The following is a 57,671-nucleotide window of genomic DNA, read 5'->3' on the forward strand; positions in this document are numbered from 1 at the left end:
GATGTCCTTCTTGCCGTTGAAGCCCAGCTCCTTCTCGACCGCCAGCTCCACGGGGAGGCCGTGGCAGTCCCAGCCGGCCTTGCGGGCCACGTGGTAGCCGCGCATGGTGCGGAAGCGGGGGAAGACGTCCTTGAAGACGCGTGCCTCGATGTGGTGGGCGCCCGGCATGCCGTTCGCGGTGGGCGGGCCCTCGTAGAACACCCACTCGGGGCGGCCTTCGGACCGCTCCAGGCTCTTGGCGAAGATCTTCTGCTCGCGCCACAAGTCGAGCACGGCGTGCTCCAGCGCGGGCAGGTCGACCTGGGCGGGCACCTGGCGGTATGTCGGCTCTGTCATGAGCGGGCTTCCTCCAACGGACTTGCTGCCTTCCGTCGGAGGGACGAGAGCTTCGATCCTTCGTACGCCATGTGCGGCGCGCTCCCGCGGTACCACCCTCCTTGGCTCCCCTGTGCGCCGTACGCGCTGGTGAGCCCCCTCATTGAGGCCGCGATACCGGGTCTACTCGCCGTGCCCGGCGGGCTGCGGCTTTCTTCCGGCGGCTCCGGGGTGATCTTCACGCCGCGCTCGCCCCCGGGCTTCCACCGTCCCCGGGTCGCTCTGGGCTGCGTACGACGCTACTCGTCCCCATCCACGCTTTTCGCTCCGCCCAGTGTACGGCGCCGCACGGACAGCGGCCGACCGGTTTTCCGGCGGCCGGACGAGCGGCGCGGCGGGGTTTTCGGCGGACCCGCCGACCGGGGACGCGGTGACCTGCGCGCTGACCCGAATGGAGCGGGTCGGGCGTCCGGATCCTGGGACGTACGGATCGGCGGAATACCCGGCGGGGAGCTGGGCACAACGCTTGCAGGCTCGCCGCGCGACGGTCGCGGGGCGGGTGGAACAGGTGGTCTGCCCCGTTGCCGCGGAACTCGGGTCGATTTATCGTCCCAGCACGATTCGCGTGCAAGATCACAATATGTGAAGGGGCCGCGGCCATGGTGGCGAAGAAGACCGCCGTACAGCAGTCGGCATCAGGCAGATCCACGGTGGCCTCCGGTGGTGAGACGGGTGGGAAAGGCGCGGCGGTGAAGGCGGCAAGCAGGAAGTCGGTCGCCAGGACAATGGCGACCGAGAAGGCCGCGACCGAGAAGGCCGCGACCGAGAAGGCCGCGACCGAGAAGGCCGCGACCGAGAAGGCCGCCGTCAGGGAGGTGGCGGCCAAGAAGGGGGCGGCCACGAATCCGGTGGCCGGGAGGGCCGGAGTCAAGAAGACTGCGGTCAGGAAGGCCGTGGTCGGGAAGACGGCGGCCGAGAAGGCGGTGGCCAAGAAGGCGGCCAGGAAGAGTGCCTCCGCGAAGGGTGCTGCTGGGAAGGGCGCGGTCAAGAAGAACGCCACGAAGAGCACCTCCGCGAAGAAGAGCACGGTCAAGAAGGCGGGCGCGGCCGAGGCCGCCGAGACGACGGGAGCCACGACGGTGGTTGCGAAGAACACTCCTCCTGGTACGGCTACGGCAGCGAAGAAGCCCACCGCCGTCCCCAAGGCACGGCCCGCCGCGGTGGAGCCCGGCGAGCTCGCGGTACGTCCCGGTGAGGACCCCTGGAGTCCGGCCGAGGTCGACGCGGCCCGGACGGAGCTGGAGTCAGAGGCGATGCGGCTGCGCGCCGAACTGGAGGCCTCCGAGCGGTCGCTCACGGGCCTGATGCGGGACTCCGGTGACGGCGCGGGCGACGACCAGGCCGACACCGGGGCGAAGAACATCACCCGCGAGCACGAGATGGCGCTCGCCAACAACGCGCGCGAGATGCTCGACCAGACCGAGCGGGCCCTGGACCGGCTCGCCTCGGGCACGTACGGGCTCTGCGAGAACTGTGGCAATCCGATCGGAAAGGCACGGATGCAGGCGTTCCCCCGGGCCACCCTGTGCGTCGAGTGCAAGCAGAAGCAGGAACGCCGCTGACGATCGTCGCCTGAGCCCCTGGTCCGAGGAGGTCGTGTCGTACCTTTGTCCTCAGTCAGGAACCTAGGTTGAGGGACTCACGTGGCAGAGGCGGAGCGCATCATCGGTACGCCGGACATTCCAGACGCGGCGGGGGCCGACCCGGAGCAGCCCGGGGGTGAGAACGGCGCCACGGCGGAGCAGGCCGACACGGCCGCGCAGCCGCGCGGCAGGCGCCGGATCGCCGTGCTGTTCTGGGTCGCCGCGCTGGCGTACGCGCTCGACCTGGTCAGCAAGATGATCGTGGTGGCGAAGCTGGAGCATCAGGAGCCGATCGAGATCATCGGGGACTGGCTGAAGTTCGAGGCGATCCGCAACGCGGGCGCGGCCTTCGGCTTCGGCGAGGCATTCACGATCATCTTCACGGTGATCGCGACGATCGTGATCGTGGTGATCGCCCGGCTCGCCCGCAAGCTCTACAGCCGGCCCTGGGCGATCGCGCTCGGCCTGCTGCTCGGCGGTGCGCTGGGCAACCTCACCGACCGGATCTTCCGGTCGCCGGGTGTCTTCGAGGGCGCCGTCGTCGACTTCATCGCGCCCAAGGGCTTCGCGGTGTTCAACCTCGCCGATTCGGCCATCGTGTGCGGCGGCATCCTGATCGTGCTGCTGTCCTTCCGGGGGCTCGATCCGGACGGGACCGTCCACAAGGACTGAGGGCCACCGGTCACGTCGCGCGGGGGTTGTCCACAGGCCCGGTCGGGCGGGTCTCACCCGTCCGGCATACTCGACGGGTGAGCACGATTCCCGAGATCCGTATCCTGCCCGTGCCCGACGGCCTGGAGGGCGAGCGTGTCGACGCCGCCATCTCCCGCATGTTCGGCTTCTCCCGGACGAAGGCGGCCGAGCTCGCCGCCACGGGGAAGGTCACGGTCGACGGGTCGGTGGTCGGCAAGTCGGAGCGGGTGCACGGTGGGGCCCGGCTGGAGGTCGAGATGCCTCAGGCGCCCGCGCCGGTGCAGGTGGTCGCCGAGCCGGTCGAGGGCATGGAGATCGTGCACGACGACGATGACCTGGTACTGATCGTCAAGCCGGTCGGCGTGGCCGCGCACCCCAGCCCCGGCTGGTCCGGGCCGACCGTCATCGGCGGGCTCGCCGCCGCCGGGTACCGGATCTCGACGTCCGGCGCCGCCGAGCGCCAGGGCATCGTGCACCGGCTCGACGTGGGCACGTCGGGCCTGATGGTGGTCGCCAAGTCGGAGTACGCGTACACGTCCCTGAAGCGCCAGTTCAAGGAGCGGACCGTCGACAAGCGGTACCACGCGCTGGTCCAGGGCCACCCCGACCCCACGAGCGGCACCATCGACGCGCCCATCGGACGGCACCCGAACCACGACTACAAGTGGGCCGTCATCGCCGAGGGCAAGCCGTCCGTCACGCACTACGACCTCATCGAGGCCTTCCGCGCCGCCTCCCTGCTCGACATCAAGCTGGAGACCGGGCGCACCCACCAGATCCGCGTCCACATGTCAGCCCACCGGCACCCGTGCGTGGGCGACCTGACGTACGGCGCCGACCCGACGCTCGCCAAACGGCTCGGCATCACCCGCCAGTGGCTGCACGCGGTGCGGCTCGGCTTCGAGCACCCCGGTGACGGCAGCTGGGTCGAGTTCGGGAGCGACTACCCGGCGGACCTGCAGAAGGCCCTCGACAAGGTCCGGGAGGAGACGTACGCGTAAGCGTGGAGCCGGTCCCGTACACCGTGCGTGCCGCCGGTGCGGATCAGTCCGGATGTGGGGGAGGAGTCGCGACGGGAGAGGAATGAGCAGCGGTTGCGGAGGGTGCGGCGGATCCAGGGGGAGATGCTGAGCGCGGCTCGCCACGAGGTACTGGCGGCGCGGGGTGAGCCGAGGGCTGATCCGGAGGTGGTGGATCGGGTGTTGCGGCATCTGGACGTGCGCAGCCTTCGGTGACCGGCCGTGGGCTTGCCCACCCACGCACCGCCCGTTACTCCCTGGTGGAGAAGTGCGGGTCTCCCGTGAGGGCGTCCGCCGTTGGCGGGTGCGGGTGCGGGTGCGGGTGCGGGTGCGGGTGCGGGTGCGGGTGCGGGTGCCGGTGCCGGCCACGGCTCCCCCGAGGACTGTCGCAGTCCGTCAAGGGCGGGCTGCGGTGTGTCGGGGTTGATCGGGGGTGCCGTGGGGCGCTGCTGATGTCGGATCGTGTGCGGGCGCTGTCGGGTTACCCCTTGCCCGGAGGGCTCGGGGGTTGGTGGACGCGGTCCCGGGGCGTGCGGCGGGCCCGGCCGTCGGACTCGGGGGTGCGGCGGGCCAGGCCGTCGGATTCGGGCGTGCGGCGGGGCGGGGGGAGGGCCGCGTTGGTGGTGTTGATGCGGGGGAGGGCGTAGGGGTGGGTCTCCGTGAGCCAGTGAAGGAGTTCTTCGCGGACGGTGACGCGGAGGGTCCACAGGTCGTCGGGGTCCTTGGCGGTGACGAGGGCGCGGACCTCCATGGTGGAGGGGGTCGAGTCGGTGACGGACAGGTTGTAGGCGCGGCCGTCCCAGGTGGGACAGTCGCGCAGGATGTCACGGAGCCGCTCGCGCATCTCGGGGAGCGGCGCGGAGTGGTCGACATGGAGGAAGACCGTGCCGGTCATCTGCGTGCCGCCGCGCGACCAGTTCTCGAAGGGTTTCGCGGTGAAGTACGAGACCGGCATCGTGATGCGGCGCTCGTCCCACGTACGGACCGTCAGGAAGGTGAGGGTGATCTCGTCCACCGTGCCCCACTCGCCCTCCACCACGACCACGTCACCGAGGCGGACCATGTCGCCGAATGCGATCTGCAGCCCGGCGAAGATGTTGCTCAGCGTGGACTGCGCGGCGATACCGGCGACGATGCCCAGGAGCCCGGCGGAGGCCAGCAGCGAGGTGCCGGCCGCGCGCATCGCGGGGAAGGTCAGCAGCATCGAGGCCACGGCCACCACACCGACGATCGCGGAGAGCACCCGCATGATCAACGTCACCTGGGTGCGCACCCGGCGTAGCCGGGCCGGATCGCGGTGGACGCGGGCGTACCGGCTGTACGTCGTCTCCACTATCGCCGCCGCGATACGGATCACCAGCCACGCCGTCGCCCCGATCATCACCAGGGTCAGGGTCTGGCCGACGGCGGCCCGGTACTGCTCCAGCAGCTGCGCCTCGTCGTACGACCCTCTGAGGAAGGCCGCGCACAGGACCAGCTGGTAGGGGATACGGCCGCGGCGCAGCAGACCCCACAGAGGTGTCTCGTGGTGCCGCAGGTCGGCCTTGCGCAGCAGCAGGTCGGTGGCCCAGCCGATGAGAAGCGTGAGGACGACCGAGCCACCGATGACGATCAATGGGCGGAGTAGGTTCTCCATGCCTTCGAACGTAACCGGCCGCACGGGGTGATGAACATGTGACTTCGGACGCCCTCGGGGTATGGGCGTCCCGGCCCGTTGTCATACCCGGCTGGCACCATGGCCTCATGAACATCATGCTGTTCCATTCGACCTACGGTCTGCGGCCCGCTGTGCGCCAGGCCGCGGACCGGCTGCGCGCCGCCGGACACGAGGTGTGGACCCCCGACCTCTTCGACGGACGGACGTTCGAGACGGTCGAGGAGGGCATGGCCTTCAACGAGGAGCTGGGCCGGGAGGAGTTGCTCAAGCGGGCCGTCATGGCCGCCGCGCCCTACTCGGAGCGAGGGCTCGTCTACGCCGGGTTCTCGCTGGGCGCCGCGACCGCGCAGACCCTGGCCCTGGGCGACAAGCAGGCCAGGGGGCTGCTGCTCCTGCACGGCACGTCGGACATCGCCGCCACCGCCTCCGTGGACGACCTGGCCGTGCAGTTGCATGTGGCGGAGCCCGACCCCTTCGAGCCGGACGACTGGCTGAGCGCCTGGTACCTCCAGATGCGCAAGGCCGGCGCCGATGTCGAGGTCTACAGATACGCCGGTGCCGGGCACCTCTACACCGACCCCGGCCTGCCCGACTACGACGAGGAGGCCGCCGAGGCCACCTGGCGGGTGGCGCTCGGCTTCCTCGAAACCCTGTGAGACCGACGGCCTACACGGGGTCGTAGGTGCGCTCCACCTTCTGCGTCCCGCTGCGCGTCCGGTACGAGCGCGCCCAGGACGACGTCGCGTCGGCCTTCGTCCGGTCGGAGAGGACGTAGAAGTCCATCTGCGCCCGCGCGGCGGTGATGTCCAGAACGCCGTAGCCGTGCCGGTCGGTGTCGACCCAGTGGACGTGCCGGTTGGCGGCGCGGATCAAGGGGGAGGCCAGCGCGGAGACGGTGCCTTCGGGGACCTTCACGATGTCGTCGAGGTTGTCGGAGGTGACCGACGTGACGACGAACTCGGTGGCGGCGGACGGCGACAGCGGATACGTACCGGCGTTGACCGGCACGTCGTTGGCCCACGCCATGTGGATGTCGCCGGTGAGGAAGACCGTGTTGCGGATGGCGTTGCCGCGCAGGTGGGCGAGGAGTTCGCGGCGGTCGTCGGTGTAGCCGTCCCACTGGTCGGGGTTGAGGGCGAGACCTTCCTTCGGCAGCCCGAGCAGCTCCGCGAGGGGTTCGAAGAGGTCGGCGGTGAGGTTGCCGAGGGCGAACGGGGCGACCATCACCGAGTTGCCGACCAGGCGCCAGATGGTGTCGGAGGACTTCAACCCGGCCTTCAACCAGTCGAGCTGGGCCCGGCCCGTCAGCGTACGGTCCGGGTTGTCGACCTGGCCGTCGCCGATGCCCGCCTGCTGGGAGCGGAAGGAGCGCAGGTCGAGCAGGGAGAGGTCGACGAGCTTGCCGAAGCGCAGCCGGCGGTAGGTGGTGCCCGCGACCGCCGGGCGTACCGGCATCCACTCGAAGTAGGCTCGCTTGGCCGCCGACTGGCGGGCCGCCCAGGTGCCCTCAGCGTCCTCGGTGTGGTTCTCGGCGCCGCCCGACCAGGCGTCGTTGGCGATCTCGTGGTCGTCCCAGATCGCGACGACCGGCGCGACCGCGTGCAGGGCCTGGAGGTCCGGATCGGTCTTGTAACGGGCGTGCCGGGCGCGGTAGTCGGCGAGGGTGACGATCTCGTGGCTGGGTGCGTGCGGTCGTACGACCTTGTCGCGGGCGCCGTACTCGCCGGTGCCGTACTCGTAGATGTAGTCCCCGAGATGCAGCCAGGCGTCCAGGTCGCCGCGCGCGGCCAGGTGGCGGTAGGCGGCGAAGTAGCCGCCCTCCCAGTTGGCGCAGGAGACCACGCCGAAGCGCAGGCCGGTCGTCGCCGCGTCGGCGGCCGGGGCGGTGCGGGTACGGGCGGCGGGCGATTCGGTGCCGCCGGCCGAGAAGCGGAACCAGTGGTCCGTGGCGGGCGCGAGGCCCCGTACGTCCGCCTTGACGGTGTGGTCGGAGGCGGCGGTCGCGGTGGTCGAGCCCTTGGCGACGATGTTCGTGAAGGCCTTGTCCAGGGCGACGGTCCAGCCGACCTCGACGTCGGGGCCGAGTCCGGAGCCGGGTATCGCGGCGGCGGTGGGCGTCACCCGGGTCCAGAGCAGTACGCCGTCGGGCAGTGGATCGCCGGAGGCCACGCCGTGCAGGAACGCCGGTGCCTCGGCGGCGCTCGCCGCGCCCGCCGCGGTCGGCGGTGCCGCGAGAACGGCCCCGGCCGCTGCGGCCTTGACGACCGAACGGCGGCTCAGGGCGGAAGAGTTGAGGTGGAAGTGAGATCTGCGACTGGTCACGCCGGATGAGATTACTGATCGGTAGGGATCTGGGTAAGACGGCTGACCTGAAATCCCTTCAGAGTTCAGACGGACGTGCCCTGTTCGACGGCCGGCGCGGCCGGACATGAAACGGCCCCGGCCCGCGCCGCTCGTGCGGCGGCGGCCGGGGCGCGCGCGGCTGAGGTGCTGTCAGTCGTCGGGGGAGAACTCCGGCCTCCGACGTCACTCGCGCAGACGTCTGTGCCGAGGTCGCCGTCGGAGTGGTCGTCACCCCCGAGGTCGTCGCGGGCGGTGATGCGGTCGCTGTCGGCGCCGCCCACCACGGGCCGTGGCCCGTGCGCCGATGATCTCCGTCGTCGCCGGATTCGCCGTACAGGCTGTCGTGCCCTCGGCCGTGCGGGCGGGGGCACCCCGGGTGACCCTCCGGGGTGCCAGCCCGCACGGCGTACGGCGCGGGCGCCGACGCGCTACTTGGTGACCCCGGCGTCCTGCAGTGCCTTCTCCCACTCCGCGACCGACCTCGGGTTGGTGATCGTCTTGTCGTTGATCTTGACGGTCGGGGTCGACTCGACGCCCTCGGCGTCCTCGAAGGACTTGCTCATCTTCATCGCCCAGGCGTCGTAGGTGCCCTTCTCCACGGCGTCCTGGAACTTCTTGTTGTTCTTCAGCACGTCGACCGTGTCGGCCACCTTGATCAGGTAGCTGTCCTTGGCGAACTCGTCGGTTGTCTCCGCCGGGTGGTACTTCGCCGAGTACAGCGCCGCCTTGTAGTCGAGGAACGCCTCGGGGCTGACGTTCAGCGCCGCGCCGAGCGCGCTCAGCGCGTTCTTGGAGCCCTCGCCGGCGAGCCGGTCGTCGAGGAAGGTGCCGACGGTGAAGGAGAGCTTGTAGTCGCCGTCCTCCATGCCCTTGTCGACGGTCTCGCCGACGGTCTGCTCGAACTGGGCGCAGGCCGGGCAACGCGGGTCCTCGTACAGGTGGACCACGTTGTCGGTCTTGGAGTCGCCGAGCAGCACGGTGGTGCCGTTCTTGCCTGACGTGTTGGCCGGGGCGACCACCGTGGCGTCGGCGGCCTCCTCCCACTTCGTGGGCTGGCTGTTCTGCACGACGGCGTAGCCGATGCCGCCGGCAATCGCGAGGACCGCGACGATCGAGGACGCCACGATCGCCTGCCGCCTGACCTTCGCGCGCCTGGCCTGCCGCTCGCGCTCCTGGCGCAGCCGCTCACGGGCCGCCGACTTCGCCGCACTGCTGTTCCGCTTGCTCATAAGGGTGAACTCCCTGGGGACGCGCACGTGTGCGCGGATGTGTGGTGGGGGGACCTGCTCGTGCTCAGGAGGTGGTCACGCGAAGGTGACCGAGCACGGCGGCCCACGCCGTCCCAGGGAGTGCGCGTGGAGGAGGGTGCGGACGGTGGCCGTACGGTGCGCGGTGCGTGTCGGCCGGTGCTCCGCCGGGGCGGGCACCACCGTGACCACGGCGACCGCGATCAGCAGCGGCCGGAAACCGGCGGCGACCGCGGCGCCCAGCAACTGGGCCAACGCCCGCTCGCCGCGCCGCAGCCATGCGGCGGCCAGCAGCCCCACCCCGATGTGCGCGGCGAGCAGCAGCCAGACTGCGGCCGGACCGGCGCCCGCCAGCAGGTTCGCCGCCCGCTCGGAGTCGCCGGTGACCCGCGCCAGCGGGGTGCCGACGCTGCCGCCGCCGCACAGCACGCCCAGCCCGACCTGGCGCAGCGGACCCGTGACCGGGCCGCCCGCCTCGCCGTAGCAGGCGTGCTGGCCGGTGGTGAAGACCGTGTCGGCGGCCAGCTCCAGCGGGATCAGCACGCCGGCGATCCGGCCGAAACCGCGCTCACGGCCGGCCAGCGCGTACGCGACGGCGTAGACGACGGCGGCGATCGCGGCGACGGTGGCCAGCGGCAGCGGGACCCCGGACAGCAGCACGTGCGACGCGGTGCCGAGCGTCACGACGAGTGCCGTGAACAGCGCCGCGCGTACGGCTCTGAAGTGGGTCCCGGATATGTCCATGGCGTTGGAGAGTGTCCCACGTACTCACGTAAGGGACCGTTAAAGGCCGCTGTGAGTGCGCGCCGCCTCGTTTCTGGCGGAGACCTGCGGACAACCCTTCGGCGGGTGCCTACAGGCCGGGGATCCGGCCGTTGCGGAAGAGGTCGACGAAGATCTGGTGGTCCGCACGGGCACGTGCCCCGTACGCGTGCGCGAAGTCCACCAGGAGGGGAGCGAAGCCGTCCTCGTCGGCCGCGATGGCCGCGTCGATGGCCCGCTCCGTGGAGAACGGCACCAGGGACTGCCCGGTCAGGTCGTCCGCCGCCGCGTGCATCGTGGCCGTGGCCCGGCCGAGGTCGGCGACGACCGCCGCGATCTCCTCGGGATCGTCGATGTCGCCCCAGTCCAGGTCCACCGCGTACGGAGACACCTCGGCGACCAGCTGGCCCGCGCCGTCCAGCTCGGTCCAGCCCAGCCACGGGTCGGCGTGCGCCTGCAGAGCACGCTGGGAGATCACCGTGCGGTGGCCCTCGTGCTCGAAGTAGTCACGGATCCGCTGGTCGGTGATGTGGCGGGAGACCGCCGGAGTCTGGGCCTGCTTGATGTAGATCACGACGTCGTTCTCCAGCGCGTCGCTCTGCCCCTCCAGCAGGATGTTGTACGACGGCAGCCCCGCCGAGCCGATGCCGATGCCCCGTCGGCCGACGACGTCCTTCACGCGGTAGGAGTCCGGGCGGGTCAGGGAGGACTCCGGGAGCGTCTCCAGATAGCCGTCGAAGGCGGCCAGCACCTTGTAGCGGGTCGCCGCGTCCAGCTCGACGGAACCGCCGCCCGGCGCGAAGCGGCGCTCGAACTCACGGATCTCCGTCATCGAGTCGAGCAGCCCGAAACGGGTCAGCGAGCGGGCGTCGCGCAGCGCGTCGAGCAGCGACCCCTCGGCGGTGTCCAGCGTGAACGGCGGCACCTCGTCCCGCTTGGCGCCCGCCGCGACGGCGTGGATCCGCTCGCGGTAGGCGACCGCGTAGATGTGCACCAGCTCCGTGATCTGCTCGTCGCTGAGCGCCTTCGCGTACCCGATGAGTGCGACGGAGGCGGCGAACCGCTTGAGGTCCCAGGTGAAGGGGGCGACATACGCCTCGTCGAAGTCGTTCACATTGAAGATCAGGCGGCCCGTGGAGTCCATGTACGTGCCGAAGTTCTCCGCGTGCAGGTCGCCGTGGATCCACACGCGTGAGGTGCGCTCGTCCAGGTAGGGGTCGTCGGCCTTCTCCGCGTCGAGGTCGCTGTAGAAGAGACCCGCCGTACCCCGGTAGAACGCGAAGGCCGAGGCCGCCATCTTCCGGAACTTCACGCGGAACGCGGCCGGGTCGGCGGCCAGGAGCCGGCCGAAGGCGGTGTCGAAGACGGCGAGGATCTCCTCGCCGCGTCGCTCGTCGTTGAGCTGCGGGACCGACATCGCTGGGTGCCTCCTGGTGGATCACGGGTGGGTCGGGTTGTCAACGTCCGAAGGGGCGCGCAAGTGCCCACGACCCCTCCACGAAAGGTACGGGGCAGGCCCACCCGTCACCCGGCCACCACCCCTCGTCGAGGTGCTTCACGCCGCGGTACCGATTCCGGTGTCAGTGCCGAGGCATAGACTTCGACGCTGTCCCCCAGACTGTCCGCAGCCCGTGGGGAACCTGTTCACGCCTGCCCACCCGTCACCCGACCACCGCCCCTCAACGAGGCGCCACGCGCCGCATCTGTTCCCTGGAGGCCGAAGCCGTGTCAAAGCCGCCGTTCACGCACCTGCACGTCCACACCCAGTACTCGCTGCTGGACGGTGCCGCGCGGCTGAAGGACATGTTCGACGCGTGCAACGAGATGGGCATGACCCATATCGCCATGTCCGACCACGGCAACCTCCACGGGGCGTACGACTTCTTCCACTCCGCGAAGAAGGCCGGCGTCACCCCGATCATCGGCATCGAGGCGTACGTCGCCCCCGAGTCCCGGCGAAACAAGCGCAAGATCCAGTGGGGCCAGCCGCACCAGAAGCGGGACGACGTGTCCGGTTCCGGCGGTTACACGCACAAGACCATCTGGGCTGCGAACAGGACGGGCCTGCACAACCTCTTCAAGCTCTCCTCGGACGCGTACGCCGAGGGCTGGCTGCAGAAGTGGCCCCGGATGGACAAGGAGACCATCTCCCAGTGGTCCGAGGGGCTCATCGCCTCCACCGGCTGCCCCTCCGGCGAGCTCCAGACCCGGCTGCGCCTCGGTCAGTTCGACGAGGCGCTGAAGGCGGCCTCCGAGTACCAGGACATCTTCGGCAAGGACCGCTACTTCCTGGAGTTGATGGACCACGGCATCGAGATCGAGCGCCGGGTCCGCGACGGCCTCCTGGAGATCGGCAAGAAGCTCGGCATCCCGCCCCTGGTGACGAACGACTCGCACTACACGTATCCGCACGAGTCAGCCGCGCACGACGCGCTGCTGTGTATCCAGACCGGCAAGAACGTCTCCGACCCGGACCGCTTCAAGTTCGACGGCACCGGCTACTACCTGAAGTCCACGGAAGAGATGTACGCCATCGACTCCTCGGACGCCTGGCAGGAAGGCTGCGCCAACACCCTCCTGGTCGCCGAACAGGTCGACACCACCGGCATGTTCGAGGCCAGGAACCTCATGCCGAAGTTCGACATCCCCGAGGGTTTCACCGAGGTCACCTGGTTCCAGGAGGAGGTCCGCCGCGGCATGGAGCGACGCTTCCCCGGCGGCGTCCCCGAGGACCGCCAGAAGCAGGCCGAGTACGAGATGGACGTCATCATCCAGATGGGGTTCCCGGGGTACTTCCTCGTCGTCGCCGACTTCATCATGTGGGCCAAGAGCCAGGGCATCGCGGTCGGCCCCGGCCGTGGCTCCGCCGCCGGTTCGATCGTCGCGTACGCCATGGGCATCACCGACCTCGACCCGATCCCGCACGGCCTGATCTTCGAGCGGTTCCTCAACCCCGAGCGCGTCTCCATGCCCGACGTCGACATCGACTTCGACGAGCGCCGGCGCGTCGAGGTGATCCGGTACGTGACGGAGAAGTACGGCGCCGACAAGGTCGCCATGATCGGCACGTACGGCAAGATCAAGGCGAAGAACGCCATCAAGGACTCCGCGCGCGTGCTGGGCTACCCGTACGCGATGGGCGACCGGCTCACCAAGGCCATGCCCGCCGACGTCCTCGGCAAGGGCATCGACCTCAACGGCATCACCGACCCCTCCCACCCGCGCTACAGCGAGGCCGGCGAGATCCGGGCGATGTACGAGAACGAACCGGACGTGAAGAAGGTCATCGACACCGCCAAGGGCGTCGAGGGCCTGGTCCGGCAGATGGGTGTGCACGCGGCCGGCGTGATCATGTCCAGCGAGCCCATCGTCGACCACGCCCCGATCTGGGTGCGGCACACCGACGGCGTGACCATCACCCAGTGGGACTACCCGCAGTGCGAGTCGCTCGGCCTGCTGAAGATGGACTTCCTGGGCCTGCGCAACCTCACGATCATGGACGACGCCATCAAGATGGTGAAGGCCAACAAGGGCATCGACCTGGAGATGCTCTCCCTCCCGCTGGACGACCCCAAGACCTTCGAACTGCTCTGCCGCGGTGACACCCTCGGCGTCTTCCAGTTCGACGGCGGCCCCATGCGCTCGCTGCTCCGCCAGATGCAGCCCGACAACTTCGAGGACATCTCCGCCGTCTCGGCCCTCTACCGCCCGGGCCCCATGGGCATGAACTCGCACATCAACTACGCCGAGCGCAAGAACGGCCGCCAGGAGATCACCCCGATCCACAAGGAGCTGGAGGAGCCGCTCGAAGAGGTCCTCGCGGTCACCTACGGCCTGATCGTCTACCAGGAGCAGGTGCAGAAGGCCGCCCAGATCATCGCCGGGTACTCGCTGGGCGAGGCCGACATCCTCCGCCGGGTGATGGGCAAGAAGAAGCCCGAGGAGCTGGCGAAGAACTTCACCATCTTCCAGGCCGGCGCCCGCAAGAACGGCTACAGCGACGAGGCCGTCCAGGCCCTGTGGGACGTGCTGGTCCCCTTCGCCGGCTACGCCTTCAACAAGGCGCACTCCGCCGCGTACGGCCTGGTCTCGTACTGGACGGCGTACCTCAAGGCCAACTACCCGGCCGAGTACATGGCCGCGCTGCTCACCTCGGTCAAGGACGACAAGGACAAGTCGGCCGTCTACCTCAACGAGTGCCGGCGCATGCGCATCAAGGTGCTCCCGCCGAACGTCAACGAGTCCGAGCAGAACTTCGCCGCCCAGGGCGACGACGTGATCCTCTTCGGCCTCTCCGCCGTCCGCAACGTCGGTACGAACGTCGTCGAGTCGATCATCCGCAGCCGCAAGGCCAAGGGCAAGTACGCCTCCTTCCCGGACTACCTCGACAAGGTCGAGGCGGTGGCCTGCAACAAGCGGACCACGGAATCGCTGATCAAGGCGGGCGCCTTCGACTCCATGGGGCACACCCGCAAGGGCCTCACCGCGCACTTCGACTCGATGATCGACAACGTGGTCGCGGTCAAGCGCAAGGAGGCCGAGGGCCAGTTCGACCTCTTCGGGGGCATGGGCGAGGAGGAGAGCGACGAGCCGGGCTTCGGGCTCGACGTGGAGTTCACCACCGAGGAGTGGGAGAAGACCTATCTGCTCGCCCAGGAGCGGGAGATGCTCGGTCTCTACGTCTCCGACCACCCCCTCTTCGGCCTCGAACACGTGCTGTCCGACAAGGCCGACGCGGGCATCTCCCAGCTCACCGGCGGTGAGCACGCGGACGGCGCGGTCGTCACCATCGGCGGCATCATCTCCGGCCTCCAGCGCAAGATGACCAAGCAGGGCAACGCCTGGGCCATCGCCACCGTGGAGGACCTCGCCGGCTCCATCGAGTGCATGTTCTTCCCTGCGACCTACCAACTCGTCTCGACCCAACTCGTCGAGGACGCCGTCGTGTTCGTCAAGGGCCGCCTCGACAAGCGCGAGGAGGTCCCGCGCCTGGTCGCGATGGAGATGCAGGTCCCCGACCTGTCGAACGCGGGCACCAACGCACCGGTGATCCTCACCATCCCGGCCACCCGGGTCACCCCGCCCATGGTCAGCCGGCTCGGAGAGATCCTCACCCACCACAAGGGCGACAGCGAGGTGCGGATCAGGCTGCAGGGCCCGACCAAGACGACCGTGCTGCGCCTCGACCGGCACCGGGTGAAGCCGGACCCGGCTCTGTTCGGCGACCTCAAGGTGCTGCTCGGCCCGTCCTGCCTGGCCGGCTGAGCGACCTCGACCGGCGGCGAGCGTGAACGCGCGAGGGGCGCGTCCGTGATCCGGACGCGCCCCTCGGTGCAACCGGGCTGCGACAGCCCCTGTGCGGACGTCAGTTGTGACCAAAACGCTTCTGCCGGCCCTTGCGGGCCATGTCGCCCGTGGTCATCGGGGTCGCGCGCTGCTCGGCCTGCGGCTCCAGCGAGGACTGCTGGACCTCCTGCTGACCACGCTCGGACTGCGGCTGCTTACGGTCCTGCTTCTTGTTCTTGGCCATGGTGATCTGCCTCCTGTCGGGGATCTGGGGGCCGGGGACGCGACCAGATTCACATGGCGCGACACGGTGCGCATTTCGGAAAATCACCGTCCGTGACGAGAGTTGTCGGGAAGTGTGCCGCGATGGCGAGGGCGGACGGCGCATGCGCCACGCCGAAGATCGAGTTCCGGCCGTTAACCTCCGCGTGGTCGGGCAGACTCGAAGGAAGCCCGAAGCAAACCTCCCGGAAAGAGGGTGGATCGCGTGGACCGCTGCATCGTCCTGGTGGACGCCGGGTATCTGCTCGGCGCGGCCGCCAGCCTCCTCGCCGGGGAACCCTCCCGCTCCCGCATCACCGTCGATCACGCCGCCCTCATCCAGGGGCTGCGCGAGCGTGCCGAGGCCGACACCGATCGCCCGCTGCTGCGCATCTACTGGTTCGACGGCGCCCCCGACCGCGTCCCGCAGCCCGAGCACCGCAGGCTGCGCGTCATGCCGCGGGTGACCGTCCGGCTCGGCGCGCTGACCCGCAGCGACGGGCGGTGGGCGCAGAAGGGCGTGGACGCCGCCATGCACGCCGAGCTGACCGAGCTGGCCCGCAACCGCGCCTGCTCCGACGTGGTCCTCGTGACCGGCGACGGAGATCTGCTGCCGGGCATGATGGCCGCCAAGGAGCACGGCGTCGCCGTACACCTGTGGGCGGTGCAGGCCGCCGACGGTGACTACAACCAGTCCGAGGACCTGGTCGCCGAGGCGGACGAGCGGCGGGTGCTCGACCGGATGTGGATCACCAAGGCCGTACGGGCCAAGGACCTTGGCGGGGTCTGCGCGCCGCCGCCGGTGCCGCGTCCGGAGATCGCCGCGATCCTGTCGGCGCCGCTGCCCGAGTCGGCCCTCGCGGCGGCCGAGCGGGCCTCCGGGGAGCCCGAGCCGGCCCCCGCGGGGCGCAACGGGACCGAGGAGCGGGCACAGGCCGCGGCCAAGGGCGTACCGACCCCGAAGGATCTCGCCGCCATGCGGGGGCCCGGGGCGCATGCCGCGCAGCATCCGGCGACCGCGACGCTGCGGTGGTCCTCCGACAAGGGATGGGTGGACCGGCCCGGGGGCGCGGCGGAACCGCCCGAGGCGGCGGCGATGCCGACGCTGGCGCAGCTCACCACAGCCGAGCAGCGGTGGGCCGACCGCGAGGAGGACATCACCACGGTGGGTGGTGACCCCTATGAGGTCGGGCAGGTGTTCGCGCGGCGGTGGATGGCGCGGCTGACCGACCAGTCCCATCTGCAGAAGCTGTCGGGGATGTATCCGCGGGTTCCGCATCGGGTGGACGGGGAGTTGCTGCGGTACGCCGCGCGGTTCGGGTTGCTCGCGCACAAGGACGATCAGATCGACGAGCATGACCGGTACGCGATCCGGGCCGGGTTCTGGCGGGAGATCGATGTGCGGACGGGGGCGGAGCATGCGCCGGCCGGGGAGCGGTAGGGGCGCCTGAGCTCGGGCCCACTCCTTGCGGGCGGCTGCGGGGTGATCGTGGCTGGTCGCGCCCACGCGGCGGCGCCGCGTGTGTGACAGCCTCCCGCGCTGGGGTGACCCGGAGGGAAATCGGTGCCCGGGACCCCGTAGGCTCGTTCCTCGTGAGTACGCGTACGGCACAGGCGATCCGGCACGGTGGGGATGTCGTGTGCTCTGTGCGGGGGCTCACCAAGACGTATCCGGCGTCGCGGGGGCGGCGGGGGACGCCGGGCACCCCCGAAGTGCGGGCCAACGACGCGGTGGCGCTGGAGGTCCGGCGCGGCGAGATCTTCGGGCTGCTCGGGCCCAACGGGGCGGGCAAGACCACGCTGGTACGGCAGCTGACCGGGCTGATGCGGCCCGATGACGGCACCGTCGACATTCTGGGCCACGACATCGTGCGGCACCCGGAGCGGGCCGCGCGGATCCTCGCCTATCTGGGGCAGGAGTCGAGCGCCCTCGACGAGCTGACCGTGGCGCTGGCCGCGGAGACCACCGGGCGGTTGCGCGGACTCGACGTACGGCGGGCGCGGGCCGAGCGCGACGCGGTGCTGGCGGAGCTGGGGCTGACCGGGCTCGCCTCGCGCCCGCTGAAGAAGCTGTCCGGCGGGCAGCGGCGGCTCGCCTGTTTCGCCACGGCGCTCGTCGGGGAGCGGCCCCTGCTCGTGCTCGACGAGCCGACCAGCGGCATGGACCCGGTGGCCCGGCGGGCCGTCTGGGCCGCCGTCGACCGGCGGCGGGCCGAGTCCGGCACGACCGTCCTGCTGGTCACGCACAACGTCATCGAGGCGGAGACCGTGCTCGACCGGGTCGCCGTCCTCGACGAAGGGCGGGTCATCGCCTGTGACACCCCGGCCGGGCTGAAGGAGAAGGTCGCGGGCGAGGTGCGCGTCGAGCTGGTGTGGCGGGAGAAGGCCCCGCTGGACGTGCCCGAGGTCGCCGCGCTGCGCCCGCGTGCCGTGGAGTCCGGGCGCCTCTGGACGCTCCGGCTCGCGCCCGAGGAGGCGCGCGCGGTGGTGGCCACGGTGACCGGGGGCGCCGCCTTCGTCGCGCTCGACGACTTCACGCTCGCCACGCCGAGCCTGGAGGACGTCTATCTCGCGCTCGGCGGCAGCACGGGCAGCGCACAGGGGCTGATCAAGGGGTGAGGACCGCGGGCGTGAGCCGGAGCGCAATCGATGCGGATGTGAACGACAGGGCTGTCGCAGCCGTACGAACATGGGCGACAGCCGAAGCGAAGAGGAGCAGCTCGACGTGAGTGTCGTACCCGCCGAGATCCTGCCGGGCAGCACCCTGGCCGTGGAGGAGCGCGTGGAGCGCGGAGCCGTTGAGCTCGGGCCCCGCGCGCGGCTGTGGCCGTCGCTCGCCGCGGTGTACCGGGCGCAGCTGTCCCGGGCGCGGGTCGCGCGTATCCCGCTGCTGTTCGTGGCCACCTTCCAGTCGATCGGGATCATGATCCTGATGCGCGGCGTGGTGGACGGCGGCGCCGAGGCGCACGCCGTGGTCGCCGGTTCGGCGGTGCTCGTCGTCGCCTTCGTCGCGCTGAACCTGCTGGCCCAGTACTTCGGGCAGCTGCGGTCCAGCGGCGGGCTCGACCACTACGCGACCCTGCCGGTGCCGCCGGCGGCGGTGGTGCTGGGCGCGGCGGGGGCGTACGCCTCCTTCACCGTGCCGGGGACCGTCGTGACCGCCGTCTTCGGCTGTGTGCTCTTCGGGCTGCCGCTGACCCACCTCTGGGTGCTCGCCGCCGTGATCCCGCTCGCCGGGGCCGCGCTCGCCGGACTGGGCGCCGCGCTGGGCCTGCTCGCCCCGCGTCCGGAACTCGCCACCGTGCTAGGGCAGCTGGGCATGTCGGCGGCGCTGCTGCTGGGAGTGCTGCCGGCCGACCGGATGCCGGGCTTCATCCAGTTCGCGCGGGACCTGCTCCCCTCGACGTACGGCGTGGAGGCGCTCGCGCGGACCTTCGGGCCGGACCCCGACTGGGCGTTCGTGCTCGCTGACCTCGCCGTGTGCGCGGGGGTGGGGGGCGTCTCGCTCGCGGTCGCCACCTGGGCGTACCGTCGCGCGGCCGTCCGGTGACGCGGCGCACAGCCGCGCCTGGCACGATGGCAGAGTGACCGCACCGTTTTCCTCGCCTTCGCCGCGACCGCACCACCAGCCGTCGGACGACCCCTGGGCTCCGCCGCCCACCAGCGGTGGGAACGTCGGGCATCTCGGGTACGAGCCGGACCAGCCGTCCGGCCCCGGGCTGAGGACCGAGCTGACCGAGGCCGCCGTCGTCACCGTGGTCATGGCCCTGCTCGGTGGTGCGGTGCTCGGCGTGCTGTGGTGGTGGCTGGCGCCGCACGTACCGCTCGTCTCCGACGGGTCGGCGGTCTATTTCAGGGACACCGAGGGCGAACAGGCCGTCGGTGTCGACGGGACGTTCACCCTGCTGGCCCTGGGCGCGGGCGCCCTCAGCGCGCTCGTCGTCTTCCCGCTGCGCCGGCGCGGCGGTGTGCCCCTAGTGGTCGCGCTCACGCTCGGCGGGCTGCTGGGCGCCCTGCTGGCGTGGCGGCTCGGGGTGTGGCTCGGGCCCGAGACCGATGTCGCGGCGCGGGCGAAGGAACTCGGAGAAGGGGTGACGTTCACGGCGCCGCTCAAGCTCGGGGCGAAGGGGGCGTTGCTGGCCTGGCCGCTGGCGGGACTGCTCGTCCATCTCGGGCTGACCGCCCTGTTCGGGCCACGCGATCCCGACCCCGACGAGGCGGAGCAGTACAAGGACGGGTACGGCGCGCCGGTGGGGCCGCCGCCGGCCGGCTGACGGTCTTTCGTCCCGCCCCCGCCTCCGGTCCCGCCCCCAGGGGCGCCGCCGCTTCGCCCCCGTGGGGCGGGGTGTCCGGCTGCTGCTGCGGGTGGGTGGGGACTGGTCGCGCAGTTCCCCGCGCCCCCTGAAATGCCTGAAAGGCGGGGGCCGCGCCCCGTCATGCGCGGGCGATGGGCGCGGAGGTCGCTTCCGTGAGCTTCAGGAGGTCCATCGGGGACAGCTCGACCTCCAGGCCGCGGCGGCCGGCCGAGACGCAGACCGTGGCGTGGGTGTCCGCCGACGCGTCCAGCACGGTGCGGAGCTTCTTGCGCTGGCCGAGCGGGGAGATGCCGCCCCGGACATAGCCCGTCGTGCGCTCCGCGAGGGCGGGGTCGGCCATCGCCGCGCGCTTGCCGCCGACCGCCGTCGCCAGGGACTTCAGGTCCAGCGACCCGGCCACCGGCACGACCGCGACGACGAGCGCGCCGTCCACGTCCGCCACCAGGGTCTTGAAGACCCGCTCGGGGGAGACGCCCATCGCCTCGGCCGCCTCCTCACCGTAGGACGGGTGGGCCGGATCGTGCTCGTAGGCGTGGACGGTGAACTCCACGCCCGCCGCGCTCAGAGCCACGGTCGCGGGGGTGCCGCCCGCCTGCTGCTTCTTCTTCGGCTTCTTCGCCATCGGCCTTCTCGTGTACGTCGGTCACGTCAGTTGAGGCTTGTCGGAGTCCGCGTCAGCTCCGACGCGGGCAACGACGGCAGACTACGGATGATGGCGGACTCGGCGCGCAGGAGTTTCAGCTCGTCGCGCAGCCGGGACGCGGTGTCGGGGGCCTGCAGCAGCCGCTGCTTGGCGGGGGTGTCCAGCATCATCGCCGCGGCGACCAGGTACGAGACGACCGCCGGCTCGTCCGGGAGGTCCGCCCCCGTCGACAGGGAACGCTCCCGGGCACCCGCGAGGCGCTTCTGGTACTGGCGGAACGCCCGCAGCACACCCTCCGCGAGCGCGCCCGCCTCGTCACCGGCGTCCTCCTCCAGCTCCTCCAGCTCCGCCACGAGGAACGGACCCGAGGTGTCCACCGAGAGCAGACGCACCCGGGTGGTGCCGGTCGCGAGGACCTCGTATGTGCCGTTGTCGCGCTCCCGGATGGTGGCAGCGTCCGCGACGCAGCCCACGGAGTGGAACGCCTTCGTCGGTTCGTCGCCGAAGCCCGCCGTCGGGCCCCGGTCGGGCAGGGCCGTCGTATCCGGCATTCCGGATACGCTCGGCGCGACCTCGTGGCCGTCGCGGATGGCCACGACGGCGAAGCGGCGGGGTTGGTCCTCGGGGGTCTTCAGCAACTCGCGCATCATGGCGCGATAGCGCTCCTCGAAGATGTTCAGAGGAAGCACGAGCCCCGGGTACAACACCGAGTTCAGGGGGAAGAGCGGCAGCCGGACGGTGGTCACGAGGCCAGAGCCTAATGGTCCTCCGGGTGCGCGCGTTCGCCCGTACTCGATTGGTGACCTCCCCGGCGGCCTACCTCCGGGCCCGTGTCGGCCTCTTCGGCCGTGCGCGCAGCGGTATCGAGGACGCCACCTCCAGGCGTACGCCGTCCCGCAGCTGGAGGAACTGGCCCAGCGGATCGTCCGAGACCCGGTCCCAGGGGAAGGACGTGGCGTACGGGCCGATCATGCGCAGCTGGGCCAGGGCGTCCGGCCAGCGCTCCAGGCGGACCAGGACATAGGCCAGGAGGTTGCGGACCTCGGCCGGCCACGGGTCGCCGGGGTCGTACGCGGCGGAGAGCGCGATCGCGCCGTCCGCCCCCGCCTCCAGGCGTGTGCGGGGGACCACGGCCGCGCCGCCCTCGGTGAGGTACGCGAACGCCGCCCGCACCGGCAGGGCCCGCACCAGGGAGCCGGGGAGGGCGTCCTCGGCGGCCCGCTCGGCGAAGTCGAGGCACTCGCGGTGCGAGCCGTACCAGGAGGCCGACAGATACTTCAGAGCCGCGACGTGGCAGCCGTAGTGGTGCGGGGAGCGGCGGACCGCCTCCCTCCACAGCTGTTCGAAACCACTGCGACCGAGGCCCGTGCCCCGGGCGTGGTCGAGGGCGATCCGCCAGGGCACCGGGTCACGCGGCTCGCCCTCGGCGGCTGCGGCGATCAACGGGCCCGCCTCGCGCAGCAGTTCCTCCCGGGCGGGGGAGCGCAGGCCGCGGGCCACCGCCAGCTCCGCCCTGATCAGCAGGGCGTCCGGGTCGTGCGGGGCGGCCGTCTGCCAGGACCGCAGCCACTCGTCGCGCGCGCGGGCGAACCCGGCGAGCCGCAGCGCGTACCGGTCGCGGTTCTCCCACTCGGCGGACTCCCGGGTGATCGCCAGCAGCTTCGCCGCGGGCGCGTACTCACCGCGGCGCGCCGCCACCAGCGCGGGCGCGAGCCGCTCGTCGGGGCAGTCGAGCAGCACCTCGTCGTCGGCGGGCAGCCCGGCGGCGAGCCGTGAGGTGTGGCGGGCCATCCGGGCCGTCCGGACGAGCGCACGCAGCGGACCCACGGCGACCCCCTTCCACCTGAACCGGCGCCGCTCCCGCGGACCGGGTGCTCACCGTCGCGCTTTCGCGCGTGTCGGTTTCGGTAAGAAGACGGCGCCGAGGCGGATCAGGTTGTGTGCTGTGCGATGACGGTCCGGATCACGGATCAGTTCCTGCTCAGGAGCCGGGTGGCCCCCGCCGCCACCGTCGTCGCGAGGATCCAGCCCAGGATGATCACCACCGCGGCCAGCCACTGCCAGCCGCCGTGCAGCTGCCAGTAGCCGACCTGACCGAGGTCGATGACCGGCAGCAGCAGATCCAGGGCGAACAGCGACGGGCTCCAGTGCGGATGCTCGCCGTTCTTGATCGGCGGATGGTGCGTGTGCGAAAAGGCGTACGAGGTCAGCGCCCACAGCACCGCCATCCACACGGCGGCCCGGCCCGGCCGGTACCCGTACGCGACCGTCCAGTCCTGCGCGTAGCCCCAGAGCTTGGCCGCGGCGGGCAGGTTCTCCCGCCGGTGGCGCTGCTTGGCGAGCAGCACCTCGCGGGCGCCCTCGTCGTCGCCGCCGGCCCGCAGCACGGTCGCCAGCCGCTCGTACGGCTCCGGGCTGTACTCGGCGGTCGCCGCCGCCACCCACTCCAGCCGCATGGCCAGCGGGAACCGGTCACGAGGGACGAGGCTCTCGTACTGGAAGCCGCCCATGTGGAGGTTGCCGGGGCCCGGCCAGCTCTCCGACTTGTCGATCAGGACGCCGACGCGGGCGCCGGACAGCACCACCTTGCCCCGCTCGGGTCTCTCACCGAGGAAGCGGAGCTCGGGCACCTGTACGCGGCGCAGGGACAGCTCCTGTTCGTCCGTGAAGGTGAACCGGGCGCGCTCCAGGTCGACGGAGTCGCCGAACCGGCCGTCGTCCAGCCGGATCCCGCCCTGGCACACGAACCGCTGGACGCGGGTGCCGCGCGCGGGGGTGCTGCCGCTGGTGTGCAGCGGATTGCCGACGCCGGCCGGGGTCAGGTAGAGGGTGCGCTCGACGGTCAGCTGCGGCGCGTTGAGGGCGAGGCGGCCGTAGGGGTTGGCGAGCCGACTGCCGCGCAGACTGAGCGAGGCGCCGACGGTCGCGCCGCGCAGGCTCAGCTCGCCGTGCGACTCCAGCATCTCGGCCTGCACGTCCTGGGCGACGGTCAGCCCGTCGGCGGAGAGCGAGCGGCCGTGCCGGTCGCGGTAGACGACCGCCTGGTTGAGCAGCAGATCGGTGCCGATCTGCGCGTCCGCCAGCCGCACCCCGTTGTGGAACCGACAGCGCGGCAGATGCAGATCGCCCTCCGTGTGCAGCCGGGCCGCCTCCAGGCGCGGCACCGAGCAGTCCACCAGCCGTACGGTCGTGAACCGGGCCTCCGGCAGCAGGATCTCCTTCTCGAACCGGCAGCTCTTCATCTCCACGTACGGCACCACCTGGCCGCCCGCCAGCTCCAGGACGTCCTTGATCTGGACGCCGACCAGCTTCAGCGCGGACACCCGGCCGGCCAGCGCGGGCGGCCCGTCCAGCAGCAGCCAGGCCACGATCCGGGACCGCACGGTCCGCTCGGGCCCCCAGGGGTGGCCGCCGTGCGGATCGTCCACGGCGGTGTCCCCGTCCCGCAGGTCGTACACGCTGCCGTTGCGGAAGGCCTGCCACATGCCGGCCTCGGCGGCGGTCAGGTCCTCCGGCAGGTCCCCGTCGTCCCGGACACCGACACCCTCCGTCACGGCTTTCCTTCCCCCGTTCTCCGCGCTCACGTGTATCGCACAACTGTTCATGCTGGTGATGCCCGCTGAGTGACGCCCCGAACACGCGGCGTGCTGTGCATTCTGGGGGACGCCCCGGACCCCGGGATCTTTTAGGCTCCCGCGCGGGTCCGTATCAGCCATTGGAACGCGCGGACGGCCGCCCGCGCCGGTCTGAGAGAATTGGGCGTGTGATCTCCCGAATCGATCTGCGCGGCGACGCCCTCCCGGAGGGACCCGCCCTGCGCGACCTGCTGCCCCGAGCCGACTTCGACGTCTCGGCCGCCCTGGAGAAGGTGCGTCCGATCTGCGAGGCCGTGCATCATCGGGGCGACGCGGCGCTGATCGACTTCGCGGAGAAGTTCGACGGCGTCCGTCTGCAGTCGGTACGGGTCCCGGCCGAGGCCCTCGCCCAGGCGCTGGAGCAACTCGACCCGGCCGTCCGCGCGGCCCTGGAGGAGTCGGCCCGCCGTGCCCGCGTCGTCCACCGCGAGCAGCGCCGCACCACCCACACCACCGAGGTCGTCTCCGGCGGCACGGTCACCGAAAAGTGGGTACCGGTCGAGCGCGTCGGCCTTTACGCCCCCGGCGGCCGGTCGGTGTACCCCTCCTCCGTCATCATGAACGTGGTCCCGGCCCAGGAGGCCGGCGTAGGCTCCATCGCCCTCGCCTCGCCCGCGCAGGCCGAATTCGGCGGGCTCCCGCACCCCACGATCCTCGCCGCCTGCGCGCTGCTCGGCGTCGACGAGGTGTACGCGGCCGGTGGCGCCACCGCCGTCGCGATGTTCGCGTACGGCACCGAGTCCTGCCCGCCGGCCACCATGGTCACCGGGCCGGGCAACATCTGGGTGGCCGCCGCCAAGCGGTACTTCACCGGCGTCATCGGCATCGACTCCGAGGCGGGCCCGACCGAGATCGCGGTCCTCGCGGACGACACCGCCGACCCGGTGCACGTCGCCGCCGACCTGATCAGCCAGGCCGAGCACGACCCGCTCGCCGCCGCCGTCCTCGTCACCGACTCCGTCGCCCTCGCCGACGCGGTCGAGAAGGAGCTGCAGCCGCAGGTCGAGGCCACCAAGCACGTCGAGGACCGTGTCCGCCCCTCCCTCGCGGGCCGGCAGTCCGCGATCGTGCTAGTCGACGGCGTCGACGAGGGCCTGCGCGTCGTCAACGCGTACGGCGCCGAACACCTGGAGATCCAGACGGCTGACGCCAAGGCGGTCGCCGAGCGCGTCGTCAACGCGGGCGCGATCTTCATCGGTCCCTGGGCGCCGGTCTCGCTGGGCGACTACGCGGCCGGCTCCAACCACGTGCTCCCGACCGGCGGCTGCGCCTGCCACTCCTCCGGCCTGTCGGTCCAGTCCTTCCTGCGCGGCATCCACATCGTCGACTACACGAAGGACGCGCTGGCCGAGGTCGCGCACCACGTGGTGACGCTGGCGGAGGCGGAGGACCTGCCCGCGCACGGCGCGGCGATCAAGGCGAGGTTCGGCTGGAAGGTACCTGAGGGCAAGTGAGCGACGTACGTATCGACGATCTCCCCGTACGCGACGAGCTGCGCGGCAAGTCCCCCTACGGCGCGCCCCAGCTCGACGTCCCCGTACGGCTGAACACCAACGAGAACCCCTACCCCCTGCCGGAGCCACTGGTCGAGCGGATCGCCGAACGGGTGCGGGAGGCGGCCCGGCACCTCAACCGGTACCCGGACCGGGACGCGGTGGAGCTGCGCACGCGCCTCGCCGAGTACCTGACGAAGACCTCCGGACACGAGGTCGGCCTGACGAACGTCTGGGCGGCGAACGGCTCCAACGAGGTCATCCAGCAACTCCTGCAGACCTTCGGCGGGCCCGGCCGTACGGCGATCGGCTTCGAGCCGTCGTACTCCATGCACGGGCTGATCTCGCGCGGCACGGGTACGGGATGGATCTCAGGCCCCCGCAACGAGGACTTCACGATCGACCTCTCCGCCGCCGAGAAGGCCGTCGCCGAGCGTCGCCCGGACGTCGTCTTCATCACCACACCCAACAACCCCACGGGCAACGCGGTCTCGCGCGAGACCGTCCTCGCGCTGTACGAGGCCGCGCAGGCGGCCAAGCCGTCGATGGTGGTCGTGGACGAGGCCTACGTCGAGTTCAGCCACGGCGACTCACTGCTGCCGCTGCTCGAAGGACGGCCGAATCTCGTCGTCTCACGCACGATGTCCAAGGCCTTCGGCGCGGCCGGCCTGCGCCTCGGCTACCTCGCCGCCCACCCGGCGGTCGTCGAAGCGGTCCAGCTCGTCCGGCTGCCGTACCATCTCTCCGCCGTCACCCAGGCGACCGCGCTGGCCGCCCTGGAGCACACCGACACCCTGCTCGGTTATGTCGAACAGCTGAAGGCGGAGCGGGACCGGCTGGTCGAGGAACTGCGTGCGATCGGCTACGAGGTGACCGAGTCCGACGCGAACTTCGTGCAGTTCGGCAGGTTCGAGGACGCGCACGAGGTCTGGCGCGAGATCCTCGACCGGGGCGTTCTGGTCCGGGACAACGGCGTTCCGGGGTGGCTGCGCGTGACCGCGGGAACCCCGGCCGAAAACGACGCGTTCCTCGACGCGGTACGTGACTTGAAGAAGGAGCAGAGCGCATGACTCGCGAGGGACGCCTCGGAAGAATCGAGCGAACCACCAAGGAGACGTCGGTCCTCGTCGAGATCAATCTCGACGGCACCGGCCGGACGGAGATCTCCACCGGGGTCGGCTTCTACGACCACATGCTCGACCAGCTCGGCCGCCACGGTCTGTTCGACCTGACCGTGAAGACCGACGGTGACCTGCACATCGACTCCCACCACACGATCGAGGACACCGCCCTCGCGCTGGGCGCCGCCTTCAAGCAGGCCCTCGGCGACAAGGTGGGCATCTACCGCTTCGGCAACTGCACGGTCCCGCTGGACGAGTCCCTCGCCCAGGTCACCGTCGACCTGTCCGGCCGCCCCTACCTCGTGCACACCGAGCCCGAGAAGATGGCGCCGATGATCGGCGAGTACGACACCACGATGACCCGGCACATCCTGGAGTCCTTCGTCGCCCAGGCCCAGATCGCGCTGCACGTGCACGTGCCGTACGGGCGCAACGCGCACCACATCGTCGAGTGCCAGTTCAAGGCGCTGGCGCGGGCGCTGCGCTACGCGTCCGAGCGCGACCCGCGCGCGGCCGGCATCCTGCCCTCCACGAAGGGCGCGCTGTGAACGGCCTGTCCACCGTCCTGATCGTCGTCGGCCTCTTCCTGGTCGGCGGGATCATCTCGTTCGCCAAGCAGCAGATGCCGAAGAGTCTCATCACGCTGCTCTCGATCGGCGCCGCGATGTGTCTCGTCGCGGGCATCCTGCGGCTGGAGGTGTGGAATTGAGCACCGCGTCCAAGAAGGTCGTCGTCTTCGACTACGGCTTCGGCAACGTGAGGTCCGCCGAGCGTGCCCTCGCGCGCACGGGAGCCGACGTCGAGATCACGCGTGACTTCGACAGGGCCATGAACGCCGACGGGCTGCTGGTGCCCGGCGTCGGCGCCTTCGCCGCCTGCATGAAGGGGCTGAAGGAGGCCCGCGGTGACTGGATCATCGACCGCCGGCTCGCCGGCGGCCGACCGGTGATGGGCATCTGCGTCGGTATGCAGATCCTCTTCGCGCGCGGCATCGAGCACGGCGTGGAGACCGAGGGCCTCGACGAGTGGCCGGGCGCGGTCGAGCCGCTCCAGGCCGAGGTCGTGCCGCACATGGGCTGGAACACCGTCGACGCCCCGGCCGGCACCGAACTCTTCGCCGGGCTGGACACCGACGCCCGCTTCTACTTCGTGCACTCCTACGCCGTCCACGACTGGTCCCTGGAGACGCACAACCCCGCCCTGACCGCCCCCAGGGTCACCTGGTCCACGCACGGCAAACCGTTCGTGGCGGCCGTCGAGAACGGCACCCTGTGGGCCACGCAGTTCCACCCCGAGAAGTCCGGCGACGCCGGAGCGCAGCTGCTGAACAACTGGATCGGAACCCTGTAGCCATGGCAAAGCTCGAACTCCTTCCCGCCGTCGACGTCCGTGACGGCCGGGCGGTCCGGCTCGTCCACGGCGAGTCCGGCACGGAGACCTCCTACGGCTCCCCGCTGGAGGCCGCCCTCGCCTGGCAGCGCGCGGGCGCCCAGTGGCTGCACCTGGTCGACCTGGACGCCGCGTTCGGCACCGGCGACAACCGGGACCTGGTCGCCGAGGTCACCGAGAGCCTGAAGGAACTGCACGTCAAGGTCGAGCTGTCCGGCGGCATCCGGGACGACGCCTCCCTGGCGAAGGCCCTGGCCACCGGCTGCACCCGGGTGAACCTCGGCACCGCCGCCCTGGAGACCCCCGAATGGGTCGCCAAGGTCATCGCCGAACACGGCGACAGGATCGCGGTGGGCCTCGACGTGAAGGGCACCACCCTGCGCGGCCGTGGCTGGACCCGCGACGGCGGCGACCTCTACGAGACGCTGGAGCGCCTCGACAAGGAGGGCTGCGCCCGGTACGTCGTCACGGACATCGCCAAGGACGGCACCCTCCAGGGACCCAACCTGGAGCTGCTGAAGAACGTCTGCGCGGCGACGGACCGTCCGGTCGTGGCCTCCGGCGGCGTGTCCTCCCTCGACGACCTGCGGGCCATCGCCGAGCTGGTTCCGCTCGGTGTCGAGGGCGCCATCGTCGGGAAGGCCCTGTACGCGAAGGCGTTCACCCTGGAAGAGGCCTTGGAGGCTGTGTCCACATGAGCGGATCCGTGCGGCGCGTGCAGAGCGGCAGTCCCTGGGAAGAGTCCTTCGGCTTCGCACGCGCCGTCGCGGTGGGCGACCGCGTCCTGGTGGCGGGCACGACGGCCTTCAAGGGCGAGGTGCTGTACGGGGAGGGCGACCCGTACGAGCAGGCCAAGGTGGCCTTCGCGAGCGCGATCGAGGCGATCGGCGAGTTCGGGCTCGGCGTCGAGTCCGTGATCCGCACGCGGATGTACCTGACACACATGCGGGACGTGGACGACGTGGGGCGGGCCCACAAGGAGCTCTTCGACCCGGTCCGCCCGGCCGCGACCCTGCTGGTCGTGGACGGTTTCGTCGACTCGCGCATCCTTGTCGAAGTAGAAGTCGAAGCATTCAGAGGAGCCGTGGATTCATGACCCTGGCGGTCCGAGTCATCCCCTGCCTGGACGTGGACAACGGCCGGGTCGTCAAGGGCGTCAACTTCCAGAACCTGCGCGACGCGGGCGACCCCGTCGAGATGGCCAAGGTGTACGACGCCGAGGGCGCCGACGAGCTGACGTTCCTGGACATCACCGCCTCGTCGGGCAACCGCGAGACGACGTACGACGTGGTGCGCCGCACCGCCGAGCAGGTCTTCATCCCGCTGACGGTCGGCGGCGGTGTCCGCACGGGCGAGGACGTGGACAAGCTGCTGCGGGCGGGCGCGGACAAGGTCGGCGTCAACACGGCGGCGATCGCCCGCCCGGACCTGATCCGAGAGATCGCCGAGCGCTTCGGCCGCCAGGTGCTGGTCCTGTCCGTGGACGCGCGCCGTACCGAGTCCGGATCCTTCGAGGTCACCACCCACGGCGGTCGCAAGGGCACCGGCATCGACGCCGTCGAGTGGGCCCACCGGGCCGCCGAACTGGGCGCCGGCGAGATCCTGCTCAACTCGATGGACGCCGACGGCACGAAGGACGGCTACGACCTGGAGATGATCACGGCCGTCCGCAAGCACGTCACCGTCCCCGTCATCGCCTCCGGCGGCGCGGGCAGGCTCGCCGACTTCTCCCCGGCCGTCGAGGCGGGCGCGGACGCCGTCCTCGCCGCGTCGGTGTTCCACTTCGGCGACCTGCGCATCGGCGAGGTCAAGGACGCGCTGCGGGGCGCGGGACACCCCGTGCGGTGACACCGCGCTCAGCTTGACGTTCAACCCCGACAAGATCGTCTCTTGCCGGGGGCGGACGTCAACTTCAGGAACGAGCCCCGGCCGCCATCGGCGACCGGGGCTTCCCGCTCGGCTCAGAGCCCCAGCTGCTTCGTCTCGTGCAGCTTCGCGATCGCTTCCTTCTCGCCGTCCAGCTCCACGTCGGCGACCTGCTGCCGGCCGTACAGGAACAGCAGCAGCTCCGAGGGCTCGCCGGTGACCGTGACGACGGGGGCGCCGCGGTGGGCCACCACGGTCTGGCCGTCAGGGCGGCGCAGCACCAGGCCGGTGGGGGCGCCGCGGCCCATGAGGCGGGCGGTGCGCTCCAGACGCGACCAGAGGGCGTCCTGGAAGACGTGGTCCAGCTCGCGCGGCGACCACTCGGGCCGGGCGCGACGGATGTCTTCGGTGTGGACGTAGAACTCGATCGTGTTCGACACCTCGTCGATCTGTTTGAGGGAGAAGGGCGAGAAACGCGGCGGACCGGTGCGCACGAGCTGGATCAGCTCCTCGTACGGCTTCGCGGCGAACTCCTCCATCACCCGGTCCAGGCGCGGCGCGAGCTGCTTGATGATGATGCCCCCGGCGGCGTCGGGGCGGCGCTCGCGCACCACCACGTGCGCGGCGAGGTCACGGGTGGTCCAGCCGTCGCACAGGGTGGGAGCCTCCGGGCCCGCGGTCTCCAACAGGTCGGCGAAGAGAAGCCGTTCACGCTTGGCATGGGTCGACATACGACCAGCCTACGACCGTGCCACCGCTTCGCCCAGCGCAGGTCCGGCCGAATCGCGGCAGCGATGCCGTTCGTATGACAAGAAGGTCCGGCCTGTGGACAACGGACGAGGCGGGTCACCGCGGCGCGGCACAATGGCACGCATGACCAGCACGCCGTCCTCCAGCAGCCGCCGTAGTCCCGGAGCCCCCAGCGGCCCCGGCGCTCCCAGCGCGCTGGACCCCGAGATCGCCGCGCGCCTCAGGCGCAGCGCCGACGGGCTCCTGCCCGCCATCGCCCAGCAGTACGACACCGGAGAGGTGCTCATGCTCGGCTGGATGGACGACGAGGCCCTGCACCGCACCCTCACCACCGGCCGCTGCACCTACTGGTCGCGCAGCCGCCGCGCGTACTGGGTGAAGGGCGACACCTCCGGCCACTTCCAGTGGGTGAAGTCCGTCGCCCTGGACTGCGACGCCGACACCGTCCTCGTCAAGGTCGACCAGGTGGGCGCCGCCTGCCACACCGGCGCCCGCACCTGCTTCGACGAGGACGTCCTCAAGGCCGTCGTGGGCGGCGCCGATTCCGACGTACCGTCACCGGGTCAGTAAGGTCAGCAGCCATGGACCTCGACACGTTCCGCAAGCTGGCCTCCGACCGCCGTGTCATCCCCGTCAGCCGCAAGCTCCTCGCCGACGGCGACACCCCGGTCGCGCTCTACCGCAAGCTCGCAGCCGAGCGCACCGGCACCTTCCTCCTGGAGTCGGCGGAGAACGGCCGTACGGCGTTTCAATGGTCTCGCTACTCCTTCGTGGGCGTCCGCAGCCACGCCACCCTCACCTCCCGGGACGGCCGGGCGCACTGGCTCGGAACCCCGCCCGTCGGCGTCCCGGCCGAGGGCGACCCCCTCGCCGCCCTGCGCGCCACCATCGAGGCGCTGCACACCCCGCACCAGGAGGGCATGCCCCCCTTCACCGGCGGCATGGTCGGCTACCTCGGCTACGACATCGTGCGCCGCCTGGAGAAGATCGGCCCCGGCGAGCGCGACGACCTCCAGCTCCCCGAGCTGACCATGCTGCTCACGAGCGACCTGGCGGTCATGGACCACTGGGAGGGCTCGGTCCTGCTGATCGCCAACGCGATCAACCACAACGACCTGGACACCGGCGTCGACGAGGCCCACGCCGACGCCGTCGCCCGCCTGGATGCCATGCAGGCCGACCTCGCCCGGCCCGTCGCCCAGCCCCCGGCGGCCCTCCCGCCCTCCGAACTGCCCGAGTACACCGCACTGTGGGGCGGCCCCGACTTCCAGGCGGCCGTCGAGGACGTCAAGGAGCGCATCCGGGCCGGCGAGGCATTCCAGGTCGTCCCCTCCCAGCGCTTCGAAACACCGTGCACGGCAAGCGCGTTGGACGTCTACCGGGTTCTCAGGGCGACCAACCCCTCCCCGTACATGTACCTGTTCCGCTTCGACGGCTTCGACGTCGTCGGTTCCTCCCCCGAGGCCCTGGTCAAGGTCGAGGACGGGCAGGCCATGGTCCACCCCATCGCCGGCACCCGGCACCGGGGGGCGACTCCGCAGGAGGACCAGGCCCTCGCCGACGAGCTGCTCGCCGACCCCAAGGAGCGCGCCGAGCACCTGATGCTCGTCGACCTGGGCCGCAACGACCTGGGCCGGGTCTGCGAGCCGGGCTCCGTCGAAGTGGTGGACTTCATGTCCGTCGAGCGGTACTCGCACGTCATGCACATCGTCTCCACCGTCACCGGCCGGGTCGCGCCGGGCCGTACGGCCTTCGACGTGCTGACCGCCTGCTTCCCCGCGGGCACCCTCTCCGGCGCCCCGAAGCCGCGCGCCATGCAGATCATCGACGAGCTGGAGCCGTCCCGCCGGGGCCTGTACGGCGGCTGTGTCGGCTACCTCGACTTCGCGGGCGACTCCGACACCGCCATCGCCATCCGCACCGCCCTGCTGCGCGACGGCACGGCATACGTCCAGGCCGGCGCCGGCATCGTCGCCGACTCCGACCCCGTCGCCGAGGACACCGAGTGCCGCAACAAGGCGGCGGCGGTCCTGCGCGCGGTGCACACGGCGAACCGACTCGGACAAGAGGGCGCCTGTCACGTGAGCCCCGGGTGACAGGCACCCCGGGACGCAGGCGATAGTGGAGTACGTGACCGCAGTACCTCCCCCCGACCCGAACCCGAGTCCGTCCGCGCCGGTCGGCGCAGCCTCGCCCTGGCGCTGCTGAGCGGCGCGCTGGGCGCGGCCGTCGTGCTGCTCGCCAGCCGCCAGCGCTGGTCGGAGGGCACCGCCTCGGTGGCCGGCGGCGCCTTCCCGCTGACCGCCAAGGGCGGCGACGTCACGGGTGTGCCCGCGGCCCTCGCCATAGTGGGCCTCGCCGCGCTCGTCGCCGTCTTCGCCGTGCGCCGGTCCGGGCGCGTCCTGGTCGCCCTCCTGCTCGCCCTCTCCGGCGCGGGCACCATCGCCGCCGCGCTGCTCGGCGTGAACGACAGCTCGGCGCTCGACGACAAGGCGGCCGAGGCCTCCGGCGACAACGCCGCGACCGTCGACGCGCTCAGCCACACAGGCTGGCCGTACGTCGCGGCCGCCGGCGGCGCGCTCATCCTGCTCGCCGGGCTGCTCGCGCTCCGCTACGGACGGCTGTGGCCCGCGATGTCCGGCCGCTACGAGCGAGACGGCACCCCCCGCCCGCGCAAGGCCGAGCCGGTCGACCCCGACCGGCCGGAGGACATGTGGAAGGCCCTGGACCGAGGAGAGGACCCCACGGGGCGGGACCCGGCCTAGAGTCGTACGACTTCATGGTTGGAGCCGTACGCCCCCCGGTGACGGGGCGGGCCGGGCCGGGAGTGAGACCCCCGCTCAAGGCACTCGCGCGGGTACGGGACAATGGACGGCGAGCGTCCGACTCACCCGGGCATCGAGCGACACGCATCGAGCACCACGCATTGAACAACGAGGAGCAAGTCATGGCGGGCAGCAGCCACGGTCACACCCCGGCCGCCTGGACCGGCGTCACCATCGCCTTCATCGGTTTCTGCGTCTCGGGCGCCTACATGGTGATGGCCGAGCCGCTGGGATTCTGGGCCGGCATGGTCATCGTCGTCCTCGGCGGCGTCGTCGGCATGATCATGCGAGCCATGGGCATGGGCCGGCCGAAGGACGCGAACGCCGCGTACGAGACGGCGGAGCGCGACAGGGCCAAGGGCCCCGAGCCGGCCGGCGCCAAGAGCTGACTTCCAGGTGAGGGGCAGCCCGGCACGTACGTCGCCGGGCCGCCCCTCACCCGCGTCACAGAGCCCGGACAGGCGGTTCCCCCGGGAGCCGGGCACCCGGCCGCCCCGCGGGCGCGCTCACGGCCCGCGCGGGGCAGAATGCGGTGTGTGAACGCCGAGACCCCTCCAGTGTCGCCGCAGCCCCCCGACCCGGCCGCCGCGCTCGCAGGCCCCGACACGGGGACCGGGCCGCGCACGGGGCGGGCGCGTGGGCTCTGGGTGCCCGCCGGGGTGCTCGCGGGCGTCGGCGGGGCCTTCGCGTACGTCGCCGCCGTCGACCCCAACGAGCCCGGCCACTACCCGGTCTGCCCGCTGCTGCGCTTCACCGGCCTCTACTGCCCCGGCTGCGGCGGTCTGCGCAGCGCGCACGCCTTCGCGCACGGGGACATCGCGACCGCCTTCACCGCCAACGCCCTCGCCGTGGCCGGTTTCGTGGGCTTCGCGGTGCTGTGGACGGTCTGGGTCGTCCATGAGGCGCGCGGACGACCGTTGCGCGTCCCGGTCGGTCCTGTCGGGTTGTGGACGCTCGGCGCGTTGGCCCTGGCATTCACGGTGGTCCGGAACCTGCCTTTCGGCGGCTGGCTCCATCCTTGATCGAACGGCGAACGTCCAGGTAGTGGGACCGTCGTCAACCGGATGCGAGGCCTACGCCCTCCTGCGGATACCATCGCAGTGAACTGCCAGAACCCTGAGAACCGCTCGACTGTCCACACACGACCGTCAAACGTTGTCACCGATTCACACCGTCTGAAAGGGGGCCGCTCGCGTGAGTGTGCTCGACGAGATCATCGACGGAGTCCGTGCCGACCTCGCGGAGCGGCAGGCGCGCGTCAGCCTCGACGAGCTCAAGGAACGCGCGGCGAAGGCTCCGGCGGCCAAGGACGGCGCGGCAGCCCTGCGCGGCGACGGCGTCAAGGTGATCTGCGAGGTCAAGCGGTCCAGCCCCTCCAAGGGCGCGCTCGCCGCGATCGCCGACCCGGCAGGCCTGGCGGCCGACTACGAGGCGGGCGGCGCGGCGGTCATCTCCGTGCTCACGGAACAGCGCCGTTTCGGCGGTTCGCTCGCCGACCTGGAGGCGGTCCGCGCGCGCGTGGACATCCCCGTCCTGCGCAAGGACTTCGTCGTCACCTCGTACCAGCTGTGGGAGGCCCGGGCGTACGGCGCCGACGTGGTGCTGCTGATCGTCGCGGCCCTCGACCAGCCGGCGCTGGAGTCTCTGGTCGAGCGCGCCGAGTCCATCGGGCTCACCCCGCTCGTCGAGGTCCACGACGAGGACGAGGTCGAGCGCGCGGTCGACGCCGGTGCCCGGGTGATCGGCGTCAACGCCCGCAACCTCAAGACCCTGGAGGTCGACCGCTCCACCTTCGAGCGCGTCGCCCCCGAGATCCCCGACTCCATCGTCAAGATCGCCGAGTCCGGCGTCCGGGGCCCGCACGACCTCATCGCCTACGCCAACGTCGGCGCCGACGCGGTCCTCGTGGGCGAGTCCCTCGTCACCGGCAGGGACCCCAGGACCGCCGTGGCCGACCTCGTCGCCGCGGGCGAACACCCGGCGCTCCGGCACGGGCGGGGCTGACCCGCGCCATGACCGACCACACCTTCGTCGCCGACCGGCCGGGGCCCGCCTCGGCCGGGGCACCGGGGTGCGTACGGTCGGCGGCGGTGTCGCCCGTCACCGGTTTCACCCACACGGGTGATTCGGGGCCGGTAGGATGTGCCGCGATGTTCTCGATCGCCATGACGACCAGGGACCCCTACGCCCGCCTCGCGCGCGGGTGCCGTCCCCGTGGCTGCCGGGCGCCCGCCCGACGCGTCCACGGGCGCCGGGTCCGCTATGTCATCGGTGACGAGCCGGGCCAGGTGAACGGTATGCGATGGCCCCGGACGCGTGTCACCCGCGGTGAGCTGAGTCCATCTCCGAACGCCGGGTGAGGTGCACCGCCGGATGCCGGGTGCGGCCTCCGGCCGGTCCGGCACCGCGGCCTCGCCGTCCGGGGTACTCGTCGCCACGGCGGAAGGCCGTCCGGCGGCGGGATTCGACAGGCCCGACGAGTTCGACGAGGCCGGGTCGAGCGGACGGAGTCCCTCAGCCCTGCCGTGAGCTGCCCGCGCCGTCCCATGAGCTGCCCGTGGCTGCCATCATCCGCTCACACCACCGGTGACACCCCTGCGTGGGTCTCTTCCTCACCCCTGCCGACCGATCGACATCGGGGCTGCGCCCCCTGCGAGGTAACCGCATGTCCAGTGAGTTCTTCATTCCCGACCCGGAGGGTCAGGTCCCCAGCACCGAGGGGTACTTCGGCGCGTACGGCGGCAAGTTCATCCCGGAGGCGCTGGTCGCCGCCGTGGACGAGGTCGCCGTGGAGTACGACAAGGCCAAGCACGACCCCGAGTTCGCCCGCGAGCTCGACGATCTGCTCGTGAACTACACCGGGCGGCCCAGTTCGCTCACCGAGGTGCCGCGGTTCGCCGAGCACGCCGGCGGGGCCCGGGTGTTCCTCAAGCGCGAGGATCTCAACCACACCGGGTCGCACAAGATCAACAACGTGCTGGGGCAGGCCCTGCTCACCAAGCGTATGGGCAAGACCCGGGTCATCGCCGAGACGGGAGCGGGCCAGCACGGCGTCGCCACCGCCACCGCCTGCGCGCTCTTCGGGCTCGACTGCACGGTCTACATGGGTGAGATCGACACCCAGCGGCAGGCCCTCAACGTCGCGCGCATGCGCATGCTGGGCGCCGAGGTCGTCGCCGTGAAGTCCGGGTCCCGGACCCTGAAGGACGCCATCAACGAGGCCTTCCGCGACTGGGTCGCCAACGTCGACCGCACCCACTACCTCTTCGGTACGGTCGCCGGGCCCCACCCCTTCCCCGCCATGGTCCGCGACTTCCACCGGGTCATCGGCGTGGAGGCCAGGCGCCAGCTCCTCGAACGCGCCGGGCGGCTGCCCGACGCCGCCGTCGCCTGCGTCGGCGGCGGGTCCAACGCCATCGGGCTCTTCCACGCCTTCATCCCGGACACCGGCGTACGCCTCATCGGCTGCGAGCCAGCCGGGCACGGCGTCGAGACCGGTGAGCACGCCGCGACCCTGACCGCCGGTGAGCCGGGCATCCTGCACGGATCGCGGTCGTACGTCCTGCAGGACGAGGAAGGGCAGATCACCGAGCCGTACTCGATCTCGGCGGGCCTCGACTACCCGGGCATCGGCCCCGAGCACTCGTACCTCAAGGACAGCGGTCGCGGCGAGTACCGCGCGGTCACCGACGACGCGGCCATGCAGGCGCTGCGTCTGCTGTCGCGCACGGAGGGCATCATCCCGGCGATCGAGAGCGCGCACGCACTCGCCGGTGCCCTGGAGGTCGGCAAGGAGCTGGGCAGGGACGGGCTGATCGTCGTCAACCTGTCCGGGCGTGGCGACAAGGACATGGACACGGCGGCACGCTACTTCGACCTGTACGACACAGCTGCCGACGCCGAGGTCGCCGCCGACGCGGCCGACCTCGCCGAGATCGAGGGGGACGCCAAGTGAGCGGCAACATCCAGCTGTTGAGCGACACCCTCGCCGCCGCCAAGGCGGAGGGGCGGTCCGCGCTCATCGCCTACCTGCCGGCCGGGTTCCCGACCGTCGACGGCGGTATCGCCGCCGTCAAGGCGGCCTTCGAGGGGGGCGCCGACGTCGTCGAGGTCGGGCTGCCGCACAGTGACCCGGTCCTCGACGGGCCCGTCATCCAGACCGCCGACGACATCGCGCTGCGCGGTGGCGTCAGGATCGCGGATGTGATGCGTACGGTGAGGGAGGCCTTCGAGGCCACCGGGAAGCCCGTCCTCGTCATGACGTACTGGAACCCGATCGACCGCTACGGCGTGGAGCGCTTCACGGCCGAGCTCGCGGAGGCGGGCGGCGCGGGCTGCATCCTGCCCGACCTGCCCGTCCAGGAGTCGGCGCTGTGGCGGGAGCACGCCGAGAAGCACGGACTCGGCACGGTCTTCGTCGTCGCGCCCAGCAGCAGGGACGCCCGTCTCGCCGAGATCACCGCGGTGGGCAGCGGCTTCGTCTACGCCGCCTCGCTGATGGGCGTCACGGGCACCCGGGAGTCCGTGGGCGCGCAGGCAGAGGACCTGGTGCGGCGCACCAAGGCGACCACGGACCTGCCCGTCTGCGTGGGCCTCGGCGTCTCCGACGCCCGGCAGGCCGCCGAGGTCGCCGGGTTCGCCGACGGGGTGATCGTCGGCTCCGCCTTCGTGAAGCGGATGCTGGACGCGCCGGACGAGGCGGCCGGCCTGGACGCCGTACGGGAACTGGCGGGCGAGCTCGCGAAGGGCGTGCGCCGGGGCGCGTGACAGGGCGCGTGACGTTCACCCCTTTGTCGTACGAGGGTGGCTGGACGTAACGGGCAATCCGCTCACTCGAACGGGTGGAAGTGGGACCGGGGAGGCGCTGTGCGCCTCCCCGGTTCGTTCTGCGGGATGTGAGCGAGAAGAACCGTGAGGGAAAGCGCACCGCCCGTGAACGGCTGGCGGAGGAGCGAGCGAAGCAGAAGGCCGCCGAGAAGCGCCGTCGGGTGTTGATCGTGGGTGCCTCGGTACTGGGCGTGCTGGGGCTGGCGGCCGTGATCGGCGTCGTGGCGGCGAACGCGGGCAAGGACGACGCCGCCGCCACCGCGGGCCCGGTCGTGGCGCCCTCCGGGGCGAACGGCGAGGACAGCCTCGCGATCCCCGTCGGGGACGCCGACGCGAGATCGACCCTCTCGGTGTGGGAGGACTTCCGCTGCCCGGCCTGCAAGTCCTTCGAGGACGCGTACCGCTCGACGATCCACGAGCTGACCGAGGCCGGAAAGCTGAAGGTCGAATATCACCTGGTCACCCTGATCGACGGGAACATGGGCGGCAGCGGCTCCCGGAAAGCCGCCAACGCAGCCGCGTGCGCGCAGAACGAGGGCAGGTTCCCCGAGTACCACGACGTGCTGTTCGAGAACCAGCCCGCCGAGACCAGTGACGACTTCGCCAGCAACCGCAAGCTGCTCGACCTGGCGGGGAAGGTGGACGGGCTGGACTCCTCCGCCTTCCGCAGCTGCGTCGAGGACGGCAGGCACAACAGCTGGGTGGCGAAGTCGAACGACGCCTTCCGCAAGGGCGGCCTCTCGGGCACGCCGAGCGTCTTCCTCAACGGCACCAACATCTACGCGGACCAGTCCATGACCCCCGCCAAGCTGAAGCAGATGGTGGAGGCGAAGGCCCAGGGCTGAGTCCCCGGTGAGGCCAGGGGCGTGGGGCGGGGCGTTATGGACCCGTTGCCGTCCCTGCCCGCCGTCGCCCCTGCCCGGCAGGGTAGCGTCGACCCTGCCATGGAACTTGCCTACATTCCCAGCCCGTCGCGCGGGGTGCTCTACCTCGGTCCCGTCCCGCTGCGCGGCTACGCCTTCTGCATCATCATCGGAGTCTTCGTAGCCGTCTGGCTCGGCAACAAACGCTGGGTCGGCCGCGGCGGGCGGGCCGGTACGGTCGCCGACATCGCTGTCTGGGCCGTGCCCTTCGGGCTCGTCGGTGGACGGCTCTACCACGTGATCACGGACTACGAGCTGTACTTCAGCGAGGGCCGCGACTGGGTGGACGCCTTCAAGATCTGGGAGGGCGGGCTCGGCATCTGGGGCGCGGTCGCGCTCGGTGCGGTGGGTGCCTGGATCGGGTGCCGTCGTCGGGGCATTCCGCTTCCCGCGTACGCCGACGCCGTGGCGCCCGGCATCGCCCTCGCGCAGGCGATCGGGCGATGGGGCAACTGGTTCAACCAGGAGCTGTACGGCAGGCCGACGGATCTGCCGTGGGCCCTGGAGATCACGTCCTCCACGGACGGGCGGGTGCCGGGCACCTACCACCCGACCTTCCTCTACGAGTCGCTGTGGTGCGTCGGCGTCGCGGTCCTCGTCATCTGGGCCGACCGTCGCTTCCGGCTCGGGCACGGGCGGGCGTTCGCGCTGTACGTCGCCTCCTACTGCGCGGGGCGGTTCTGGATCGAGTACCTGCGGGTGGACGACGCCCACCACATCCTGGGCCTGCGCCTGAACAACTGGACCGCGCTGTTCGTCTTCCTCCTCGCCGTGGCCTACATCATCCTGTCGGCCCGCAAGCGGCCTGGGCGCGAGGAAGTCGTCGAGCCGGGTGTCTCCGACGGGAACGGGGACGAGGGTGCGGCTTCGGTGGAGTCCGCGGCCAAGTCGGACGATGAGAAGAAGGACGAGAAGACCTCCGACTCCGCCGCTGAGGGTACGGAGACTACGGAGGCCCCTGAGGACAAGGCCAAGTCCGCCGAGAAGAGCTGATCCGCCGCTCCGCGACGGTTCGTCCCCAGCCCACCCGCCCTGTCAGGGCGGGTGGGTTTTCGGGTTCGGGGGAGAGAGGCCCGGGCGGCTGGTCAGTGTCTGATGGAGCGGTTCGCCAGGGACAGGGTTCTCCGGGCGCCCGCTACCACCGCCGGGTCGATGAAGCGGCCGTCGGGAAGGGCTTGGGCGCCGGGGGCGGTGGTCGCGGCTTCGAGGATCTCCTCGGCCGACTCGATCTCCGCCGGGGTGGGGGCGTAGGCGCGTTCGATCACCGGGAGTTGCCGGGGATGGACGGCGGCGCGGCCGAGAAAGCCGAGAGCGCGGCCGTGGGCGGAGGTGACCGCCAGGCCTTCGAGGTCTCTCGTGTCCGGGTACAGGGACTGGGCGGGGGAGGGGAGGCCGGCGGCGCGGGCGGCCAGGACTGTGCGGCAGCGGGGCCAGTCGAGGGCCGGGTCGTGGCGGACGGCCAGATCGGCGCGGAGGTCCGCCTCGCCGAGGGCGATGCCGTGGAGGGCGGGGTGGGAGGCGGCGATGTCGTAGGCCCGTTCCACGCCCAGAGCCGATTCCAGGAGGGCGTACAGCGGGAGGCTGCCTCCTCGCGCGGGTGCGGTGCGTTCCGCGACACGTACGACCTCGGCGGGGGAGGTGATCTTCGGAAGGCGGAGGGCCGCCAGGCCGGGGAGGGGGGAGAGGGCGGTGAGGTCGTCCTCGGCGAGCGGCGTGTCCAGGGCGTTCACGCGGACGTGGACCGGAACGGGAGGAGGGCCCGCGAGGAGTTCCGCCGTGGCCGCGCGTGAGTAGGCCTTGCGGTCGGGGGCCACGGCGTCCTCCAGGTCCACGATCACCACGTCCGCGCCCGAGGCCAGGGCCTTGGCGACCACCTCCGGGCGGTCACCGGGGACGTACAGCCAGGTCAGGGGAAAGGGGGCGTCGGCCGGTCGGTCATAGGGCGCCCTCCTGGCGGAGGGTCTCGATGTCCGGTTCCGACAGGCCCAGTTCGGTCAGGATCGCGTCGGTGTCGGCGCCGTGCGGACGGCCCGCCCAGCGGATGGCGCCGGGAGTGTCGGAGAGCCGGAAGAGCACGTTCTGCATGCGCAGGGGGCCGAGGTCGGGGTCGTCGATGGTGGTGAGGGTGTCCAGGGCCCGGTATTGGGGGTCGGTCATCACCTCCCTGATGTCCTGGATGGGGGCCACCGCCGCCTCCGCCTTCTCGAACGCCTCGATGACCTCCTCGCGGGTGTGGCGGGCGATCCACGTGCCGACCGCCTCGTCCAGGACGTCCGCGTGGCGGGCCCGGTCCGCCCCCGAACCGAACCACGGCTCCTCGATCAGCTCGGGGCGGCCGACCAGGCGCATCACCCGTTCCGCGACGGACTGGGCGGAGGTGGAGACGGCCACCCAGGAGCCGTCCGCCGTGCGGTAGGTGTTGCGGGGCGCGTTGTTGGCGGAGCGGTTGCCGGTGCGGGGCTGGACGTGGCCGAGCTGGTCGTACCAGAGGGGCTGGGGGCCCAGGACGGTGAGGATCGGCTCGATGATGGCCATGTCGACGATCTGCCCCTCGCCCGTACGGTCACGCCCGGCGAGTGCCGTCATCACCGCGTACGCCGTCGCCAGGCCCGCGATCGAGTCGGCGAGACCGAAGGGCGGCAGCACCGGCGGGGCGTCCGGTTCGCCGGTGATCGCGGCGAAGCCGCTCATCGCCTCGGCGAGCGTGCCGAAGCCGGGACGTTGGGCGTACGGGCCGAACTGGCCGAAGCCGGTGACGCGGGCCAGGACCAGGCGCGGGTTCGCGGCGGACAGCTCCTGCCAGCCCAGGCCCCATTTCTCCAGGGTGCCGGGGCGGAAGTTCTCGATGATCACGTCGGAGGTGGCGGCGAGGCGGAGGAGGGTGTCACGGCCGCCGGGGGTGGAGAGGTTCAGCGTCAGTGTGCGCTTGTTGCGGCCCAGCAGTTTCCACCACAGGCCCACGCCGTCCTTCGAGGGGCCGTGGCCGCGGGACGGATCCGGCTTCGTGGGGTGCTCGATCTTGATGACCTCCGCGCCGAAGTCGCCCAGCATCGTGGCGGCGAGGGGACCGGCGAAGAGGGTGGCGAGGTCGATGACGCGGAGGCGGGTGAGCGGGGGGTCGTACGCCTGGGTCATGGGCGGTGGGTCTCCCGGAGGGTGAGGCGGGCCAGGGCGTCGAAGCCGATGCCGTCGAAGTCGGAGATCGAGGTGGCCAGGCGGTTCTTGAGGGGGACCGTCCAGCGGTCGGGGAGGGCGCTTGGGGAGCCGGCCAAAAGGCCCGCGATGCTGCCTGCCGTCGCGCCGTTGGAGTCGGTGTCCCAACCGCCCGACACCGCACGGCAGACGGAGGCCGTGAAGTCGCCGTCCGCGTGGGTGAGGGCGGCGGTGAGCAGGGCCGCGTTGGGAAGGGCGTGGACCCAGTGGTGGTCGGCGTAGGTGGTGTGGAGTTCGTCGACGATCGTGTCGAAGTCGTCGGTTTCGGCGGCGAGCCGGAGGGCGTGGTTGACCGCCCTCGCCAGGCGGGATTCCGGGGGGACGACCTTGAGGCCGGTGCGCAGGCAGTGGTGGATGTCGTGGGTGTGGGTGTGGGTGTGGGTGTGGGTGCGGGTGCCGGTGTCTGCGGCGGCTTCGGCGATGGTGGCAGCGATGAACATCGCCGCGTAGACCCCGTTCGCCGTGTGGGTGAGGGTGGCGTCACGGTGGGCCTGCTCTGCTGCGGCGGCCGGGTCGCCGGGGTTGGTCCAGCCGTGGACGTCGGCGCGGATCAGGGCGCCGATCCATTCGCGGAACGGGTTGCGGTGGCGGGCGGTGTGCGGGGGGCCGACGCCGGTGAGGAGGTTGCGGTAGGCGATGCGTTCGGCGGTGAACGTGCGCCCTGCGGGGAGTTCGTCCAGCCAGAGCCTCGCCACGTCGGTGGTGGTGAAGTCGCTGCCGTGGCGGGCCAGGAGGAGGAGGTTCAGGAGAGGGTAGTCGAGGTCGTCGTCCTCGGGCATGCCGTCGATGTTCTCGGCGAGGGAGGTGGAGGCCGAGCGGCGGTTCCAGGGGTGGGCGGCGAGGAGTTCCGGGGGGACGCCTCGGGCGGTGAACCAGGTGGTGAGGGGCCAGTTGCCGGCGGCGGCGGCGAGGTGGCGGATGGCGGTGAGAGGGAGTTTTTCGACGGGTTTGCCCAGGAGGCAGCCGACGGCGCGGCCCAGCCAGGCGGCCTCGAGGCGGGGAAGGTACGTGGCCGGGGCGGGCGCGGGCCGAGCCGGGTGAGCGGGCCAGTTCGGGCACAGGGCCCTGATCCTGTCCAGCTCTGTCGGCTCGCTCTCCGCCAAGCCGCTCGGTAGGTCTGCCAGTTCGTCCAGCAGGTCCTCGGCCAGCAGTCTCACGTAGCGGGAGGCCGGCCGGCCGGACGCGCCGGCGCGGAGGGGGGCCGGGGGGCCGCCTGCCGCCTGCCAGCGAGCGGCGATGGCCGAGGATTCGCGGCCGTCCTGTACCGCCTGGTGGAGTTCGTGGCCCAGGAGGTCCTCCGGCTGGACCCAGGTGAGGCGGAGGGGGGTCACCGGAGGGGCGCCAGGGTGGTGAAGGCGGCCTCGTGGGCGCGCCGGCGCCGTACGTCCTGGTCGTGGATCTGGAGGGTGACCTCCGTCAGTGTCGTGGCGGGGGCGTGCAGGTCCAGGCGGCTGGCCTCCGCCACCGTCTTGGCCCAGTCGGGCGGGATCTCCGAGCCCAGCGCGCCCGCCAGAGCACCGGACATCGTGGCGATCGAGTCGCAGTCGCGGCCGTAGTTCACCGAGCCCAGGACCGCGTGGCGGTAGTCGCCGCGGGCCACGAGCAGCATGCCCAGGGCGATGGGGAGTTCCTCGATCGCGTGGAGGCGGGAGGGGCGGCGGGCGCCGAGGGAGGGGGTGCGGTAGTCGGGGCCGACCGTGTCGAAGGGGGCCACCGCCTCGCGCAGCGGCCGTAGCGCCGACTCGAAGTCCGTGTACCTGGACGCCACTTCGCACACCGCCTCGACCGCCGCGTGCGTGCCGTCCTTCGCCAGCCGGAGGACGGCCTCGGTCACCGACTCCGCCGTCGCGCCCGGCAGACACGCCGCCGCCACCGCCGCGGCGAACACGCCCGCCGCCTCCCTGCCGTACGACGACTGGTGGGCGCCCGCGATGTCGAGGGCCTCGGCGTACGCGCCCGCCGGGTCGGCCGCGTTGACCAGGCCGACGGGGGCCATGTACATCGCGGCGCCGCAGTTGACGATGTTGCCGGTGCCGGCCTCGCGGGGGTCGATGTGGCCGTAGTGGAGGCGGGCCGCCAGCCACTTCTCGGCGAGGAAGACCCGCTGGAGGGGGAGGGCCTCGGCCTCCAGCTCCGGGATCCAGCGCGGCGTCGTCATCATGTCCGGTACGAGGTGCTCGGCGACGGCGTACGCGTCCAGGTGGTCGCGGACGCGGTCGTACACCCGGACCAGCGCGTGCGTCATCAAGGTGTCGTCGGTGACGTGGCCGTCGCCCTTGTGGTACGGGGCGAGGGGGCGGGCGGTGCGCCAGTCGTCGCCGCTCCAGGGGCCGACGACGCCGTGGATACGGCCGCCGTGGCGTTCGAGGATCTGCTCCGGTGTGTAGCCCTCGACCGGGCCGCCGAGGGCGTCGCCGACGGCGGCGCCGACCAAGGCGCCGGTGATGCGCTCTTCGAGGCCTGCTTCGGCGGGGGGCATGGCGTGCAGGTTGGCTTCCGTGGGGGGCGTCATGCCCGAATCATCCTCCTGGGTTGGCGAGTTCCGCGGCTGCGAGAAGTTCGGCGAGGTGTACGAGGTCCGTGCCGGTGAGGCGGGGGAGGGCGCAGCCGGAGAGGGTGCGGCAGGCGTCCCGCCAGGCGCCGGGGATGGCGGCGGCGGCGCCGAGCGCGCCGGTCAGGGCGCCGGCGAGGGCCGGGGCTGAGTCGGCGACGCGGGAGAGGCAGGCGGCGGCGGGGACGGCCTCGGCGATCCGGCCGCGCGCGGCTGTGGCGAGGGCCAGGGCCACGGGGACGGTCTCGGCGGCGGCGATGCCGTAGCTGTAGACGTGGTCGACGATCTGGTGCTCGAGGAGCGGTACGAGAGCGAATGTGCCTTCTTTCCTGTGCCGGCGGGCGAGGTCCAGGGCGTGGCGGGCGTTGCGGCCGATCTCCGTCTCCTCGGGGAGTTCGGCGAGGGCGGCCTCCACGCAGTCACCGACGTCCGCGCCGACGAGCGCCAGCGCGAGCGCGGCGGCCATCGCGCGGGCGCCGTGCACGCCGTCGCCGTCCTGGGTGTACCGGGCGTCGAACTCGGCGAGTTCCGCCGCGAGTCGGGGGTCGCCCGGGTGGGCGACGGCGAGCACGCAGGCGCGTACGCAGGCGGCGTCGTCGAAGTAGTGGGGGTTGTCGTGGCCGGTGGCGGGTGGGCGCAGGCCGGCGGCGAGGTTACCGAGGCCGGCGCGGACGGAGATCCGGGCGCGCAGGGGGAGTACGGCGGACTCGACCTCGGGCGCGCGTTCGGCTGCCGCCGCGATCTCGCTGGCGACGGCGTTCCAGGACAGGTCGATCGAGGCGCGCGTGCGGCGCTCCAGGCTCAGGCCGCCGAGGGCGCCCGCGTCGCCGGCCCGCAGGAGGGCCTCCGCCGCGAACGCCGCCCACTCCGCGTCGTCGGAGGGGCCGAGGCGGAGCGGCTCGGGGGGCTGGTTGAGTGCGATGGGGACCGGCAGCGTGGTTGTGGCGTTCTGCTCGGCGAACGTGTCCAGCTCGCGGGTGAGGCGCCGGGTCCACTCCGGCATCCGGGCGGCCCGGTGCCGGGCGGCGGGCCAGCCGGCGGCGTCGCCCGCGGCGAGGCCGAGGAGGAGGCCCTCGATACGGCGGGCACCCGGGGGGCGTGTCGTGCCGGCCTCGGCTCCGCCTTCGGCCAGGGCGTTCCCACCCGCACCCGTGCGACTGTCGTCGTCGGGTGCGGGTGGCTCCCGTGGGGCGCCCTCGCCGCCGGTGACCGCACGTCCGGCCTCGATCGGCTTCGCCGCGAGCGGGGGTCGGGTTCTGGTGCGCTTCGCCACGACGGTGGGTTCGAGTGGGGCAAGCTTCGCCGTGAGCGTACGTTCGGCTTCGGTCGGTTCTGCCGCGATCGGGGGCTGGGCCCGGGTGGGCTTCGCCACGAGGGTGGGTTCGGTCCCGGTCGGGTTCGCCATGACCGTGCCTTCGGCTTCGGTGTGCTCCGCCGTGAGCGGGAGTTCCGTTCCGGCCGTGCTCTTCGCCCGCGGGGTGGGTGTCGAGGCGGGCGTCGTCCTCTCGCGCGGCTCGGGCTCGTGCCACGCAGTGGGCGGGGTCATGCGGGGGTCTCCGTCTGGTCGTCCGCCGCGAGGGTGAAGGCGCTCGGGTCCGGTGGTGGCCACTCTGCGCGGTGCAGGGGTTCCGTGTCGGTACCTCGCTTCTCGCGCTCGTCCGGTGTCCGTTTCCGGCCCTCGCCCGGTACCCACTTCCCGCCCTCACCCGGTACCAGGAGTTCCGCCACGTCCAGCACGTGGTGGCCGGTCATGGAGGGGAGGCAGCTGCCTCTTGCCGGGCCGATCGCGGCGGCCCACTCGGGTGGGATCGACGATGCTCCCCGGGTCGCGCCGGCCAGCGCGCCGGCGACGGCGGCGGTCGTGTCGGCGTCGCGGCCCATGTTGACGGCGGTGAGGACGGACTCGGTGAAGTCGCCGTCGGCCGCCGTGTAGGCGCCGAAGGCGAGGGCGACGGCTTCGGGGGCGAGGTCGGTCCAGGGGTAGCCGCCGATGACGACGGCGGAGCGGACCGCGCGTTCGCCGCGGTGGGCGACGGCCACCGCCCGGCGCAGGGAGCGGGCGGTCCAGGAGTCGTCGGGGACGGCGGCGAGGGCGGAGGCCACGACCGCGATGGTGGGGGCGCCCGCCATGGCCGCCGCCACGCCGGCGGCGACCGCCTGGCCGCCGTAGATGCCCTCGCCGTCGTGGCTGACCGAGCCGTCGACGGCGACCAGGCGGGCGGCTTCCGCGGGTCGGCCCGCCGCGAAGACGCCGAAGGGGGCCGCGCGCATGGCCAGGCCGTCGCTCCAGGCGTGCCGGTGCTGGGCGGAGATCGGCGCGGCAAGGCCCCGGCGGAGGTTCTCCAGGGTGCCGCGTTCGCTGAAGCCGGCGCCCCGGAACGGTCCCTCGTCCAGATCCGCGATCCACTGGTGCCAGGCCGTCTCCACATGCGCGACGGTGAGCGCCGAGCCGTGCCGGGCCAGCAGCAGCCCGGAGAAGATGGCGTACTCGGTGTCGTCCGTCCCCGCGGGGGTCTGCGCCACGTACCCCGTGATGCGCCCCCAGCGCGCACGGATCTCGGAGGGCTTCATGTTCTCGGCGGGCGCACCCAGTGCGTCCCCGACGGCGAGCCCGAGCATGGCCCCACGTGCCCGTTCACGGAGGCCGGCGGCGTCCCCCGGCGCCGGAACCGGAGGAATACAGACGATGGAAGGCATATGGCGCCTCTCTGACCCGGTGGGCAGATCTGGCCCGATGGGCAGTTGATCCGCTCTGAGGATTTCCGAGATTTCCCAGCTTTCGCTGGGAAGATCCCTGCCACATCGGGTGCTTCGGCGGCCCCGGAACGCCTCCGTATCACCCGGTCGACATCTGTGCAGGGTCATATACGAATGAGCGGAAGCGTTCCTCGAACAAGTCGAGAGGGCTCGTCCGGACGCCTGGCGGAGCCGGGTAAGTACGGCCTTCCTTGCTGGCAGAAGCGATTATCCGAGCGTACGTTCGAGATATGGCGATCGTTGAGACCGAGGCCGCGCCGCACGAGGCGCACCGCGACAACCACACCCACCGGGACGTCAACGGAGGCTGGCTGCGGCCGGCCGTGTTCGGGGCGATGGACGGACTCGTGTCCAACCTGGCGCTGATGACGGGTGTGGCGGGCGGATCGATGGGCCGGGAGGCGATCGTCGTCGCCGGTCTCGCGGGGCTCGCCGCCGGGGCCTTCTCCATGGCCGCCGGCGAATACACCTCCGTCGCCTCGCAGCGTGAACTCGTCGAGGCCGAGCTCGACGTCGAACGGCGGGAGTTGCGCCAGCATCCCCAGGACGAGGAGAAGGAGCTGGCCGCGCTGTACGAGGCGCGCGGTGTCGAGCCGGGGCTCGCGCGTGAGGTGGCGAGCCAGCTGTCGCGCGACGCCGAGCGGGCTCTGGAGATCCATGCGCGCGAGGAGTTGGGGGTCGACCCCGGTGGCCTTCCCTCGCCGGTCGTCGCCGCCGTGTCGAGCTTCGGCGCCTTCGCGGTGGGCGCCCTGCTGCCCGTCCTGCCGTATCTGCTCGGTGCGAGCGCGCTGTGGCCGGCCGTGCTGGTGGCGCTCGTCGGGCTCTTCGGGTGCGGCGCGGTGGTGGCCAGGGTGACGGCCAGAACCTGGTGGTTCAGCGGACTGCGTCAGCTGGCCCTGGGGGGCGCCGCGGCGGGTGTGACGTATGCCCTGGGCAGTCTGTTCGGTGCGGCCGTATGATGGATCGGGTGGCTATCTATACGAGGGGCCGCATAAATAGTCGTTACCAGGCGGTTTCGAATGCTTAACCACTGGGCATGAGCCGTAAGCGCCGCGGGCAATGACGCCCGTCAAGCAATCGAAGTGGTGGGCGACGACGCCTCCTGCGCCTCCGGTCGACCGACACCGATCTGTCCGGTCGACTCCCCCTTGAGTGCGCCACCGTGCGCAGTACCCCCTCCGCACCTGTGGCGTCCGCATGTTGGGACGAAGTATCCGCTTCCCGAGAATCGTTCCATCATGTAATCTGCACGAAATTTTGCACTTTACGCAGAGGGCCAGCGTCGTCCCTCGGCACTTTGCATATGCCAGATGACGACGACGGGAGAGCCGATGCGTACGCCGCGCCAGCCGTCCCAGCACTCCGCGAATGGCCAGAAGTGGTCGTTCATGGATGCTCGCCCTGCTGCGCAGGGTATGTACGACCCCCGCAACGAGCGCGACGCCTGTGGCGTCGGCTTCGTGGCCACCCTCACCGGCGAGGCGAGCCATGCGCTGGTCGAGCAGGCGCTCACGGTTCTGCGCAACCTGGAGCATCGCGGTGCCACCGGCTCCGAGCCCGACTCCGGTGACGGCGCCGGCATCCTCTCCCAGGTCCCCGACGCGTTCTTCCGTGAGGTGGCCGGGTTCGAGCTGCCCGAGGCCGGCTCGTACGCCGTCGGTACCGCCTTCCTGCCCGAGGAGGGCACGGAGGACGCCGTCGCCCGCATCGAGGCCATCGCGGCCGAGGAGGGCCTGACCGTCCTCGGCTGGCGCGAGGTGCCCGTCGCCCCCGAGCTGCTCGGCGCCACCGCCCGCTCGACGATGCCCGCCTTCCGTCAGGTCTTCGTCACCGACGGCACGGCCGCGTCCGCCACGGACATCGACCTCGACCGCAAGAGCTTCGTGCTGCGCAAGCGCGCCGAGCGCGAGGTCGACGTCTACTTCCCCTCGCTCTCCGCGCGGACCATCGTCTACAAGGGCATGCTGACCACCGGCCAGCTGGAGCCGTTCTTCCCGGACCTGTCCGACCGCCGCTTCGCCTCCGCGATCGCACTCGTGCACTCCCGGTTCTCCACGAACACCTTCCCGAGCTGGCCGCTCGCCCACCCGTACCGCTTCGTCGCGCACAACGGCGAGATCAACACCGTCAAGGGCAACCGCAACTGGATGGTGGCCCGCGAGTCCCAGCTGGTCTCCGACCTGTTCGGCCCGGCCGAGAAGCTGGAGCGGATCTTCCCGATCTGCACCCCGGACGCCTCCGACTCGGCGTCCTTCGACGAGGTCCTGGAACTGCTCCACCTCGGCGGACGCTCCCTGCCGCACTCCGTGCTGATGATGATCCCGGAGGCGTGGGAGAACCACGACTCCATGGACCCGGCCCGCCGCGCCTTCTACCAGTTCCACTCCACGCTGATGGAGCCCTGGGACGGTCCGGCCTGTGTCACCTTCACCGACGGCAGGCAGGTCGGCGCGGTCCTCGACCGCAACGGCCTGCGTCCCGGCCGCTACTGGGTCACCGACGACGGCCTCGTCGTCCTCGGCTCCGAGGTCGGCGTCCTCGACATCGACCCCGCCAAGGTCGTCCGCAAGGGCCGGCTGCAGCCCGGCCGGATGTTCCTCGTCGACACCGTCGAGCACCGCATCATCGAGGACGACGAGATCAAGGCCGGCCTCGCCGCCGAGCAGCCGTACGCGGACTGGCTGGAGGCCGGGGAGATCGAGCTCTCCGACCTGCCCGAGCGTGAGCACATCGTGCACACGCACGCCTCGGTCACCCGCCGCCAGCAGACCTTCGGCTACACCGAGGAGGAGCTGCGCGTCATCCTCGCGCCGATGGCCAAGGCCGGCGCCGAGCCCATCGGTTCCATGGGCACGGACTCGCCGATCGCCGCGCTGTCCTCCCGCCCGCGTCTGCTCTTCGACTACTTCACCCAGCTGTTCGCGCAGGTCACCAACCCGCCGCTGGACGCCATCCGCGAGGAGCTCGTGACCTCGCTGCGCTCCTCCCTCGGCCCGCAGGGCAACCTCCTGGAGACCACGGCCGCCTCCTGCCGCTCGGTCACCCTGCCCTTCCCGGTGATCGACAACGACGAGCTGGCCAAGCTCATCCACATCAACGCCGACGGCGACATGCCCGGCATGAAGGCCGCCACGCTCTCCGGTCTCTACCGGGTCTCCGGCGGCGGTGACGCCCTCGCCGCGCGCATCGAGGAGATCTGCGCCGAGGCCGACGCCGCCATCGACAACGGCGCCCGGCTGATCGTCCTCTCCGACCGCCACTCGGACGCCGAGCACGCGCCGATCCCGTCGCTGCTGCTCACCTCGGCCGTCCACCACCACCTCATCCGCACCAAGCAGCGCACCCAGGTGGGCCTGCTGGTCGAGGCCGGTGACGTCCGCGAGGTCCACCACGTCGCCCTGCTCATCGGCTTCGGCGCCGCGGCCGTCAACCCGTACCTGGCGATGGAGTCCGTCGAGGACCTCGTCCGCGCCGGAACGTTCCTGTCGGACATCGAGGCCGAGCAGGCGATCCGCAACCTGATCTACGCCCTCGGCAAGGGCGTCCTGAAGGTCATGTCCAAGATGGGCATCTCCACGGTCGCCTCCTACCGCGGCGCCCAGGTCTTCGAGGCCGTCGGCCTCTCGGACGAGTTCGTCGACACGTACTTCAACGGCACGGCCACCAAGATCGGCGGCGTCGGCATCGACGTCATCGCCAAGGAGGTAGCCGCCCGCCACGCCCAGGCGTACCCGGTCAGCGGCATCGCGCCGGCCCACCGTGCCCTGGAGATAGGCGGCGAGTACCAGTGGCGCCGTGAGGGCGAGCCGCACCTGTTCGACCCGGAGACGGTCTTCCGCCTCCAGCACTCCACGCGTACGCGCCGCTACGACATCTTCAAGAAGTACACGGACCGCGTGAACGAGCAGTCCGAGCGCCTGATGACGCTGCGCGGCCTGTTCGGCTTCAAGGCGGGCGAGGGCCGTGCGCCGATCCCCGTCGACGAGGTCGAGCCGGTCTCCGAGATCGTCAAGCGGTTCTCGACCGGCGCCATGTCGTACGGCTCCATCTCCCAGGAGGCGCACGAGACCCTCGCCATCGCCATGAACCAGCTGGGCGGCAAGTCCAACACCGGTGAGGGCGGTGAGGACGCCGAGCGCCTGTACGACCCGGCGCGCCGGTCCAGCATCAAGCAGGTCGCCTCCGGCCGCTTCGGCGTGACCTCCGAGTACCTGGTCAACGCGGACGACATCCAGATCAAGATGGCCCAGGGCGCCAAGCCCGGTGAGGGCGGTCAGCTGCCCGGCCACAAGGTGTACCCGTGGGTCGCCAAGACGCGTCACTCGACGCCGGGCGTCGGCCTCATCTCCCCGCCGCCGCACCACGACATCTACTCCATCGAGGACCTGGCCCAGCTGATCCACGACCTGAAGAACGCGAACCCGCAGGCGCGGATTCACGTCAAGCTTGTCTCGGAGGTCGGCGTCGGCACGGTCGCGGCCGGTGTGTCCAAGGCGCACGCGGACGTCGTCCTCATCTCCGGCCACGACGGCGGTACGGGTGCCTCCCCGCTCACCTCGCTGAAGCACGCGGGCGGCCCCTGGGAGCTCGGTCTCGCCGAGACCCAGCAGACACTGCTCCTGAACGGCCTGCGCGACCGCATCGTCGTGCAGACCGACGGCCAGCTGAAGACCGGCCGTGACGTCGTCATCGCCGCGCTGCTCGGCGCCGAGGAGTTCGGCTTCGCGACCGCGCCGCTGGTCGTCTCCGGCTGCGTCATGATGCGCGTCTGCCACCTGGACACCTGCCCGGTCGGCATCGCCACGCAGAACCCGACGCTCCGCGACCGGTTCGTCGGCAAGGCCGAGTACGTCGTGAACTTCTTCGAGTTCATCGCCGAGGAGGTCCGCGAGATCCTCGCCGAACTGGGCTTCCGCTCCATCGAGGAGGCCGTCGGCCACGCCGAGACGCTCGACGTGACCCGCGCGGTGAACCACTGGAAGGCACAGGGCCTGGACCTGGAGCCGCTGTTCCACGTGCCCGAGCTGCCCGAGGGCGCGGTCCGCCACCAGGTGATCGAGCAGGACCACGGCCTGGAGAAGGCGCTCGACAACGAGCTGATCAAGCTCGCCGGCGACGCCCTCGCCGCCTCGGACGCCACCGACGCCCAGCCGGTCCGCGCCCAGGTCAAGGTCCGCAACATCAACCGCACGGTCGGCACGATGCTCGGCCACGAGGTGACGAAGAAGTTCGGCGGCGCCGGTCTGCCCGACGACACCATCGACATCACCTTCACGGGCTCGGCGGGCCAGTCCTTCGGCGCGTTCCTGCCGCGCGGTGTCACGCTGCGCCTGGAGGGCGACGCCAACGACTACGTCGGCAAGGGCCTCTCCGGCGGCCGTGTGATCGTCCGTCCCGACCGGGGCGCCGACCATCTCGCCGAGTACTCGACGATCGCGGGCAACACCATCGCCTACGGCGCGACCGGCGGCGAGCTGTTCCTGCGCGGTCGTACGGGCGAGCGGTTCTGTGTCCGCAACTCCGGTGCCCTGGTGGTGTCCGAGGGCGTGGGCGACCACGGCTGCGAGTACATGACCGGCGGCCACGCGGTCGTCCTCGGCGAGACGGGCCGCAACTTCGCGGCCGGCATGTCGGGCGGCATCGCGTACGTCATCGACCTGAACCGCGACAACGTCAACGCCGGCAACGTGGGCGCCGTCGAGGCCCTGTCCGACGACGACAAGCAGTGGCTGCACGACGTGGTGCGCCGCCACGCCGAGGAGACCGGCTCGACGGTCGCCGAGAAGCTGCTCGCCGAGTGGCCCGTCGCCGTGGAGCGCTTCAGCAAGATCATCCCCAGTACGTACAAGGCTGTGCTCGCCGCCAAGGCCGCCGCCGAGCAGGCCGGTCTCTCCGAGACCGAGATCACCGAGAAGATGATGGAGGCGGCGATCAATGGCTGACCCGAAGGGCTTCCTCAACCACGGGCGCGAGGTCGCCAGGTCCCGCCCCGTCGACGTACGCCTGAAGGACTGGAACGAGGTCTACGTCCCCGGCTCCCTGCTGCCGATCATCAGCAAGCAGGCCAGCCGCTGCATGGACTGCGGCATCCCGTTCTGCCACAACGGCTGTCCGCTCGGGAACCTCATCCCCGAGTGGAACGACTACGCCTACCGCGAGGACTGGGAGGCGGCGTCGGAGCGGCTGCACGCGACGAACGACTTCCCGGAGTTCACCGGCCGCCTGTGCCCCGCTCCGTGCGAGTCGGCGTGTGTCCTCGGCATCAACCAGCCGGCCGTCACCATCAAGAACGTCGAGGTCTCGATCATCGACAAGGCGTGGGACAGCGGTGATGTCGCGCCGCAGATCCCGGAGCGCCTGTCCGGCAAGACGGTCGCGGTCATCGGCTCGGGCCCGGCGGGCCTGGCGGCGGCGCAGCAGCTGACGCGGGCCGGCCACACGGTCGCCGTGTACGAGCGCGCCGACCGCGTCGGCGGTCTGCTGCGCTACGGCATCCCCGAGTTCAAGATGGAGAAGCGGCACATCAACCGCCGTACCGAGCAGATGCGCGCGGAGGGCACCCGCTTCCGTACGGGCATCGAGATCGGCCGCGACCTCAAGGCGACGGACCTGAAGAAGCGGTACGACGCCGTCGTCATCGCGGCCGGCGCCACCACGGCCCGTGACCTCACGGTCCCCGGCCGCGAGCTGACCGGCATCCACCAGGCCATGGAGTACCTGCCCCTGGCCAACAAGGTCCAGGAGGGCGACTTCGTGGCGCCCCCCATCACGGCCGAGGGCAAGCACGTCGTCGTCATCGGCGGCGGCGACACGGGCGCGGACTGCGTGGGCACCGCCCACCGCCAGGGCGCGGCCTCCGTCACGCAGCTGGAGATCATGCCCAGGCCCGGCGACGACCGTGACCCGGTCTCCCAGCCCTGGCCGACCTTCCCGATGCTCTACAAGGTCACCTCGGCCCACGAGGAGGGCGGCGAGCGGGTCTACTCCGTCTCCACCACCCACTTCGAGGGCGACGAGGACGGCAACGTCCAGTGGCTGCACCTCACCGAGGTCGAGTTCATCGACGGCAGGCTGACCCCGAAGCCGGGCACGGAGCACAAGATCCCCGCCCAGCTGGTCACCCTCGCCATGGGCTTCACGGGCACCGACCGCGAGAACGGCCTGGTCGAGCAGTTCGGCCTGGAGCTCGACGAGCGGGGCAACATCGCCCGCGACGCCGACTTCCAGACCAACGTGCCGGGTGTCTTCGTGGCCGGTGACGCCGGCCGCGGGCAGTCGCTCATCGTGTGGGCGATCGCGGAAGGCCGCTCGGCGGCCCGTGGCTGCGACCGCTTCCTCACGGGCGCGAGCGACCTGCCCGCACCGATCCGTCCCACGGACCGCGCCCTGATGGCCTGACGGCTCAGAGGGCCTTCGGGCCAGAGGGCCTTCGGGCCAGAGGTTCGGAGAGGTTCAGCACGGTGACCTGAGGGTCACCCTCCACACGTCCCGTACAACGGCGTACGGAACACAGACGGCGCCTGCCCGCCAGTCCCCGACCGGACGACTGGGCAGGCGCCGTCGCATGTGCGGGCGCCGCGGGGGCCGCTCAGCCCGTCATCGCCGAGACCTTCCCCACTGCCAGCACCACCAACAGGGCCGACACCGCCACGCACGCCCCCGCCTGCACGAGTACCCGCCGCCGGTCCCGGGGCGCGTACGCGAACGCGAGCGCCACGGCCCCGCCTGTCAGCAGCCCCCCGAGGTGCCCCTGCCAGGAGGTGACCACCGCGGAGATGACCAGCCACACCAGCAGGCCGGCCATGAAGCGGTTGATCCCGCTCGGATCGGCCCCCAACCGGCGGGCCAGGACGTAGTACGCGGTGCAGACGCCGAAGATCGCGCCGGAGGCGCCCACCGTGCTGGTGTCGGGGGCGAGGAGGAGGACGAGGACGGAGCCGCCGAGGGCGGACAGCAGGTACAGGCTCAGGTAGCGGGCGCGGCCGAGCTGCAGTTCGACGATCCGGCCGACGTTCCACAGCGTGACCATGTTCATCACGATGTGGAGGATGCCGAAGGTGCCCTCGGTGGGCGGGATGTGGAGGAAGGCGCCGGTGAGGAGGCGGTACCACTCGCCGTCGATCACGCCCTCAGCCTGGAAGCCGGCCGGATAGGCGCTCTGCCAGACGTAGCGGAGGCCGTCCGGGCCGGCCAGGCCCCGGCCCAGCATCGCGAAGCCGTCCACGATCTCCGGGCGGAGCAGTTCGGCGACGTAGGCCACGACGTTCAGGCCGATCAGGACGTACGTCACCAGCGGCACCGTCGAGATCCGGCCGCCGAAGACCGTGCGGGCCTGACGGACCGCCCGCGCGCCCTCCTTCACACACTCCGGGCACTGGTGGCCCACGGCCGCGTCCCGCATGCAGTCCGGGCAGATGAACCGCTCGCAACGGGTGCAGCGGACGTACGACTCCACGCTCGGATGCCGGTAGCAGGTGCTGACGGCGGGCTCGGACGACGACGGGGACTCGGGTTCCACGGCCGGCTCCTTGTGGGTGTGGGGCTGATGACGAGCCGGTGGGGACGGCGGCGAACAAAATAGCGAACAGCCGGGTGGCAGGGGTTCGGGGGGTGCCGTGGTGGAAGCAACTCCGCCACGGCACCGCCGTGACCCCGTAATCTCGGCCTCCCACCGATATACCGCCCCGCACGCCAGGAGGGCCCCCGCATGCCCGCGATCAGCCTCAGCAAGGTGCGGGAAACCGCGCCCGCGCTCGTCGGTCTCTACGAGGCCGCCGGAATCTCCCTCGACAAACACGGGCTGAAAGGGCAGCGGGCCGCCGTCTACCTCGTGGTCGACCACAGTGGCTCCATGCGGCCGTACTACAAGGACGGCAGTGTGCAGGCCCTCGCCGATCGTGTGCTCGGACTGTCAGCGCAGTTCGACGACGACGGGAGTGTGCCGGTGGTCTTCTTCTCCACCGGGGTCGACGCCGTCACGGAGATCGGCCTCGCCGACCACCACGGCCGGATCGAGCGCATCGTGTCCGGGCTGGGGCACATGGGGAAGACGAACTACCACCTGGCGATGGACGCCGTCATCGACCACTACCTCGACCGCGCGGCCGGGGACCCGGCCTTCGTGGTGTTCCAGACGGACGGTGGGCCGACCAGCAAGCTCGCCGCCGAACGGTATGTGTGCAAGGCGGCGAGGCTGCCGTTGTTCTGGCAGTTCATCGGCTTCGGTGATCCGGACAGCAAGCAGTTCGACTTCCTGCGCGGGCTCGACGAGTTGGCGGTGCCGGGGAAGCGGGTCGTCGACAACGCCGGGTTTTTCCATGCCGGTTCGGATCCGGGAGCCGTCTCCGACGCGGAGTTGTACGACCGCCTGTTGGGGGAGTTCCCGAGTTGGCTGGCGGGGGCGCGGGCCCGGGAAATCGTCCGGTGACGCGTGGGTCGTCGACCGGTTCCGCACGCGTCCCGTCCGCGCCGAGTCCGGGCCGGCGTCCCGACGCCGACGACCGAGGCGTAACAGCGGGCTCACCGGCGGCGACCACCGTCACCGAGGACCACGGTTCGGCACTCGGCCGGGCCGCCCCAGGCCGTGCGCAGCGCTCGGGCCTTGGTCAGCCACAGCGACAGGTCGTACTCCGCCGTGTAGCCGATCGCGCCGTGCAGCTGGAGGGCGGTGCGCGCGGTGGTGTACGCCGCCTCGCAGGCCGCCACCTTGGCGGCTGCCACGTCCGCCGGGTCCAGGGTGACGGCCGCACCGAGGACCAGGGGACGCGCGAACTCCAGGGCCACCTTCGCGTCGGCCAGCCGGTGCTTCACCGCCTGGAAGGAGCCTGTGGGTACGCCGAACTGGGTGCGCTGCCCGACGTACGCCACCGTCCGGTCCAGGAGGGCGAGGCCGACGCCGAGGGCCTGGGCGGCCACCGCGAGACGGGCCCGGGTGAGGGCTTGGGCGACGGCTGATGGGTTCGTGGCGAGGAGTTCGCCGCCGGGTGAGAGAGGGGTCAGGCGGCGGGCCGGGTCCAGGGAGGGGCGGATCGCGCCGTGGCCGGGGGAGAGGCGCAAGTCGCCCGTGTCCGGGTCGAGCGACAGGCGCATCGCCGCCGCGTCGCCGTCCAGCGCGTACGACCCCTCAGGCGCGAGGG

The 57,671-nt window shown here is 71.4% G+C and carries 50 protein-coding genes and 2 pseudogenes (2 of these 52 running past the window's edge); 32 read left to right on the plus strand and 20 right to left on the minus strand.

Annotated features, from left to right (window positions below):
* Positions 1-336, minus strand: the start of a protein-coding gene (gene ileS, locus WBG99_RS27010; protein ID WP_338898783.1) for an isoleucine--tRNA ligase. 2,808 nt of this gene lie to the left of the window's left edge; the window shows 336 of its 3,144 coding nt (coding positions 1-336); its start codon is at positions 334-336; the stop codon falls past the left edge of the window.
* Between the two features lie 638 nt (positions 337-974).
* Here ileS and WBG99_RS27015 point away from each other — a divergent pair.
* From WBG99_RS27015 to WBG99_RS27030, 4 genes and pseudogenes are all read left to right on the plus strand, one after another.
* Complete coding sequence (locus WBG99_RS27015) at positions 975-1,937, plus strand: TraR/DksA C4-type zinc finger protein (RefSeq protein ID WP_338898784.1); 963 nt, start codon at positions 975-977, stop codon at positions 1,935-1,937.
* A gap of 81 nt (positions 1,938-2,018) precedes the next feature.
* On the plus strand, positions 2,019-2,630 hold the full coding sequence (gene lspA, locus WBG99_RS27020; protein ID WP_338898786.1) for a signal peptidase II: 612 nt from the start codon (positions 2,019-2,021) through the stop codon (positions 2,628-2,630).
* A gap of 77 nt (positions 2,631-2,707) precedes the next feature.
* On the plus strand, positions 2,708-3,652 hold the full coding sequence (locus tag WBG99_RS27025; RefSeq protein ID WP_338898787.1) for an RluA family pseudouridine synthase: 945 nt from the start codon (positions 2,708-2,710) through the stop codon (positions 3,650-3,652).
* 36 nt (positions 3,653-3,688) lie between these two features.
* Positions 3,689-3,886: pseudogene (locus WBG99_RS27030) on the plus strand (Na+/H+ antiporter); the annotation flags it as partial.
* Positions 3,887-4,151: 265 nt separating this feature from the next.
* Here the strand turns inward: WBG99_RS27030 and WBG99_RS27035 are convergent.
* A complete protein-coding gene (locus tag WBG99_RS27035) occupies positions 4,152-5,306 on the minus strand; it encodes a mechanosensitive ion channel domain-containing protein (protein WP_338898788.1) in 1,155 nt (384 codons plus the stop codon).
* A 107-nt stretch (positions 5,307-5,413) separates the two neighbouring features.
* Here WBG99_RS27035 and WBG99_RS27040 point away from each other — a divergent pair, with 107 nt between their 5' ends.
* A complete protein-coding gene (locus WBG99_RS27040) occupies positions 5,414-5,983 on the plus strand; it encodes a dienelactone hydrolase family protein (protein ID WP_338898789.1) in 570 nt (189 codons plus the stop codon).
* A gap of 10 nt (positions 5,984-5,993) precedes the next feature.
* On the opposite strand, the gene WBG99_RS27045 is transcribed toward WBG99_RS27040, so the two are convergent.
* The 4 genes from WBG99_RS27045 to WBG99_RS27060 form a co-directional block, all read right to left on the minus strand.
* Entirely contained in the window at positions 5,994-7,649 is a 1,656-nt protein-coding gene (locus WBG99_RS27045; protein ID WP_338898790.1) for an alkaline phosphatase D family protein, read from the minus strand.
* Between the two features lie 449 nt (positions 7,650-8,098).
* On the minus strand, positions 8,099-8,899 hold the full coding sequence (locus tag WBG99_RS27050; protein ID WP_338898791.1) for a DsbA family protein: 801 nt from the start codon (positions 8,897-8,899) through the stop codon (positions 8,099-8,101).
* Between the two features lie 75 nt (positions 8,900-8,974).
* Positions 8,975-9,661 carry a hypothetical protein gene (locus WBG99_RS27055; protein ID WP_338898792.1) on the minus strand — a complete coding sequence of 229 codons (687 nt, stop codon included), beginning with the start codon at positions 9,659-9,661 and terminating at the stop codon, positions 8,975-8,977.
* A gap of 109 nt (positions 9,662-9,770) precedes the next feature.
* The gene (locus WBG99_RS27060; protein ID WP_338898793.1) at positions 9,771-11,096 is read right to left on the minus strand and encodes a DUF2252 domain-containing protein; all 1,326 of its coding nucleotides are present in this window, start codon (positions 11,094-11,096) and stop codon (positions 9,771-9,773) included.
* Between the two features lie 308 nt (positions 11,097-11,404).
* Here WBG99_RS27060 and dnaE point away from each other — a divergent pair, with 308 nt between their 5' ends.
* Positions 11,405-14,944 carry a DNA polymerase III subunit alpha gene (gene dnaE / locus WBG99_RS27065; protein ID WP_338898794.1) on the plus strand — a complete coding sequence of 1,180 codons (3,540 nt, stop codon included), beginning with the start codon at positions 11,405-11,407 and terminating at the stop codon, positions 14,942-14,944.
* 100 nt (positions 14,945-15,044) lie between these two features.
* Here dnaE and WBG99_RS27070 read toward each other — a convergent pair whose 3' ends face one another.
* On the minus strand, positions 15,045-15,209 hold the full coding sequence (locus WBG99_RS27070) for a hypothetical protein (protein WP_338898795.1): 165 nt from the start codon (positions 15,207-15,209) through the stop codon (positions 15,045-15,047).
* A 243-nt stretch (positions 15,210-15,452) separates the two neighbouring features.
* On the opposite strand from WBG99_RS27070, the gene WBG99_RS27075 reads away from it, so the two are divergent.
* The 4 genes from WBG99_RS27075 to WBG99_RS27090 all read left to right on the plus strand — a co-directional run bounded on the left by WBG99_RS27075 (position 15,453) and on the right by WBG99_RS27090 (position 19,500).
* Positions 15,453-16,667: an NYN domain-containing protein gene (locus WBG99_RS27075; protein WP_338898796.1), complete on the plus strand. Its 1,215-nt coding sequence runs from the start codon at positions 15,453-15,455 to the stop codon at positions 16,665-16,667.
* A 152-nt stretch (positions 16,668-16,819) separates the two neighbouring features.
* Positions 16,820-17,845, plus strand: coding sequence for an ABC transporter ATP-binding protein (locus WBG99_RS27080; RefSeq protein WP_338898797.1), 1,026 nt, complete (start codon positions 16,820-16,822; stop codon positions 17,843-17,845).
* Positions 17,846-17,915: 70 nt separating this feature from the next.
* Entirely contained in the window at positions 17,916-18,776 is an 861-nt protein-coding gene (locus WBG99_RS27085) for an ABC transporter permease (RefSeq protein ID WP_338898798.1), read from the plus strand.
* A gap of 34 nt (positions 18,777-18,810) precedes the next feature.
* Entirely contained in the window at positions 18,811-19,500 is a 690-nt protein-coding gene (locus WBG99_RS27090; protein ID WP_338898799.1) for a DUF2567 domain-containing protein, read from the plus strand.
* Between the two features lie 160 nt (positions 19,501-19,660).
* On the opposite strand, the gene ybaK is transcribed toward WBG99_RS27090, so the two are convergent.
* The 4 genes from ybaK to WBG99_RS27110 all read right to left on the minus strand — a co-directional run bounded on the left by ybaK (position 19,661) and on the right by WBG99_RS27110 (position 23,739).
* Positions 19,661-20,164: a Cys-tRNA(Pro) deacylase gene (gene ybaK / locus WBG99_RS27095; protein ID WP_338898800.1), complete on the minus strand. Its 504-nt coding sequence runs from the start codon at positions 20,162-20,164 to the stop codon at positions 19,661-19,663.
* Positions 20,165-20,190: 26 nt separating this feature from the next.
* Positions 20,191-20,931, minus strand: coding sequence for an LON peptidase substrate-binding domain-containing protein (locus WBG99_RS27100; RefSeq protein ID WP_338898801.1), 741 nt, complete (start codon positions 20,929-20,931; stop codon positions 20,191-20,193).
* A 70-nt stretch (positions 20,932-21,001) separates the two neighbouring features.
* Positions 21,002-22,012, minus strand: coding sequence for a hypothetical protein (locus WBG99_RS27105; RefSeq protein ID WP_338898802.1), 1,011 nt, complete (start codon positions 22,010-22,012; stop codon positions 21,002-21,004).
* A 143-nt stretch (positions 22,013-22,155) separates the two neighbouring features.
* Positions 22,156-23,739, minus strand: coding sequence for an oxidoreductase (locus WBG99_RS27110; RefSeq protein WP_338898803.1), 1,584 nt, complete (start codon positions 23,737-23,739; stop codon positions 22,156-22,158).
* A 209-nt stretch (positions 23,740-23,948) separates the two neighbouring features.
* On the opposite strand from WBG99_RS27110, the gene hisD reads away from it, so the two are divergent.
* From hisD to hisF, 8 genes are read left to right on the plus strand one after another with little or no spacing between them, the layout of a single operon-like run.
* Positions 23,949-25,274, plus strand: coding sequence for a histidinol dehydrogenase (gene hisD, locus WBG99_RS27115; RefSeq protein WP_338898804.1), 1,326 nt, complete (start codon positions 23,949-23,951; stop codon positions 25,272-25,274).
* The gene (locus tag WBG99_RS27120) at positions 25,271-26,383 is read left to right on the plus strand and encodes a histidinol-phosphate transaminase (RefSeq protein ID WP_338898805.1); all 1,113 of its coding nucleotides are present in this window, start codon (positions 25,271-25,273) and stop codon (positions 26,381-26,383) included. Before hisD ends, WBG99_RS27120 begins: the two co-directional genes overlap by 4 nt.
* Entirely contained in the window at positions 26,380-26,982 is a 603-nt protein-coding gene (gene hisB / locus WBG99_RS27125; RefSeq protein WP_338898806.1) for an imidazoleglycerol-phosphate dehydratase HisB, read from the plus strand. The genes WBG99_RS27120 and hisB overlap by 4 nt, the downstream gene beginning before the upstream one ends.
* Complete coding sequence (locus tag WBG99_RS27130; protein ID WP_033528086.1) at positions 26,979-27,143, plus strand: hypothetical protein; 165 nt, start codon at positions 26,979-26,981, stop codon at positions 27,141-27,143. The genes hisB and WBG99_RS27130 overlap by 4 nt, the downstream gene beginning before the upstream one ends.
* Positions 27,134-27,784, plus strand: a complete 651-nt coding sequence (gene hisH, locus WBG99_RS27135) for an imidazole glycerol phosphate synthase subunit HisH (RefSeq protein WP_338898807.1) — start codon at positions 27,134-27,136, stop codon at positions 27,782-27,784. Before WBG99_RS27130 ends, hisH begins: the two co-directional genes overlap by 10 nt.
* A gap of 2 nt (positions 27,785-27,786) precedes the next feature.
* Positions 27,787-28,521: a bifunctional 1-(5-phosphoribosyl)-5-((5-phosphoribosylamino)methylideneamino)imidazole-4-carboxamide isomerase/phosphoribosylanthranilate isomerase PriA gene (priA, locus tag WBG99_RS27140; RefSeq protein ID WP_338898808.1), complete on the plus strand. Its 735-nt coding sequence runs from the start codon at positions 27,787-27,789 to the stop codon at positions 28,519-28,521.
* Positions 28,518-28,919, plus strand: a complete 402-nt coding sequence (locus tag WBG99_RS27145) for a RidA family protein (protein ID WP_338898809.1) — start codon at positions 28,518-28,520, stop codon at positions 28,917-28,919. Before priA ends, WBG99_RS27145 begins: the two co-directional genes overlap by 4 nt.
* Positions 28,916-29,671 (plus strand): imidazole glycerol phosphate synthase subunit HisF, encoded by a 756-nt coding sequence (gene hisF / locus WBG99_RS27150; RefSeq protein WP_338898811.1) that lies wholly within the window; start codon positions 28,916-28,918, stop codon positions 29,669-29,671. The genes WBG99_RS27145 and hisF overlap by 4 nt, the downstream gene beginning before the upstream one ends.
* 113 nt (positions 29,672-29,784) lie before the next feature.
* On the opposite strand, the gene WBG99_RS27155 is transcribed toward hisF, so the two are convergent.
* Entirely contained in the window at positions 29,785-30,420 is a 636-nt protein-coding gene (locus WBG99_RS27155) for a TIGR03085 family metal-binding protein (RefSeq protein ID WP_338898812.1), read from the minus strand.
* A 142-nt stretch (positions 30,421-30,562) separates the two neighbouring features.
* Here WBG99_RS27155 and hisI point away from each other — a divergent pair, with 142 nt between their 5' ends.
* The 10 genes and pseudogenes from hisI to lgt all read left to right on the plus strand — a co-directional run bounded on the left by hisI (position 30,563) and on the right by lgt (position 40,007).
* Positions 30,563-31,009 (plus strand): phosphoribosyl-AMP cyclohydrolase, encoded by a 447-nt coding sequence (gene hisI, locus WBG99_RS27160; RefSeq protein ID WP_338898813.1) that lies wholly within the window; start codon positions 30,563-30,565, stop codon positions 31,007-31,009.
* Positions 31,010-31,020: 11 nt separating this feature from the next.
* The gene (locus WBG99_RS27165; protein WP_338898814.1) at positions 31,021-32,535 is read left to right on the plus strand and encodes an anthranilate synthase component I; all 1,515 of its coding nucleotides are present in this window, start codon (positions 31,021-31,023) and stop codon (positions 32,533-32,535) included.
* Between the two features lie 25 nt (positions 32,536-32,560).
* Positions 32,561-33,204, plus strand: a pseudogene (locus WBG99_RS27170) (TIGR02234 family membrane protein).
* 182 nt (positions 33,205-33,386) lie between these two features.
* On the plus strand, positions 33,387-33,653 hold the full coding sequence (locus WBG99_RS27175; RefSeq protein WP_338898815.1) for an HGxxPAAW family protein: 267 nt from the start codon (positions 33,387-33,389) through the stop codon (positions 33,651-33,653).
* Positions 33,654-33,791: 138 nt separating this feature from the next.
* The gene (locus WBG99_RS27180) at positions 33,792-34,286 is read left to right on the plus strand and encodes a DUF2752 domain-containing protein (RefSeq protein WP_338898816.1); all 495 of its coding nucleotides are present in this window, start codon (positions 33,792-33,794) and stop codon (positions 34,284-34,286) included.
* A 172-nt stretch (positions 34,287-34,458) separates the two neighbouring features.
* Positions 34,459-35,268, plus strand: coding sequence for an indole-3-glycerol phosphate synthase TrpC (gene trpC / locus WBG99_RS27185; RefSeq protein ID WP_338898817.1), 810 nt, complete (start codon positions 34,459-34,461; stop codon positions 35,266-35,268).
* A gap of 661 nt (positions 35,269-35,929) precedes the next feature.
* Positions 35,930-37,219: a tryptophan synthase subunit beta gene (gene trpB / locus WBG99_RS27190; protein WP_338898818.1), complete on the plus strand. Its 1,290-nt coding sequence runs from the start codon at positions 35,930-35,932 to the stop codon at positions 37,217-37,219.
* On the plus strand, positions 37,216-38,031 hold the full coding sequence (gene trpA, locus WBG99_RS27195) for a tryptophan synthase subunit alpha (protein WP_338898819.1): 816 nt from the start codon (positions 37,216-37,218) through the stop codon (positions 38,029-38,031). Before trpB ends, trpA begins: the two co-directional genes overlap by 4 nt.
* A 128-nt stretch (positions 38,032-38,159) precedes the next feature.
* Positions 38,160-38,936 (plus strand): thioredoxin domain-containing protein, encoded by a 777-nt coding sequence (locus tag WBG99_RS27200; RefSeq protein WP_338898820.1) that lies wholly within the window; start codon positions 38,160-38,162, stop codon positions 38,934-38,936.
* A 99-nt stretch (positions 38,937-39,035) separates the two neighbouring features.
* Positions 39,036-40,007, plus strand: coding sequence for a prolipoprotein diacylglyceryl transferase (lgt, locus tag WBG99_RS27205; RefSeq protein ID WP_338898821.1), 972 nt, complete (start codon positions 39,036-39,038; stop codon positions 40,005-40,007).
* 92 nt (positions 40,008-40,099) lie between these two features.
* Here the strand turns inward: lgt and WBG99_RS27210 are convergent, their stop codons facing one another.
* Genes WBG99_RS27210 through WBG99_RS27235 form a run of 6 tightly spaced genes read right to left on the minus strand, consistent with a single transcriptional unit; the run spans position 40,100 to position 47,475 of the window.
* Positions 40,100-40,924: a CoA ester lyase gene (locus WBG99_RS27210; RefSeq protein WP_338900507.1), complete on the minus strand. Its 825-nt coding sequence runs from the start codon at positions 40,922-40,924 to the stop codon at positions 40,100-40,102.
* Between the two features lie 25 nt (positions 40,925-40,949).
* On the minus strand, positions 40,950-42,149 hold the full coding sequence (locus tag WBG99_RS27215) for a CoA transferase (RefSeq protein WP_338898822.1): 1,200 nt from the start codon (positions 42,147-42,149) through the stop codon (positions 40,950-40,952).
* On the minus strand, positions 42,146-43,558 hold the full coding sequence (locus tag WBG99_RS27220; RefSeq protein ID WP_338898823.1) for an ADP-ribosylglycohydrolase family protein: 1,413 nt from the start codon (positions 43,556-43,558) through the stop codon (positions 42,146-42,148). The genes WBG99_RS27215 and WBG99_RS27220 overlap by 4 nt, the downstream gene beginning before the upstream one ends.
* Positions 43,555-44,739 carry an ADP-ribosylglycohydrolase family protein gene (locus WBG99_RS27225; protein ID WP_338898824.1) on the minus strand — a complete coding sequence of 395 codons (1,185 nt, stop codon included), beginning with the start codon at positions 44,737-44,739 and terminating at the stop codon, positions 43,555-43,557. The genes WBG99_RS27220 and WBG99_RS27225 overlap by 4 nt, the downstream gene beginning before the upstream one ends.
* A gap of 7 nt (positions 44,740-44,746) precedes the next feature.
* The gene (locus WBG99_RS27230; protein WP_338898825.1) at positions 44,747-46,324 is read right to left on the minus strand and encodes an ADP-ribosylglycohydrolase family protein; all 1,578 of its coding nucleotides are present in this window, start codon (positions 46,322-46,324) and stop codon (positions 44,747-44,749) included.
* Entirely contained in the window at positions 46,321-47,475 is a 1,155-nt protein-coding gene (locus WBG99_RS27235; RefSeq protein ID WP_338898826.1) for an ADP-ribosylglycohydrolase family protein, read from the minus strand. Before WBG99_RS27235 ends, WBG99_RS27230 begins: the two co-directional genes overlap by 4 nt.
* A 290-nt stretch (positions 47,476-47,765) precedes the next feature.
* On the opposite strand from WBG99_RS27235, the gene WBG99_RS27240 reads away from it, so the two are divergent.
* The 3 genes from WBG99_RS27240 to WBG99_RS27250 all read left to right on the plus strand — a co-directional run bounded on the left by WBG99_RS27240 (position 47,766) and on the right by WBG99_RS27250 (position 54,933).
* Positions 47,766-48,494 carry a VIT1/CCC1 transporter family protein gene (locus WBG99_RS27240; RefSeq protein ID WP_338898827.1) on the plus strand — a complete coding sequence of 243 codons (729 nt, stop codon included), beginning with the start codon at positions 47,766-47,768 and terminating at the stop codon, positions 48,492-48,494.
* A 372-nt stretch (positions 48,495-48,866) separates the two neighbouring features.
* Positions 48,867-53,477: a glutamate synthase large subunit gene (gene gltB / locus WBG99_RS27245; RefSeq protein WP_338900508.1), complete on the plus strand. Its 4,611-nt coding sequence runs from the start codon at positions 48,867-48,869 to the stop codon at positions 53,475-53,477.
* Entirely contained in the window at positions 53,470-54,933 is a 1,464-nt protein-coding gene (locus tag WBG99_RS27250; RefSeq protein WP_338898828.1) for a glutamate synthase subunit beta, read from the plus strand. The genes gltB and WBG99_RS27250 overlap by 8 nt, the downstream gene beginning before the upstream one ends.
* A 190-nt stretch (positions 54,934-55,123) precedes the next feature.
* Here the strand turns inward: WBG99_RS27250 and WBG99_RS27255 are convergent, their stop codons facing one another.
* A complete protein-coding gene (locus WBG99_RS27255) occupies positions 55,124-56,053 on the minus strand; it encodes a rhomboid family intramembrane serine protease (RefSeq protein ID WP_338898829.1) in 930 nt (309 codons plus the stop codon).
* Positions 56,054-56,242: 189 nt separating this feature from the next.
* Here WBG99_RS27255 and WBG99_RS27260 point away from each other — a divergent pair, with 189 nt between their 5' ends.
* Positions 56,243-56,962, plus strand: coding sequence for a VWA domain-containing protein (locus WBG99_RS27260; protein ID WP_338898830.1), 720 nt, complete (start codon positions 56,243-56,245; stop codon positions 56,960-56,962).
* A 92-nt stretch (positions 56,963-57,054) separates the two neighbouring features.
* Here WBG99_RS27260 and WBG99_RS27265 read toward each other — a convergent pair whose 3' ends face one another.
* A protein-coding gene (locus WBG99_RS27265; protein ID WP_338898831.1) for an acyl-CoA dehydrogenase family protein crosses the window boundary here: on the minus strand, positions 57,055-57,671 show its 3' portion. 361 nt of this gene lie beyond the right edge of the window; the window shows 617 of its 978 coding nt (coding positions 362-978); its start codon lies beyond the right edge, outside the window; its stop codon occupies positions 57,055-57,057.

This window comes from Streptomyces sp. TG1A-60 (genome assembly GCF_037201975.1).
In the GTDB taxonomy this organism is placed as follows: domain Bacteria; phylum Actinomycetota; class Actinomycetes; order Streptomycetales; family Streptomycetaceae; genus Streptomyces.

Bases quoted from the DNA above. Each gene is read 5' to 3' on its own strand.
- hisF (WP_338898811.1), top strand. From the start codon at position 28,916: ATGACCCTGGCGGTCCGAGTCATCCCCTGCCTGGACGTGGACAACGGC.
- hisB (WP_338898806.1), top strand. From the start codon at position 26,380: ATGACTCGCGAGGGACGCCTCGGAAGAATCGAGCGAACCACCAAGGAG.
- WBG99_RS27260 (WP_338898830.1), top strand. From the start codon at position 56,243: ATGCCCGCGATCAGCCTCAGCAAGGTGCGGGAAACCGCGCCCGCGCTC.
- WBG99_RS27155 (WP_338898812.1), bottom strand. From the start codon at position 30,420: ATGTCGACCCATGCCAAGCGTGAACGGCTTCTCTTCGCCGACCTGTTG.
- WBG99_RS27060 (WP_338898793.1), bottom strand. From the start codon at position 11,096: ATGTCGGTCCCGCAGCTCAACGACGAGCGACGCGGCGAGGAGATCCTC.
- WBG99_RS27050 (WP_338898791.1), bottom strand. From the start codon at position 8,899: ATGAGCAAGCGGAACAGCAGTGCGGCGAAGTCGGCGGCCCGTGAGCGG.
- WBG99_RS27225 (WP_338898824.1), bottom strand. From the start codon at position 44,739: ATGACGCCCCCCACGGAAGCCAACCTGCACGCCATGCCCCCCGCCGAA.
- WBG99_RS27165 (WP_338898814.1), top strand. From the start codon at position 31,021: ATGGACCTCGACACGTTCCGCAAGCTGGCCTCCGACCGCCGTGTCATC.
- WBG99_RS27035 (WP_338898788.1), bottom strand. From the start codon at position 5,306: ATGGAGAACCTACTCCGCCCATTGATCGTCATCGGTGGCTCGGTCGTC.
- WBG99_RS27180 (WP_338898816.1), top strand. From the start codon at position 33,792: ATGCGGTGTGTGAACGCCGAGACCCCTCCAGTGTCGCCGCAGCCCCCC.
- WBG99_RS27240 (WP_338898827.1), top strand. From the start codon at position 47,766: ATGGCGATCGTTGAGACCGAGGCCGCGCCGCACGAGGCGCACCGCGAC.
- WBG99_RS27145 (WP_338898809.1), top strand. From the start codon at position 28,518: ATGAGCGGATCCGTGCGGCGCGTGCAGAGCGGCAGTCCCTGGGAAGAG.
- WBG99_RS27070 (WP_338898795.1), bottom strand. From the start codon at position 15,209: ATGGCCAAGAACAAGAAGCAGGACCGTAAGCAGCCGCAGTCCGAGCGT.
- WBG99_RS27015 (WP_338898784.1), top strand. From the start codon at position 975: ATGGTGGCGAAGAAGACCGCCGTACAGCAGTCGGCATCAGGCAGATCC.
- WBG99_RS27175 (WP_338898815.1), top strand. From the start codon at position 33,387: ATGGCGGGCAGCAGCCACGGTCACACCCCGGCCGCCTGGACCGGCGTC.
- WBG99_RS27085 (WP_338898798.1), top strand. From the start codon at position 17,916: ATGGGCGACAGCCGAAGCGAAGAGGAGCAGCTCGACGTGAGTGTCGTA.
- ybaK (WP_338898800.1), bottom strand. From the start codon at position 20,164: ATGGCGAAGAAGCCGAAGAAGAAGCAGCAGGCGGGCGGCACCCCCGCG.
- WBG99_RS27230 (WP_338898825.1), bottom strand. From the start codon at position 46,324: ATGACCCCGCCCACTGCGTGGCACGAGCCCGAGCCGCGCGAGAGGACG.
- WBG99_RS27235 (WP_338898826.1), bottom strand. From the start codon at position 47,475: ATGCCTTCCATCGTCTGTATTCCTCCGGTTCCGGCGCCGGGGGACGCC.
- WBG99_RS27250 (WP_338898828.1), top strand. From the start codon at position 53,470: ATGGCTGACCCGAAGGGCTTCCTCAACCACGGGCGCGAGGTCGCCAGG.
- WBG99_RS27040 (WP_338898789.1), top strand. From the start codon at position 5,414: ATGAACATCATGCTGTTCCATTCGACCTACGGTCTGCGGCCCGCTGTG.
- WBG99_RS27215 (WP_338898822.1), bottom strand. From the start codon at position 42,149: ATGACCCAGGCGTACGACCCCCCGCTCACCCGCCTCCGCGTCATCGAC.
- priA (WP_338898808.1), top strand. From the start codon at position 27,787: ATGGCAAAGCTCGAACTCCTTCCCGCCGTCGACGTCCGTGACGGCCGG.
- WBG99_RS27055 (WP_338898792.1), bottom strand. From the start codon at position 9,661: ATGGACATATCCGGGACCCACTTCAGAGCCGTACGCGCGGCGCTGTTC.
- trpB (WP_338898818.1), top strand. From the start codon at position 35,930: ATGTCCAGTGAGTTCTTCATTCCCGACCCGGAGGGTCAGGTCCCCAGC.
- gltB (WP_338900508.1), top strand. From the start codon at position 48,867: ATGCGTACGCCGCGCCAGCCGTCCCAGCACTCCGCGAATGGCCAGAAG.
- lgt (WP_338898821.1), top strand. From the start codon at position 39,036: ATGGAACTTGCCTACATTCCCAGCCCGTCGCGCGGGGTGCTCTACCTC.
- hisI (WP_338898813.1), top strand. From the start codon at position 30,563: ATGACCAGCACGCCGTCCTCCAGCAGCCGCCGTAGTCCCGGAGCCCCC.